Annotated in this window: 40 protein-coding genes and 1 pseudogene; 17 read left to right on the top strand and 24 right to left on the bottom strand. The window is 70.1% G+C overall.

Annotated elements, in window-relative coordinates; genetic code table 11:
• Positions 1-1,615, bottom strand: a 1,615-nt coding sequence (locus QHF85_RS41755) for a PE-PGRS family protein (protein WP_281333037.1), incomplete at its 3' end; no start/stop codon positions are given.
• Positions 1,616-1,890: 275 nt separating this feature from the next.
• Here QHF85_RS41755 and QHF85_RS41750 point away from each other — a divergent pair.
• Positions 1,891-3,015 (top strand): vWA domain-containing protein, encoded by a 1,125-nt coding sequence (locus QHF85_RS41750; RefSeq protein ID WP_281333036.1) that lies wholly within the window; start codon positions 1,891-1,893, stop codon positions 3,013-3,015.
• A 31-nt stretch (positions 3,016-3,046) separates the two neighbouring features.
• Here QHF85_RS41750 and QHF85_RS41745 read toward each other — a convergent pair whose 3' ends face one another.
• The 8 genes from QHF85_RS41745 to QHF85_RS41710 all read right to left on the bottom strand — a co-directional run bounded on the left by QHF85_RS41745 (position 3,047) and on the right by QHF85_RS41710 (position 11,135).
• Positions 3,047-3,952 (bottom strand): PAS domain-containing protein, encoded by a 906-nt coding sequence (locus tag QHF85_RS41745; protein ID WP_281333035.1) that lies wholly within the window; start codon positions 3,950-3,952, stop codon positions 3,047-3,049.
• A 34-nt stretch (positions 3,953-3,986) separates the two neighbouring features.
• On the bottom strand, positions 3,987-5,456 hold the full coding sequence (locus QHF85_RS41740; protein WP_281333034.1) for an HAD-IG family 5'-nucleotidase: 1,470 nt from the start codon (positions 5,454-5,456) through the stop codon (positions 3,987-3,989).
• 35 nt (positions 5,457-5,491) lie between these two features.
• The gene (locus QHF85_RS41735; protein ID WP_281333033.1) at positions 5,492-7,474 is read right to left on the bottom strand and encodes a hypothetical protein; all 1,983 of its coding nucleotides are present in this window, start codon (positions 7,472-7,474) and stop codon (positions 5,492-5,494) included.
• 49 nt (positions 7,475-7,523) lie between these two features.
• Positions 7,524-8,480 (bottom strand): MBL fold metallo-hydrolase, encoded by a 957-nt coding sequence (locus QHF85_RS41730; protein ID WP_281333032.1) that lies wholly within the window; start codon positions 8,478-8,480, stop codon positions 7,524-7,526.
• Between the two features lie 134 nt (positions 8,481-8,614).
• On the bottom strand, positions 8,615-9,397 hold the full coding sequence (locus tag QHF85_RS41725) for a hypothetical protein (protein ID WP_281333031.1): 783 nt from the start codon (positions 9,395-9,397) through the stop codon (positions 8,615-8,617).
• 133 nt (positions 9,398-9,530) lie between these two features.
• Entirely contained in the window at positions 9,531-10,145 is a 615-nt protein-coding gene (locus QHF85_RS41720) for an alpha-ketoglutarate-dependent dioxygenase AlkB (RefSeq protein ID WP_281333030.1), read from the bottom strand.
• Positions 10,132-10,362 (bottom strand): hypothetical protein, encoded by a 231-nt coding sequence (locus QHF85_RS41715; protein ID WP_281333029.1) that lies wholly within the window; start codon positions 10,360-10,362, stop codon positions 10,132-10,134. The genes QHF85_RS41720 and QHF85_RS41715 overlap by 14 nt, the downstream gene beginning before the upstream one ends.
• 50 nt (positions 10,363-10,412) lie before the next feature.
• Entirely contained in the window at positions 10,413-11,135 is a 723-nt protein-coding gene (locus QHF85_RS41710) for a protein-L-isoaspartate(D-aspartate) O-methyltransferase (RefSeq protein ID WP_281333028.1), read from the bottom strand.
• A 138-nt stretch (positions 11,136-11,273) separates the two neighbouring features.
• Here QHF85_RS41710 and QHF85_RS41705 point away from each other — a divergent pair, with 138 nt between their 5' ends.
• Positions 11,274-11,900: a DUF4384 domain-containing protein gene (locus QHF85_RS41705; RefSeq protein WP_281333027.1), complete on the top strand. Its 627-nt coding sequence runs from the start codon at positions 11,274-11,276 to the stop codon at positions 11,898-11,900.
• 36 nt (positions 11,901-11,936) lie between these two features.
• On the opposite strand, the gene QHF85_RS41700 is transcribed toward QHF85_RS41705, so the two are convergent.
• Positions 11,937-12,551, bottom strand: coding sequence for an SRPBCC family protein (locus QHF85_RS41700; protein ID WP_281333026.1), 615 nt, complete (start codon positions 12,549-12,551; stop codon positions 11,937-11,939).
• 92 nt (positions 12,552-12,643) lie between these two features.
• Here QHF85_RS41700 and QHF85_RS41695 point away from each other — a divergent pair, with 92 nt between their 5' ends.
• On the top strand, positions 12,644-13,207 hold the full coding sequence (locus QHF85_RS41695) for a 2OG-Fe(II) oxygenase (RefSeq protein WP_281333025.1): 564 nt from the start codon (positions 12,644-12,646) through the stop codon (positions 13,205-13,207).
• A 7-nt stretch (positions 13,208-13,214) separates the two neighbouring features.
• Entirely contained in the window at positions 13,215-17,039 is a 3,825-nt protein-coding gene (locus QHF85_RS41690; protein WP_281333024.1) for a protein kinase, read from the top strand.
• Between the two features lie 65 nt (positions 17,040-17,104).
• Here the strand turns inward: QHF85_RS41690 and QHF85_RS41685 are convergent, their stop codons facing one another.
• Positions 17,105-19,453: an MYXO-CTERM sorting domain-containing protein gene (locus QHF85_RS41685; RefSeq protein WP_281333023.1), complete on the bottom strand. Its 2,349-nt coding sequence runs from the start codon at positions 19,451-19,453 to the stop codon at positions 17,105-17,107.
• 949 nt (positions 19,454-20,402) lie between these two features.
• Between QHF85_RS41685 and QHF85_RS41680 the strand changes: the two genes are divergently transcribed.
• From QHF85_RS41680 to QHF85_RS41670, 3 genes are read left to right on the top strand one after another with little or no spacing between them, the layout of a single operon-like run.
• Positions 20,403-21,422, top strand: a complete 1,020-nt coding sequence (locus tag QHF85_RS41680; RefSeq protein WP_281333022.1) for a deoxyhypusine synthase family protein — start codon at positions 20,403-20,405, stop codon at positions 21,420-21,422.
• Between the two features lie 11 nt (positions 21,423-21,433).
• Complete coding sequence (locus QHF85_RS41675) at positions 21,434-22,756, top strand: FAD-binding oxidoreductase (RefSeq protein WP_281333021.1); 1,323 nt, start codon at positions 21,434-21,436, stop codon at positions 22,754-22,756.
• A complete protein-coding gene (locus QHF85_RS41670) occupies positions 22,753-23,493 on the top strand; it encodes an SDR family NAD(P)-dependent oxidoreductase (RefSeq protein WP_281333020.1) in 741 nt (246 codons plus the stop codon). Before QHF85_RS41675 ends, QHF85_RS41670 begins: the two co-directional genes overlap by 4 nt.
• A 9-nt stretch (positions 23,494-23,502) precedes the next feature.
• On the opposite strand, the gene QHF85_RS41665 is transcribed toward QHF85_RS41670, so the two are convergent.
• The 4 genes from QHF85_RS41665 to QHF85_RS41650 are packed head-to-tail and all read right to left on the bottom strand — an operon-like array spanning position 23,503 to position 27,136.
• On the bottom strand, positions 23,503-24,243 hold the full coding sequence (locus QHF85_RS41665) for an SDR family NAD(P)-dependent oxidoreductase (protein WP_281333019.1): 741 nt from the start codon (positions 24,241-24,243) through the stop codon (positions 23,503-23,505).
• 9 nt (positions 24,244-24,252) lie between these two features.
• Positions 24,253-25,437 carry a methanobactin export MATE transporter MbnM gene (locus QHF85_RS41660; protein ID WP_281333018.1) on the bottom strand — a complete coding sequence of 395 codons (1,185 nt, stop codon included), beginning with the start codon at positions 25,435-25,437 and terminating at the stop codon, positions 24,253-24,255.
• Complete coding sequence (locus QHF85_RS41655; protein WP_281333017.1) at positions 25,434-26,405, bottom strand: MbnP family protein; 972 nt, start codon at positions 26,403-26,405, stop codon at positions 25,434-25,436. Before QHF85_RS41655 ends, QHF85_RS41660 begins: the two co-directional genes overlap by 4 nt.
• A gap of 5 nt (positions 26,406-26,410) precedes the next feature.
• On the bottom strand, positions 26,411-27,136 hold the full coding sequence (locus tag QHF85_RS41650; protein ID WP_281333016.1) for a high-affinity nickel-transport family protein: 726 nt from the start codon (positions 27,134-27,136) through the stop codon (positions 26,411-26,413).
• Between the two features lie 366 nt (positions 27,137-27,502).
• On the opposite strand from QHF85_RS41650, the gene QHF85_RS41645 reads away from it, so the two are divergent.
• The 3 genes from QHF85_RS41645 to QHF85_RS41635 are packed head-to-tail and all read left to right on the top strand — an operon-like array spanning position 27,503 to position 30,859.
• The gene (locus QHF85_RS41645; protein WP_281333015.1) at positions 27,503-28,990 is read left to right on the top strand and encodes a DUF2252 family protein; all 1,488 of its coding nucleotides are present in this window, start codon (positions 27,503-27,505) and stop codon (positions 28,988-28,990) included.
• Positions 28,991-29,009: 19 nt separating this feature from the next.
• Positions 29,010-30,197 carry a hypothetical protein gene (locus tag QHF85_RS41640; RefSeq protein WP_281333014.1) on the top strand — a complete coding sequence of 396 codons (1,188 nt, stop codon included), beginning with the start codon at positions 29,010-29,012 and terminating at the stop codon, positions 30,195-30,197.
• Positions 30,198-30,214: 17 nt separating this feature from the next.
• Positions 30,215-30,859, top strand: coding sequence for a lamin tail domain-containing protein (locus tag QHF85_RS41635; RefSeq protein WP_281333013.1), 645 nt, complete (start codon positions 30,215-30,217; stop codon positions 30,857-30,859).
• A gap of 3 nt (positions 30,860-30,862) precedes the next feature.
• Here QHF85_RS41635 and QHF85_RS41630 read toward each other — a convergent pair whose 3' ends face one another.
• Positions 30,863-33,736 (bottom strand): beta-propeller fold lactonase family protein, encoded by a 2,874-nt coding sequence (locus QHF85_RS41630; protein ID WP_281333012.1) that lies wholly within the window; start codon positions 33,734-33,736, stop codon positions 30,863-30,865.
• Positions 33,737-34,036: 300 nt separating this feature from the next.
• Here QHF85_RS41630 and QHF85_RS41625 point away from each other — a divergent pair, with 300 nt between their 5' ends.
• Both QHF85_RS41625 and QHF85_RS41620 read left to right on the top strand, forming a co-directional pair.
• Positions 34,037-35,095 (top strand): hypothetical protein, encoded by a 1,059-nt coding sequence (locus QHF85_RS41625; protein WP_281333011.1) that lies wholly within the window; start codon positions 34,037-34,039, stop codon positions 35,093-35,095.
• Between the two features lie 185 nt (positions 35,096-35,280).
• Positions 35,281-35,622, top strand: a complete 342-nt coding sequence (locus QHF85_RS41620) for a hypothetical protein (protein WP_281333010.1) — start codon at positions 35,281-35,283, stop codon at positions 35,620-35,622.
• A gap of 9 nt (positions 35,623-35,631) precedes the next feature.
• On the opposite strand, the gene QHF85_RS41615 is transcribed toward QHF85_RS41620, so the two are convergent.
• Positions 35,632-37,845 (bottom strand): putative metal-binding motif-containing protein, encoded by a 2,214-nt coding sequence (locus tag QHF85_RS41615; protein WP_281333009.1) that lies wholly within the window; start codon positions 37,843-37,845, stop codon positions 35,632-35,634.
• Positions 37,846-37,954: 109 nt separating this feature from the next.
• Here QHF85_RS41615 and QHF85_RS41610 point away from each other — a divergent pair, with 109 nt between their 5' ends.
• Positions 37,955-39,355: a sensor histidine kinase gene (locus tag QHF85_RS41610; protein WP_281333008.1), complete on the top strand. Its 1,401-nt coding sequence runs from the start codon at positions 37,955-37,957 to the stop codon at positions 39,353-39,355.
• On the opposite strand, the gene QHF85_RS41605 is transcribed toward QHF85_RS41610, so the two are convergent.
• From QHF85_RS41605 to QHF85_RS41585, 5 genes are all read right to left on the bottom strand, one after another.
• Entirely contained in the window at positions 39,352-40,491 is a 1,140-nt protein-coding gene (locus tag QHF85_RS41605) for a site-2 protease family protein (protein ID WP_281333007.1), read from the bottom strand. The two genes, QHF85_RS41610 and QHF85_RS41605, sit on opposite strands and share 4 nt — an antisense overlap.
• 107 nt (positions 40,492-40,598) lie before the next feature.
• Positions 40,599-40,874, bottom strand: a complete 276-nt coding sequence (locus QHF85_RS41600) for a hypothetical protein (RefSeq protein ID WP_281333006.1) — start codon at positions 40,872-40,874, stop codon at positions 40,599-40,601.
• A gap of 67 nt (positions 40,875-40,941) precedes the next feature.
• Positions 40,942-41,964, bottom strand: a complete 1,023-nt coding sequence (locus QHF85_RS41595; protein ID WP_281333005.1) for a hypothetical protein — start codon at positions 41,962-41,964, stop codon at positions 40,942-40,944.
• Positions 41,965-42,016: 52 nt separating this feature from the next.
• Complete coding sequence (locus tag QHF85_RS41590) at positions 42,017-43,318, bottom strand: FecR domain-containing protein (protein WP_281333004.1); 1,302 nt, start codon at positions 43,316-43,318, stop codon at positions 42,017-42,019.
• Positions 43,315-44,064, bottom strand: coding sequence for an RNA polymerase sigma factor (locus QHF85_RS41585; protein WP_281333003.1), 750 nt, complete (start codon positions 44,062-44,064; stop codon positions 43,315-43,317). Before QHF85_RS41585 ends, QHF85_RS41590 begins: the two co-directional genes overlap by 4 nt.
• 172 nt (positions 44,065-44,236) lie before the next feature.
• On the opposite strand from QHF85_RS41585, the gene QHF85_RS41580 reads away from it, so the two are divergent.
• The 3 genes from QHF85_RS41580 to QHF85_RS41570 all read left to right on the top strand — a co-directional run bounded on the left by QHF85_RS41580 (position 44,237) and on the right by QHF85_RS41570 (position 51,280).
• Positions 44,237-44,449: a hypothetical protein gene (locus QHF85_RS41580; protein WP_281333002.1), complete on the top strand. Its 213-nt coding sequence runs from the start codon at positions 44,237-44,239 to the stop codon at positions 44,447-44,449.
• A 158-nt stretch (positions 44,450-44,607) separates the two neighbouring features.
• Positions 44,608-45,648 (top strand): hypothetical protein, encoded by a 1,041-nt coding sequence (locus tag QHF85_RS41575; RefSeq protein ID WP_281333001.1) that lies wholly within the window; start codon positions 44,608-44,610, stop codon positions 45,646-45,648.
• Positions 45,649-45,727: 79 nt separating this feature from the next.
• On the top strand, positions 45,728-51,280 hold the full coding sequence (locus tag QHF85_RS41570; RefSeq protein WP_281333000.1) for a cellulose synthase: 5,553 nt from the start codon (positions 45,728-45,730) through the stop codon (positions 51,278-51,280).
• 9 nt (positions 51,281-51,289) lie between these two features.
• Here QHF85_RS41570 and QHF85_RS41565 read toward each other — a convergent pair whose 3' ends face one another.
• Together QHF85_RS41565 and QHF85_RS41560 are read right to left on the bottom strand one after the other, a co-directional pair.
• A complete protein-coding gene (locus tag QHF85_RS41565; protein WP_281332999.1) occupies positions 51,290-52,132 on the bottom strand; it encodes a heme NO-binding domain-containing protein in 843 nt (280 codons plus the stop codon).
• 192 nt (positions 52,133-52,324) lie between these two features.
• Complete coding sequence (locus tag QHF85_RS41560) at positions 52,325-53,986, bottom strand: serine/threonine-protein kinase (protein WP_281332998.1); 1,662 nt, start codon at positions 53,984-53,986, stop codon at positions 52,325-52,327.
• 245 nt (positions 53,987-54,231) lie between these two features.
• Here QHF85_RS41560 and QHF85_RS41555 point away from each other — a divergent pair.
• Positions 54,232-54,469, top strand: a pseudogene (locus QHF85_RS41555) (hypothetical protein); the annotation flags it as partial.

Raw genomic sequence — 54,469 nt, 5'->3', positions numbered from 1 at the left:
CGCCGCCGCCGCCGCCGCCGGCGCCGCCGGCCGAGCCCTTGCCGCCGTTGCCGCCCTTGCCGCCGGGGCCGCTGTCGTCGCTGTGCGCGCCGCCGTTGCCGCCGATGCCGCCGAGCTGCCCGAGCGCGCCATTGCCACCGAGCCCGCCGTTGCCGCCGGAGCCCGTCTGGATCTGGTTCTTCGCGACGGTGACCTTGCCGGACGCCGCGAACACGCCGAAGCTCCCGCCGCCGCCCATGCCGCCCTTGCCGCCATTGCCGCCCTTGCCGCCGCAGCCGCCGCTGCCGCCGCCGCCGCCCTTGTCCCAATCGCCGAAGCAGAGCCCGCCGCCACTGCCGCCGCCGCCGCCGCCGCCGCCGCCGCCGGCCTTCGCGATCTGGGCGTTCATTCCGTCGGTGCCGTGCGCCGGCCGGTAGACATGAGCCATCACGCCGCCGAGCGCCGTCCCGCCCTGGCCTGCCTGTCCTTGCGCAGAATCCGCGCCATTTTGCCCGTTCCCGCCGGCCGGTCCGGCACCGCCGATGGCGGGGGTGCAGCTATTCCACGCGGAGCCGGAGCCGCCCGCGGTCCCCCCGTTTCCGGGCGAACCGGCCTGGCCGTTGTTCTCGTTCGCCCCGCCGTCGCCGCCCTTCCCGCCGGGCGCGTCGCATACCGGCGCCGCGGCGCCGATACCGGAGTTGCTGTTCTTCTGGGCGCCGGCCGAGCCGTTGCCCCCACCCGGCGCCTGCGATTGCGCTTGCGCGGCTCCGTTCACCCCGGCGGTCCCGCTGGTCCCGGCGCCAATCAGCATCTCGTTGTAGCGGACGTAGAGATCGCCCACGCCGCCGCCGAGCCGCACGCCATACGTGCTCTCGCCCGCGCCTTGCGGCGTCAGCGCCTCGATCGTGATTCCCTCGATGTGCGTCTCTTGATCGATTTGCGGCGCGTAGAACACCGTGCCCGTGGCCCGGACCGTGGTCTTCACGGCCGACGAGCGCCGGAAGCGGAAATCGGCATTGTTATGGTCGAATCCGCCGTAAATGTTGATACCCGAGGCCACGGTCACGGCCTCGTTGTAGATCTCGCCCGAGAGGCAGACCGACGGGACGCCCTTCGCCTGCGCCTGCTGGATGGCCGCGGCGATCGACTTCATCGGGTCCTGCCGCGTGCCCGCGTTTGCGTCGTTCCCCGCGCCCGTCGAGACGTAGATGCACTGCTCGGCCATGCCGTCCGTGCCGTCGCAGTTGTCGTCCTTGTATCCGTCGTCGATCGGATCCTTGTCGGCGCTCACCAGCGTGCACTGGTACTCGCAGCCGCACTGCGCGCCCGTGAGCGGGTTTCCGTCCACGTCCCAGAATCCCGTCGGGCAGCCCATGGAGCAGGGATCGACCATCCCGCCGCCCGAACCGCCGGTGCCCCCGCCGCCCGCGCCGCCTTCGCCGCCCGTTCCTCCCGCGCCGCCTGCGCCGGCCTCACCGCCTGCGCCGCCCGAGCCGCTCGACGCGCTCGAGCTCGAGCTCGAGCTCGACCCGGAGCCGCCGCCCGCGCCCATGCCGCCCGAACCACCCGCGCCGGCCTCGCCGCCCGAGCCGCCGCTCCCGGATCCGCTGCCTCCGGTGATGCCTCCGGACGTCACGGCCCCGCCCTCGGCGCAGCCCGTGATGGAAACAGCACCTACCAACCCGATCAAGCCCAGTGTCGAACCAAGAAGAAGACGCGCGCGCATGCGAGGATCTTTCTCCCCCGCAGCTTCGGTTGGCAAGGAATTTCTTCCATTTCGACGAACGCCGTACAGCCCGAATGTGATCATCCGACCCGGGCCATCCTGCGCGCTGCGCCGCGCGATTGACGCACCGAAGACCGCCGCCGGCCCGGTTGACGTCTCTCCCTCCGATCGGGCACCATCCCGACATGAACCGTATCCACGCCGCTTTGCTTGTTCTATCGGCATGCGCCCTCGGCGTTGCCTGTGCGCCCGACTCGAACCTGTCTCCCTCGGGCAATTCCGGCGGCGCTGGCGCCGGAGGCTCGGGTGGCGCGGGCGGCATGGGTGGCGGGGATATCTTCGTCGGCAGCGGCGCGGGCAGCTCGAGCTCGAGCGGCGTCGTGGATCCGGGCTGCGGGCTCATCACCGAGGAAGGCGAGTCCGTGCCGCTCTCGCTCTACATCACGTTCGACAAGTCGAGCTCGATGGTGGGAACGAAGTGGAACAGCGCCGAGGCGGGGCTCGCGGCGTTCGTCAACGATCCGAGCGCGGCCGGCACGTCCGTCGCGCTCAATTTCTTCCCCCTGCCGGCCGAGTCCACCTGTGATCAGATGCTCTACAAGCCGCCCGTCGTGCCCTTCGGCGAGCTGCCGGCGAACGCCGAGCCGATCATTCAGGCCATCGCCGCCGAGGACCCGAACGGCTTCAAGACGCCGATCTACCCGGCGCTCGGCGGCGCCATCCTCGCCTGCGCCGACGCATTGCAGCAAAAGCCGGGGACGGGCTGCGCCGTGTTGCTCGTCACGGACGGTCAGCCGTCCGGGCCCGCGCCCATCTGCAGCGGCGTCAACCCGGAGGACCCGCAGGTCATCGCGAACCTCGCGGCGACGGGCCTCTCGCAATTCAAGGTTCGCACGTTCGTGATTGGCCTCCAGGGCGTCTCGCAGGCCACGGCGAACCTCATCGCGGCGGCCGGCGGCACGGATTCGGCCATCCTCGTCGGCAGCGTGGACGTCCAGGACGAGTTTCAGAATGCGCTCGCGAAGGCCCGCGGCAAGGCGCTTCCGTGCGATTACGAGATTCCGACGAAGGTCTCGGCCGGCGAGGTCGATCCGGGCTTCGTGAACGTGCTTTTCACGCCGTCGAGCGGCGGCGAGCCGGAGACGATCCTCCAGGACAAGAATTGCGCGAATGGCCTCGGCTGGTATTACGACAATCCCGTCGTCCCCTCGAAGATCACGTTTTGCCCGGCCACCTGCGACGCTGTCCGCAAGGATTTCGGCGCGAAGGTGCAGATCGCCCTCGGCTGCAAGACCGAGGTGGCCAAGTAAAACCCCGGGGCGCGCGGCCGCGACGAACCCGTCAGCGCCGCGCGCGCTTCGAAGCCCAGCTGATTCCGGATTGCAAATCTGCCTTCGTCACGAAGGCGCTCATGTCCACGCCGAGCTCCACGAGCGCCTGCGCCACGGCCGGCTGCATGCCCGTGAGCGCCACCTCGGCGCCGAGCAGCCGCACCGCCTGGGCCACGCGCAAGAGGCCCTCGGCCACCTCGTTGTCGACCGACGGCACGCCCGTCACGTCGAGGATGACGTGCTCGGCGGCGCGCGCTGTCACGGCGTGGAGCAAGGTCTCGGTGACGATCGTCGCCCGCTCGGCCGTCAGCGCGCCGACGAGCGGCATCGCGAGCGCGTTTTTCGTGAGCGGGATGATCGGCGCCCCGAGCTGCCGCAGCGACTCGCGTTGCGCGTCGATGATCTGCTGCTGCATCGCGCAGCGCTCGTCCTGCGCTTCGATCCGCGCCGTGATGTCCTCGGTGACGCCCGCGAGGCGATAGGGCTTGCCGTTCGCGTCGTGATACGCGAACCCGGTCCCCCGCACCCAGCGAATCACCCCGTCGGGGCGAACGACGCGGTGTTCGACGAGGTACCCAGGTTTCCTCTCCGTGAACACACGCTCCACGGCCGAACGGACGATATGCTGATCGTCCGGATGCACGCGGGCCATGAACTCCTCGAGGCTGCCCCCGAACGTCTCGCGCGTGAGGCCGTAGATCGCGAGGACGGTGTTCGTCCACGTGATGGTGTCGCGCGGGATGTCCCACGTCCACACGCCGATCCCCGCGCTCTCGAGCGCGTCGTAAATCCAGGGGGAATTCTTCGCGCGCTCTGCTTCCTCGGCCGCGAGCTGGGCTTCGAGCTCCGCGATGCGTTGTTTGGCTCGGGCGAGCTCGCGCGCGAGCTCGCTCGTGGAGTCGTCTTGCTGGCTCATGTCCTCGACACTCTCCCGCCAAGGGAGGAGCCGGTCAAGGCCCAGGGTTCGGGCTCGGCGCTTCCCCGGAGGGGTCGTGGGGCAAACTCCCGCGGCGCGAGCGGAAGTACGAATAGGGCGTGTAGCGCAGGAAGTTCGACACGCGCGACGTGTAAATGTCTGCCGAACGCTCGATCTGCCGCGCGAGGTGGCTCTTGTCGTTGCCCGTGCGCAGGAGCAGGCCCCAGCGCGGGTTCGAGACCTCGGCCGCCGCTTTCGCGAGCGGGGCGATTCGATCGTCGAGCTCGGCGAGCGCCACCTTGATCTCGCCGAGGCGCGCGAGGATCTCGTCGCACGACGGCGCGTCCTCGGGCAAACCATAACCTTCCTTGTGCCGCTGGGCGAGCAGGCGGAGCTGGCAGGAGGCGAGCTCGAGCGCCTCTTTGTCCTCCATCAACGCGCCGAGCCGCGCCTCGTCCACGCGCGACGCATACGCCGCCCGCACCTCTTCTTCGAGCTCCCACAGGATGAGCGCCGTCCGCCAGCGCAGGACGCTCTTCGACACCCGCACGTCGCCCCAGATGTGGTCCCCCACGTAAAGGATCTCGTCCCCCGAGATCCCGAGCGAGCGCTCCACCTGCGTCGCGTCCCCGCCGAGGTACGAGCCGCCCTCTTTGAGCGGCCCGATCCAGGGCCGGAGCAGCCCGTCCTCGCTCACGACCTCGAAGAGCGGCGATTTCTGCATGAAGAAATCAGGCTTCCGCGCCTGCACGATCACCACGTCGAAGAGGTTTCGCCATCGCATCCCGTTCGGCAGGAAGCGCTCGAACGCATAACGCATCATCGCGTCCGTGTATCCCCACTCCGAGTTCGTGATGAGCAGGAGCTTCTTTCCGGCCCGCTGCTGGTCGAGCAGCGCGAGCGGCGCCTCCGGGTCGAGCACAACGAACCGGTCCGGATCCGCGATGATCTCGGCCTTCAAGCGGCCTTCCATGTGCGCCTCGTCGAGGCCGCTCTTCACGAGGCGATAGAGGTGCTCGTAGCCCGTCCCGGCCGGCATTCTCCCCGCGTCCGCGAGGTCGACGAGCTGCGCGTACATGCACGCCTCGGAGAGCGAAAAGAGCGTGTTCAGAAAGACGAACCGCGGCTCGGCGAGGTCGATGATCGTCCGCGCGTACGCCGCGCGCATCGGCTCGAAATCGAGCATCGAGGTCCCGTGCATCGCGCGCTTCACGTAGCCGAAGCGGTTCACCTTGAGCAGGTTGCCGAGCTCCGTGTCGATGATGAGCCCGCGGATCACGAGCTCCGGATCGAAGCGTAGATCCTCCACCGGATAGCCACGCGAAAGGAGGCGCGTCCGGAGGTGCTCGTACGCCAGGCGCTCCCACTCGGACACCTGGTAATGGATGAGCGTGTAGTCCATGTCGTAGCCGATCGCCTTGATCGACCGCATGTTCATGGTCCGGTTGCAAAAGATGCCCCGCTCGCGCAGCGGCTTGCCCGGCAGACCGTCGAAATACGACATTCCTCGAACTCTCCTCGAACCCTGCAAATCGTTCTTCAATACGGCGGCTTCGCCGTCGCGTTTGGCTCGGCGAGCCCCGTCTGGAAAAACTCCACGTATTGCGCCTGCGCGTCCGGCGAGAAGATGAGGTCGCCGTGCACGGCGAGCTTCGTCCCCTCGATTCGATCGAACTGCGACATCACCAGCGTCGAGCCTGCTTTTCCGTTGCCCGCGAGCGGCCCCTCCGCGGCGGGCAGGCCGCTCACCGGGCGGATCGCATTCATGAGCGTCATGCCGGAGGCGCGCGCGAGCGCTTCGCTGGTCGAGTTCGGGACGATCGTGTCGTTCATCACCACCTGCAAGAGCACGTCGCGCGGCTTCGATTCGGGCGCGCCGGGCAGCCTTTCGCCCGACGCGAAGCGAGCGTAGTTGATCGGATCGCCCGGGTCCACGATCGCCTGCGTGACGGCGAAGAAGCGGGCGAGCGCGCCGTCCGGCGTCTTCGGCGGACGCATCGCGTCGACGAGCAGCCCGAACGTGCCCGAGTCACGCAGGAGCATCATGAGCCCGTCGCCGCCCACGTTCCAGACGGCTTGCCGGATCTCGGGCGCGAGCGCGAGGATCGTCGGCCCCTGCACGGACCCGAACGAATGGCCGATGTAGAGGATCCGCGAGGTATCGAGGTCAGGCTCGCCGTCTGGGGCGCCGACGGGCAAGAGGTCGAGCGATCCGAGCGTATTCACGAGCCGCACGAGCTCGAGCTGATCGGAGGCCATTTGGCGGAAGTTGTCCCTCGCCTTGCCGATGTCGAATTCGCCCGTCGCGCTGTCGATGCCGAAGAAGCCGAACGCGGCGAGCAGGGCATTCTGGTCCGGCTTCTTCGCGCGCGAGCCGTGCTCGGGGGAGTCGATCCCGAAGACGGCCGCGCCGTTCGGGTGAATCGCCGCGAGCCTTTGCGCCGTGCCCCACGTGCCGTCCTTGTCGCCGCCGAGCCCGTGCCCGTAGATGACCACGGGCCGCTTGCCGCTCACCTCGGCCTTCGAGAACGCGAGGAACACGTCGAGCCCGACCTTCTTGCTCGCGACGGGCGCCCCTCCCTCGAACGACCATTTCCCCGTCTCGCCGCGGTACTCGGGCGCCTCGTAGACGCCGCGGAATCGCACGCGCCCGCCCGGCTCGGCCGGCGTCTCGACCTCGAAGGGCGTGAGCCAGGCGGGCGGCGGGGCGTTTCGCGCGGCTGCGCCCATGGCCTCGATCCCGGCGCGCACCGTGGCCGTGGTGAAGGCCGTGGCGAGCACGACGTCCTCGGCGCGAAAAAGGCCGCCCGTCTGGGCCTCGGCGATCGCCCCGCGCACCTCGTCTCCGTAGTCGCCCTCGGCCGCGCCTTCGAGGAGCGCTTGCATGTCCGGCGATCGCCGCACGGGCGCGCCGTCGTCCGCGCGGAGCATGTTCGTCGCGACGAACAGGTAGCGCGTCCCGGGCCGGAGCGGCGTGGCGGGCTCGGCGACCAGGGTAAAATCGTCCGGGAAAAACCCGTCGTCGGGCTGCGGGAACCAGCGGGGAATCAGGCCGACGGGTTTTCCTCGCTCGGGCGAGTCCGGATCCACATCGACGAGGTAGAGCGGCGCGCCGGGCTTCTTGTAGTCCTCCGCGTCGAGGAGCGGCCCGAGCAGCGGCGGCTCCGCGTACGGCGCGAGCACGAGCGAGCGCGCGTCGATGGGCCCGCTGAAATTCACCACGACGCCGCCCATCGTGGAGAACCCATCCATTTCGTTCAGGAGTAAGGCCGTGCCCTGATACCCGGTCACGAGCGGATCGGCCGCGGTGTCCGGCCCGATCCGTACGCGCCGGCCCGTGGCCGCGCTCGCGTCGGCCGTGGTGTATCGGTCGGACGGATAGGGCGAGAGGGCCGTCTCGACGGTCTTGCCGTAGAGCGCGACGATGCCGGTCTCGGGCGGCACGGGCAGCTCCGCGGGGTCGCTGCATGCGGAGAGGAGTAGGGCGGCGAGAGGAAGCGGGAAGGCCAGGGCGCGGCGCACGAAGGCAGCATACCGAGAGATGCGCCGCGCCTCTAGATCCTTGATCGTCTCAGGGCATCTTGCAGGCCATGAAATAATTCGAGAGGCCGAACGTGAGCAGACCCTCGCCGCCCCAGGTCGGGTACGCCTCCTTGAGCTTCGTCACGGCCTCGTCGGCCGTCGTCGCCGCGTCGAGGATGGGCTTGGCGTCGCCGAGATACTTCTTGTCCTCGTCGATCACGGCGGCCGTCGCCTTCTCGCCGTGGCCCGGATAGAACGTCGTGAAGCCCTTCGCGGCGAGGGCGTCGAGGTTCTTGATCCATCCGTCGAAGTTGCACTCGGCGAGCCAGAGGTGCTCCTTGTTGTAAAGGAGGTCGCCCGAGAAGAAGGCCTTCTGCTCGGTGAGCGCGAGGCCCGCGGCCTCCACGCTCTCGCCCGCGTCGCCGATCTCGACGACGTCGAGCGTATGCCCGTCGACCGTGATCGTGGTCCCGTCGAGCGCGGTGAACGTGACGACCTTGTCGGGCACCTGGCCGGGGAAGTTCGTCTGGGCGAACGCGAGCGTGCCGTCCTTCTTCGCGTTGTAATCGGCGAGGACGGCGGCCGTCGTCACGAACTTCGCGTCCGGGAACGCCGCGCGGACGACCTCCATGCCGAGGTAATGGTCGGGGTGGGCGTGCGTGAGGAAGACCGTCGTGAGCTTCTTGTTCGTGCCCTTGACGAGCTCGACGACCTTCTCTGCCTCCGCGGTGAAGAACTGGCCATCGACGAGGACGACCTCGGTCGGGCCCACGATGAGGTGCGAATCGACGCCGAATCCATCAGGCGAGATGTGCGTCTGCACCTCGATCTCCGAGCCGGCGCCGCCATTGCCGCCGCTGCCGCCGGCGCCGCCGGCGCCACCCGCGCCACCCGAGCCCGACGAGGAGGACGAGGTCGAATTGTTCGAATTGTTCGTATCGTCGCCGCAAGCCACGACCGCGAGCGCCGCGCCGAGGCCGAGCGCGAGCCAAAGACCCTGCTTCATGGTGAATTCGCTCCTTGAAAGATTGAAAGCACCGCGAAGCTAATGGGCGCGGGAACGACTGTCAAACGCGGAACGCATTGGCGTGAGCGATGTCACGCATGCAGGACATGAATACGAGAATGTCGGGCCCGCCGTCACACCGCGCAATCCACCGGCGCGTACCGGTCGATCGGCGGCGTCTCCTCCACGCCCGGCAGGCGCACGAGCTTCAGCGGCCCGTCGTCGGACACGAGCGCGGCGAGCGTGGGGTCCGTCAGGATGTCGACGAGGTCGCGCTTCGCGCCGTCGACGTAACAGGTCCGCGACACGAGGCGGGCGACCTGCGAATAATCGACGTGGTCCATGTTGTGCCGGGTGCCGAGCGGCTGCCACAGCCGATACGGACCCTGCTCGTTCGTCCCGCTGCGGTAGCGGGGCTCGTTATCGTAAAAACCGTAGTTCGCCGCCATGCCCTTCATGCCGAGGAGCCGGTTCGAGATGCACCAGTTCTTGCCGATGTTCTCCACGAGGCCCGAGCGCCCTTCCACCTTCTTGCTCACCGCGGCGTCGTATTCGATCATCCTGGCCGTCGTCGCCATCTCGGCGTTCGGCGGATAGATGCAGGGGGTGATCTTCACCGCCGCCTGCGCCCAGATCAAATCGCAGATCCGTACCGTGGGCAGCACACACCCGAGCATGTCGGCGATGCGCTGCATCGTCCGCGCGGTGACGCTGACGCGAAGCGGCGCCTCGGCGGTCCCGATGCGCAGCGCGTCGGCGCTCACGAGCAACGTAATCGTGTGCCCCGCCGCTTCGTTGAGCACCGGCACCCAGGAGACCGGCGCCATGTCGCCGTTCTCGACGGACTGCATGATGGCGTTCTCACGCTCGGGCCCCGCGTTCCGGGGCAGGCTCGCGCCGATTCCCGACTGCATCATTCGTGCCACCATTTCTCCCTGTGCATCGCGCCAGGGGATGTGAAGTCACTCGTGGCAGCGCGTCCGTCGCTGCTCCGTCACCGATGATCGCTCGGTTTTCCCGCGGCGACAAGCGTCGTCGCGAATCTCCGCGTCACCTCGGATCTTCGACCGAGACGTGCGGAGCGGGCGTCGACAGGATCCGCCGAAAGGTGAGGTTCATCCTCGGGCCGCGCCCAGCTTGCTTCGGCACCCCGTGCCGGTAATGGTGCTGCGTCGTCCCCGCCATGACGAGCAGGTTCCCCTCGCCGAGCTCGAGCGTCACCTTGTCGCCGCCCTTCTTCGGTTCCAGGACGAACCTCCGCCGCGCTCCGAGCGACAGGGACGCGATCACCGGGTTTGTCCCGAGCTCGGGCTCGTCGTCGGCGTGCTTGCCCATCGAGTCGTCACCGCCTCGGTAATGGTTCACGAGCACGCTGTTGAACGTGGAGCCCGCCGCCGCCTCGACCCGGGCCCGCAGCGCCGAGAGCGTGGGCGTCCAGGGGTTCGGCGCGAGCGACAAGCCCGAATATGTGTACGACGCGCCCGGATCGCCGTGCCAGGCCGAGAGGCGCGGCTGCAGGATCGTTTTGCCGAAGAGACGGATCGTCTCTTGCCGGAACGGGACCTCGGCGAGCAACGCGTCGAACGCGGCGGAGGCCTCGTCCGGCGCGAGAAACGGGTCGTGGAAGAGAAGGAATCCCCCGTGAAGGAGCTCAATCCTTGTCACGCGGGTAGGCCCCTCCGCGCGGCGTCCTGCGCGCCGCGATCGCGATCGTCCCCGCGCCGCCCGCGAGGAGCAGCGCGCCGGGGCGCGACGAGCCCGCGAGCGCGAGGCCCGAGATGACGCAGAACAAGCCGAACGCGAGCGTCGGACCGGAGAGCCGTACGTCCTCGGGCGAGCCTTCGGGGGGCACCGTGGGCCTCGTGCGGTACGGATGCGCCATACGCGCATCGTACCAGGGCCGCGGGCGGGTTGGTATGGGTTCGAATGAATCTAAGCGCCGTCCGTACGGGCCCAGCCGTCCTCGCCGACGAGCAGGACGAACCGCACGGCGCCGAGAATTTGCTCGGAGAACGCGCCGTCGTCTTGCCCCCGCGTGACGAGGACGAGCTCTTGCCGGTGTTCGTCCGGCCCCACCGGAATCACCAAACGGCCGCCCGGCGCGAGCTGGTCCAAAAGCGCCTTCGGTACACGCGGCCCGCTCGCCGTCACCGCGATGGCATCATAAGGGGCTCGCTCGGGATAGCCGCGGGTGCCATCTCCGGTGACCACCTGGATGTTTCCGTAACGTAGCGAAGCGAGCCGCGCGGCAGCCTCGGCGGCGAGCGGCGGGTGGCGCTCGACGGTGACGACTTCGCGCGCGAGCTCCGCGAGCACCGCCGCGGCGTACCCCGAGCCCGCGCCGATCTCGAGGACCCGCGCATCCGGCCCGATCCGCAAGGCCTGCGCGGTGAGCGCGACGATGTACGGCTGCGAGATCGTCTGGCTTTCGGCGATCGGGAGCGGTCTGTCGAGGTACGCCTCGTGCTCGCGCCCGGCGGGCACGAAGGCGTGCCGCGGGACGCGACGCATGGCCTCGAGCACGCGCGCGTCGTGGATGCCGCGGCGTGCGAGTTGTTCGTCCACCATGCGGTGGCGCGCTTGCTCCATCGGATCCATGGCGCGGGTGTGCGCGACGCAATCGTCGTGCCGAGCTCCTTTCGTGCGGGACGTCAAGAAGAGCACGCTCGAAGCGGCCTGGCCACGTCCTTCACGCGGGGCGCGCGCGCGTCCGCGAGGAGGTCTCGCTCACGCGAAAAGGGATGTTCGTCGCGCTAGGGTTTTTCGGCGCTCCGCCATAGAATGCGGGCCGCGATGGTGACCAGGAGCAGCGCGAAGGGCGGCACGATGAAGACGAAGGGGACGACGAAGGGCGGCGTCAAGGGGGCGGCAAAGGCGGCGACGAAGGGCGCGGCAAAGACGGCGGCAAAGGCGGCGAAAAAGGGCGCGGCAAAGGCGGCGACGAAGGGCGCGGCGAAGAAGGGCGCAGCGAAGGCGGTGAGGGGCAGCGCGACGGCGAAGGTCGAGGCGAGGGCGAAGGCGGCGGCGAAGGCCTCGGCCGCGGCGCCCGTGGAGATCATCGACGAGCCGCCGCCGAGCCTTTCGGGTCGGCCGTTCCGGCGCCTCGCGTGGGGCTACGCGCTCCTCAGCGAGATGCGCGACGACGCGATGAACGAGTTCGACGTCGAGGCGGGCACGAAGGTCGCGATCGAGGGCGAGCTCGATCGGCTCGCGTACGTGTACGTCGTGCAGATCGCGGCGGCGGATCGGTCCGTCGAGATCCTCTACCCGCCGAAGGGCGGGGCGCGCCGCATGCGCCCGGGCACGAGGACGCGCATCCCCGGCGGCTCCGGCTGGATCGTGACCACGAAGAAAGGCAAGATCCGCACGATCGCCTCGTCGGCCCCGATCACGGACGTGACCACCCTCGGCATCGACTGAGCCGCCCTCGCCGCCCCTCGAGGAGAGGCGCGGGCGTCAAGGCAAAGGCCCGCGCCGATCCTCCACGTGACGTCGCAAGAGCTCCGGCGTCTGCAATGCGTACGAGCGGATCTTCTCCTGGAAGAGGAGCTTGATCACGCCGAATTCGAGGTGCAAAAGGGCGCCGTACGTGAGAAGGGTTTTGCCGCCCTCGGCGGGGTCGACCCGGAAAAATCCCCAGCAATCGCCGATGTCGTGGGGCCGCGTCGGATCCATCCAGAATCGGACGAGCGACGGGGTCTCCCGGCGCGCACGGACGGTGTATTCGCCCGAGACGTTCGCCCCGCCCTGGCGGAGCGTCAGGAAAAAATCGTCGCCCTTGCGGCCGACGAGGCGCGCTTCCCGCGTGAGCGGGAAAATGTGCCGGTACGAGCCCGGATTGAGCAGCACGGTCATGACCTCGGTGGGCCGCGCTGCGATGATCACGTACCCGAGGCCGCCGATGAAATCGCCCTGGGGCAGCTCGACGTCGAAGACGCGCCGGACGACCTCGCCCCGCGCGAGGCGCGCCTTCTCGTCCGCCGTGAAGGCGCCGGCCTGCGCGCGTGCAGCCCGGGGCGCGAGGACGAGGGCGCAGAGGACCGCGACGAAGGCGAGGAGGCGGCGCGCCATGCCCACACGGTGTGCTCGCGTCGGGCCGGACGCAAGCCCCGATGACGAAGGGCCTCTTCTGCCCGGCGCGCGCGCGCGTATACTGCCGACCCATGTACGCCGGTCACCTCGATTTGACCCAGCCCCTCGTCTGGACTGTGGACGACGCGCTCTCGCCCGCCGACTGCGACGCGTATATCGCGCGCATCCGGGCGGGGAACGCGGAGATCGCGCCCATCGTGGGCGAGGACGGCGAGCCGGAGGTCGATCTCGCGGTCCGGAACAACACGCGCGTGATGTGGGACGACAAGGCCGAGGCCGACGGCCTGGTCGCGCGGGTCGAGACGCACGTGCCGAAGCTCCTGATGGGCATGAAGCTCGCGGGCGGCAACCCGCGCGTCCGCCTGTATCGATACGGCCCCGGCGAGCAACATGGCGCGCACTGGGACACCGTGGTGCACCTCGACGGCGGCGTGCGCAGCCTGGTCACGCTGGTCTTTTACCTGAACGACGACTTCGAGGGCGGCGAGACCGATTTCCCGGAGCTCGAACGGCGCATCACCCCGCGGAGAGGGCGAGCATTGCTGTTCCAGCACCGGATCCTCCATATCGCGAGCCAGGTCGCCCGGGGCGAGAAGTTCGTCCTGCGCACGGATATCCTTTACAGTCCGGTCTGAGGCGCGCATGCGGAGCGGCGAGATCGTGGACGGGCGGTTCGAGCTGGAGTCGAAGGCGAGCTCCGGCGGGATGGGGACCATCTGGCGCGCGAAAGACCTCGTGACGGGCGAGCCCGTGGCGCTGAAGGTCCTGCGCGATCCCGAGCACGGCGCCGAGCGATTCCTGTCGGAGGCGCGTATCCTCGCGCGGCTCGAGCACCCGTCCATCGTGCGGCACGTCGGGCACGGGATCACGACCGACGGCGAGCCGTACCTCGTCATGGAGTGGCTCTCCGGCGAGGACCTCGCCACGCGCCTCGCGCGCGCGCCGCTCGAAATCGACGCGGGCCTCGCGCTCGTGCGGAACGTCGCCGACGCGCTCGCCGCCGCGCACGGGCGGGGCATCGTCCATCGGGACATCAAGCCGAGCAACATCTTCCTCGTGGGAAAGCGCGTCGATCGCATCAAGCTGCTCGATTTCGGGATCGCGCGCGCCGGAGCAGGATCGAATGTGCTCACGCGATCGAGCTCCGTGCTCGGGACGCCCGGGTACATGGCGCCGGAGCAAGCGCGCGGCGACGGGGTCGTGGGCCCGCGCGCCGACGTCTTCTCGCTCGGCTGCGTGCTCTTCGAATGTTTGGCGGGACGACCTGCATTTCAGGGTTCTCACCCGATGGCGCTGCTCGCGAAGCTCTTGCTCGAAGAACCGCCCGAGCTCGCGGTCGTGCGGCCCGAGGTGTCGTCCTCGGTGTCGAGCCTCTGCGCGCGCATGCTCTCGAAGGATCCGGGCGAGCGGCCGGACGACGGGGCGGCGCTCGTGGCCGAGCTCTCCGCGATCAGCGGGAACACGTCGTCGAGCTCGCCGTCCGTGCGGAGCATGACGCCGTCGCGGCTGAGCGAGCGGGAGCGGCGGCTGCTCTCGATCGTGGCGATCGCGGGCCCCGCGCGCGGCGCGCTCGCCGAGGTCCGCCGCATCGCCGAGCCCCTCGGCGCGTTCGTGGACATGCTCGCCGGGGGCACGATCTTGATGGTCTTGCCCGGCGTCGGCAGCCCCGCCGATCAGGCGGTGCGCGCGGCGCGCGCCGCGCTGGCGATCCAGGGGGCGTCGTCGGATCGGATCACCGCGCTCGTCACGGGCCGCAGCGATCTCGCCGATCGGCTCCCTGTCGGCGAGCTCGTCGAGCTCGTGGCATTGCTGCTCGATCGGGCGCGCGAGTACAAGCGGCACGGGGTGATCGTCGACGAGGTCACGCGCGCGCTGCTCGATCCACGCTTCGAGGTCGAGGAGCACGCGGGCCATGCGTGGCTCTTGCACGAGCACGCGCGCGGCGAGGAGACGCGCACGCTCCTCGGCCATCCGAGCCCGTTCGTCGGCCGTGAGCGGGAGCTGTCGACGCTGCTCGATCTCTTGCAACAGGAGTTCGACGAGCAGCGCGCGCAGGCCGTGCTCGTCACGGCGCCCGCGGGCATGGGGAAATCGCGGCTGCGGCAGGAGCTCATCACCAAGCTGCAATGCAACATCCCTGATCTCTGCCTGGCCGTCGGTCGCGCCGATGCCATGCGCTCGGGCGCCGCGTTCTCCGTGATCGCGTCGGCGCTGCGGATGCATATGCAGATCGAGGTCGGCGAGCGACGCGACGTGCAGCAGGAGAAGGTATCGTCGGCGGTGCGCGCGCTCCTTTCGGGGGAGGCGGCGGAGCGCACGGCGCCTTTTCTGGGCGAGCTCGTGGGCGCGTCGTTCCCGGACGAACGCAATCCGCTGCTCCGATCGGCCCGCGAGAATGCGCCGCTCATGGCGGGCCGAATCGAGTCGGCCTGGGTCGAGTTCATGCGCGCCGCGTCCCGGAAGGGGCCCACGCTGCTCGTGCTGGAGGATTTGCACTGGGGGGATGGTTCGTCCGTGAAGCTCGTGGATACGACGCTGCGCGAGCTCCGCGACGAGCCGTTCGCGGTGGTCGCGTTCGCGCGGCCCGAGGTCCACGATCTGTTTCCGCGAATCTGGGCGGAGCGGACGCACGAGGTCCGGCTCGGCCCCTTGCCGCGCAAGGCCGCGTCCGCGCTGGTGCGCGCTGCGCTCGGGGCTGATGTCGATGATGCGCTCGTCGCGGGGCTCGTGGCGCGGTCGGAGGGAAATGCGTTTTACCTGGAGGAGCTCGTCCGGGCCTTCACGGAGGGGCGCAGCCGCGGCGGTTTGCCGGAGACGGTGCTCGGGATGGTCGAGGCCCGGCTCGCCGCGCTCCCGCCGGACGTTCGCCATTTCCTGCGCGCGGCGAGCGTCTATGGGGAGATATTCTGGCCGAACGGGGTGCGGCGGCTGCTCGGCGGTCGCAGGCCTGTGAACGTGGACGCCGCGCTCGATTACGCGGTGTCGCGCGAGTTCGTCACGCGCCGCAATTCGCGGCGGTTCGTCGGCGAGGAGGAGTATGCGTTCCGGCACGCGCTCCTGCGGGAAGGGGCGTATGCGATGCTGACGGAGCGGGACCGCGCGCTCGGGCACGGGCTCGCGGGCCCGTGGCTCGAGCGCGTGGGCGAGCCCGATCCTTCCGTGCTGGCGATGCATTTCGAGCGAGGCGGGCAGGGCGCGCGGGCCGCGTACTGGCACGCGCGCGCGGCGCAGACGGCGATGCGAGGCAATGACCTCCAGGCGGGCGTGCGGGCGGTCGAGCGGGGGCTCGCGGCGGGCCCGACGGACGAGGTCGCGACGGATCTCTGGGCGCTCCGGGCCCGCATCGCCTCGGCCTCGGGCGATTACGAGGCCTCGCTCGCCGCGGCCGAGGAGGCGTTGCGCCGGACGACGCCCGGATCGGTGGCCCATTGCATCGCGCTGGAGGGTGCGATCGGCGGAGCGATGCTTCTCGGCAGGCACGAGACGCTCCAGGATCTGAGCCGGCGTGTCCTTTTGACGGAGCCTGCGCCGGACGCGCTCTCCGCGCTGGCGCGGGCGCTCGCGCCGCTCATCGCCGCGCTCGCGGCCAGCGGGAACGGCGACGCGTTCGTTTTTCTCGAAAAACTTCGCACGACCATGGCCGGCGGGGGCGAGGTGGAGCGGCCGAGGGCCGGGCCGCTCGCGTATGCGTCGGCGATGGTGGAGAAGAACCTCGGCCGCAATCCGTGGCTCGCGAGGCAATACGCGCTCGACGGCGTGCGATCGCTGGAGGAGGCAGGCGAGCGCCACGTGCTGCCGATGGTGACGGCGCTGCTCGTCGGCATTTGCACGGACCTCGGCGCATTCGAGGAGGCCGAGACGTGGCTCGACCGCACGGAGGCGCGCCCGCCGAGCATGGCGGCGAACGTGGTCGCGGCCTATCTCGCGCAGCTCCGGCTCGCGCAAGGCCGCTTCGAGGAGGCCATCACGGTGTCGCGCTCCGTGGCGGAGCGGAAAGCGGGCAAGGATGGCAATGTGGTCAGCGCGCTCGGCGCGATGACGCTGATCGAGGCGCATATCGAGCGCGGCGACGTGGACGAAGCGGCGTCGCTGCTCGACACCACGAGGATCCGCGGCAACCAGATCGTCGGCGCCTCGTGCGCGTGGTTCCGTTCGAGGGTCCTGCTCGCGCGGGGCCGTCCTGCCGAGGCGGCGAGCGTTTGTCGCGAGGCGCTCGTGCTCCACCGCAACATCGGCCCGCGCGGCGTGGAGCGCGTGCTTCTCACGCTCGCCGAGGCCCTCATGGCGGCCGGGGACGCGGAGGCGGCGAAGACGACGCTGCGCGAGGCGGAGGGCGAGCTCGGGGCGCGCGAGGCGGCGATCGGGGATCCGGGCTACCGCCGGCATTTCATGGAGCGGATCCCCGCGAACGTTCGGATTCGAAGGCTCGCGGGGGCGTGGCTCGGGGGTGAGGGGTCGGGGCAATGACCGTCGGTGATGGGCCTCGGGCAGCCGCGTAGACGCCCCGAGACTCGTTCATGCAAGGCGGCGCTTCAGCGCGGGCGGCGCCGGGCCCTTCGGCCGAGGCCCAGGCCGAGGAGGGAAAACGCGAGCAGCAAGGCCGGGCTCGCGGCGGCCGGGCCGACACGGCAGCCGCAGCCGGCCGGATCCGACGAGGCGCCGCCCGACGAGCCGCCCGACGGGTCGCTCCCGCCGTTACCGGAAGGTCCACACCCGTCGTTTGCGGGATCGAACGTGCCGTTCTTGCAATCGTCGCATTCATCCATGTCGGAGTCGCCGCACGACGCGGGATCGTTCGGCGCAGGATCGATCTCGTCGGGCACGCCGTCGGCGTCGGTGTCGAGGAGCACGCGGATAGTGTAGTTCATCGTGCTCGAAAGGGTCGACACGCCGACCCTGTAGCGGATGTCCAGCTCGAGCACGTGTTCGCCGAATTCGGTGAACTTCAGGGTCGCATCACGTGAGCCCGACGCAGCGGGATCATTGGGCTGCGTGATCGTGCCGCTGACGGCGCCGAGCTCCCAGCTCCCGCCCTCGGCCGAGACGGTGCCCATCTTGGCGTCGATGACCTCGAGGCCGCTCGCGGCATTGAGCGCGCCGAGGACCGCGTCGAGCGCCGGCCCGCTCCCCTCGTTTTTATAACCAACCACGTAGCCGCGCTCGACGGGCAGGCTTTGCGCTGCCACGACGAGATCGCCGGTGAGCGTCAGGCCCATGCGCGGTTGTCCGCTGGCGCTCGTGCAATCCGCCTCGAAGAGTGCATTCAAGAAGAGGCGTTGCCCCGCCTTCCCGGTATAGGAATGGCCGCCCAGGTAGCTCACCTTGCCGCCACACGATTCTTCCGGGTTGAAGTTTTTCGGCGGCGCCTTGTCGCCCGTGAACTTGGGAGGCGGCGGAGGCGGATCGACGTCACACGTCCCGTCCATGTACCCGGACATCCAGACGTCCTCCTTGCCGGGGCCATCCGTGGCCGTGATGAACGTCACGTCGCGATCGTTCTTGTACGTGGTCCCGAGGTACGTGCTCAGGTTATAGGCCGGCTCGCTCCCGCCCTCCGGCGAGAAGGCGCCGTCGAATTGCATGTAGGGCACGTCGGGGCGCAGCACCTTGAAGGGGCTCGGCGAGGGCGCGATGAGGAAGCCGGCGCCGATCTCCTTGACGTCCTTCGGCAGGCAGCAGTCCTTGCCGGGGCCGCATCCGTCGACCACGCATTGGAAGTCGCCCTCGTCAGGGCCGGGGTTGCAGGGGCAGGGGGGCGGGTTTCCGGTCGTCGTGAGGAAATGGCCCATGCGACCGGGATCGTCGAGATAGGGCCACGCCGTGTTGGGCACCGCATTCTCGTACGCGTTGACCGCCTGGCACTCGGCGAAGAAATGGGTCGGGTACTGGAGGAACGAGCGGACCTCGGCGACGACCTCGTGGCCGTGGTAGGTGATGGGCTCGCCGGCGCATTCCTCCGGCGTCGCCGGGCAGGCCCCGCCGCCGCATTGCACGAGCTCCCGGTCGGCCACGTTCCAGTGCATGCTCATGATCTGGCAATAGGCCGGCAAGCCCTCGGGCGTGAAGAGGGCGCCATTCTTGTGGTTTCCGTTCGGCGCATCGCAGGTGCCCATGTTCCCCATGATGCTGGGTACGGTGAGCAAGTCCGGGTTCGCCGTGCCGGGGCCGCAGGTGCCCACGCCGCATTTGGCCGCGGGGAACTCCGCCCCATTCGATTGCTTGATACCAGCGGCCCGCAGATACGCCGTCGCGATGTCCTCGTTGCCGTCGGCGAAGACGGCGATGGTCGGCGCGGCGAGCAGCTCCTTCTTGGAATCGGCGGTGAAGGGCGCGGTCGCCTCGTGGACCGTCACGACCTGGAACGTGGCACGGTCCGCCCACGGGTTCTGGGCCCACAGGCTTTGATCGTTCCAGGCGTTGACGATTGCGAGCGCCTTGTCGCGGTGGGGCGCGTCGACGACGAACGGCCCGCCGCGATAGCCGTGATTCTTGATCATGGCGCCTTTCGCGGGGCTGCCCCAGACCACCTGGGCGCCCGCGAAGAAGTCGGGGCTCGCCGTGGGGTACGCGCATTTCACCCCCGAGCCCTCCTCCGCGCAGTCCCACGCGCACAGGTCGCCGGCGGTGTTGCAGGGAGCGCCGTGCCAAACCTTGTCGGGCTCGATCACCCAATGAACGGGCACGCCCTCGCGGAGGAGGTGAAAGAGCAGCCCGTAGGACTGGTACATCCCCTCGGCTTGGTAGGCCTGATCCATGGGGATGATCAAGCTCCCGGCGGGGAAGGTCCGCTCCTCCGCGCGAGCTTCACGCGCGGCGACCGTGGTGAGCGCCAGCGCGGGGACGAGTGCAATCCCCGAGAACAAGAGTTTGCTAACCTTCATGCGTGCCTCCTCCAGCATGGGCCTGTGCGTTCGAGGCCGCGCGGCGCCCCCCTGGGCCGAACGACCTCGTCCCGCGAATGCAATTCTCACTTGTACCGGCACGTCAGGTGCCCGCTTTTATCTTCGCAGATGAAGTCCGTGGGACAATCGCGGTCGTCCGCACACTCATTGAAGCAGCGTTTTCCGTCTCGGTCGATGCAAAAGAAACCGCTCGGGCAATCCTGATCGCTCGCGCACGATGGGCTGCACCATCCTTCGGGAGAGCACTTTCCCCCTGTGCAGCACGAATTTGACGCTCCGCCACAATCATCGTCGTTGTTGCACGTCGCACCGAACGGAACGCCTTTGAAGTCGGTGATCGGGCGCTCACCATCGTTGCCGCAGCCGAAAACAAGCGCTGCGAGTAGGACAAACCATGCTGTACGCATCATCTTCGAATGCCCCCGTTTCAGACGTAACGTCAAGCTACCATGAAGCCGCAGTCGGGATCGAGATGGTGAATTGATTTACCGGGGACGATGGGCCCACATGGAGCGACACGCAGCCCGGTAAGAAAAAGGACCGCGCGTGTCTATGGCCTGACGGCGACCACGGACGGCGTTGCTCGCCATACCGAGCAGGGCGCCGAGGAGGCGTCGGGCGATTGGTTCGACCTCGGACTCGAACGAGCTCTGCGAGAAGCCTGACCCAGACGAAGAGCGCGCTCGCTGGCCCGCTCCGCGACATCCGTGTCGCGCTCACGAGCGGCTGGCGGGTAGGCGCATCCTGAGAACCCGACGCGCCGGCTTCGTTGACGCGCCGCTCCCGGTCGCGAACCGTCATCCGCCCTCGACGAGATGTGGCACGGTCATGGTCACACGTGCTACGTCTCGGAGCATCAAAACGCGATTTTTGTGACGTATGTCACGTTTGCGTGGCGAGCTTACCCGGCGAACGAAAAAGGCTGGTCATGACGTCCCCCTCCCTCCCGATTCTCGAGTTCATCCTGAAGAACTACAAGAACTTCAACGCGCGCGCGACGCGTGACGCCTTGATTGCTTACGTTCGACACATCGAGAGCGGCGGAAAGATGTTCTGGGCCCTCGCAGGAGCCATGTCGTCGGCGCAGCTCGGAATCACGCTCGCGCCCGCCATTCGCGCGGGGCTCATCCATGGCCTCTCCGTGACGGGGGCGAACCTCGAAGAATCGCTCTTCCGGCTCGTCGCGCACGCGAGCTACAAGGACTTCCCGGACTATCGCTACTTCACGAAAGAGGACGACACGAAGATCCTCGCCGACCGCATGCGGCGGGTCACCGACACGAGCATCCCCGAGGACGAGGCGTTCCGCGCCGTCGAGAAGTACCTCGTGCCCATGTGGAAAAACGCGAGCGCCACAGGCGAGCGACGCTTCTGGCACGAGTATTTTTACGATCTGATCCAGCGCCTCGAGCCGGCGCTCCACGAAGGCGACCCGGACGCGTGCTGGCTGCTCGCGGCTGCGCGCGCGAAGCTTCCGATCGTGGTCCCGGGCTACGAGGATTCGACGTTCGGCAACATCTTCGCCTCCCACGTCAAGCTCGGCGAGTGCAGCGCGAGCATCGCCAAATCCGGCATCGAGTACATGGCCGCGTTCTACGACCAGTATCGCGAGCTGTCGACGGGATCGGGCGTGGGCTTCTTCCAGATCGGCGGCGGCATCGCCGGGGACTTCCCCATCTGCGTCGTACCGTCGATCAAATACGACCTCGATCAGCCCGTGAAACCCTGGGCGTATTTCTGTCAGATCTCGGATTCGACGACGTCGTACGGCTCGTACTCCGGGGCGACGCCAAACGAGAAGATCACGTGGGACAAGCTCACGAAAGACACGCCCATGTTCGTGATCGAGTCGGACGCGACCATCGTAGCGCCGCTCCTCCTCAGCGCATTGCTCGAATACAAGCAGCATCCGGCGGCGGCAAACGCGCTCCTCGCGAAGCTATCGTAGGAGACGGGGCCATGTCCGAAGCGATCCTCGCGGCGTGGGGGCGGCTTTCCTTGCCGGGCGTCGAGCTCCTCGGGGAGGACCTCGAGTCCCTTTCGCGTTGCACCACGCTGTCCCGGGGCATGGGTCGCTCCTACGGCGATTCCTCTCTGCCCGCCCGTGGCACCGACAGGGTCGTGTCCACGCGACTCGCGAACCGGATCCTCGCATTCGACGCACGGACGGGCGTCGTGCGCGCCGAGGCGGGCCTCAGCCTCGTCGAGATCAATCGGCTGTTCATGCCGCGCGGCTTTTTTCCGCCCGTCACGCCCGGGACCAAGTTCGTCACGCTCGGCGGGATGGTCGCGAGCGACGTCCACGGGAAGAATCACCATCGCGAAGGTTGCTTTGGCGCGCACGTGCGCTCCATGCGCATGCGCCTCGCCGACGACAGCATCGTCACGTGTTCGCCCACGGAACACCCGGATCTCTTCCACGCGACCATCGGCGGAATGGGTTTGCTCGGGCATATCCTCGAAGTCGAGTTCGCGCTGCACCGCATTCCGAGTCCGTGGATCTTCATGGAAAGCGAGCGCGTGCACGACATCGACGAGTTCCTCGCCGCCCTCGGCCGCGCCGCGCCCCGGTGGCCCATGACCATGGGCTGGATCGATTGCCTCCAGCGGGGGCGATCGATGGGCCGTGGGATCCTCATGGCCGGTCGATGGGCCGAGCCGCACGAGGCCCCGAAGGCGCCGCCGCGCGCGGCCGCCGAGTTGACGTTCCCGGTCGAGCTCCCCAACTGGGCGCTCAACCCGACGACGGCGAGCCTCTTCAACATGGCTTATTACTGGCGGCACACGCAGCAACGAGTGGAGACGATCGTCGCGCCGGAGCCGTTCTTCTACCCGCTCGACGCGATCCTGCACTGGAATCGCGTGTATGGCCCGCGAGGTTTTACCCAGTACCAGTGCGTCCTGCCGCGCGCGGCCGGGCCGGCTGCCGTGCGCGAGTTCATGGACCGCTTGACGAGCCTCGGCGGAGCGTCGCCGCTTTGCGTGATCAAGGACTGCGGGCCCGAAGGCGAGGGGCTGCTCTCGTTCCCGCTCGAAGGGACGTCGATCGCCGTGGACATGGCGATCTCGCCTGACATCCAGCGGATCGTCGATCGCCTGAACGAATTCGTCATCGCGGCCGGCGGACGGATCTACCTGACGAAGGATCGTTTCACCCGGCCAACGCATTTTCGCGCGATGGAGCCGCGGCTCGAACGCTTCTTTGCGGCGCGAGAAAAATGGGATCCTCACAGGCGGCTGCGGAGCGCGCAGTCCGTGCGGCTTTTTGGAGATCGGGCATGAAAGCGATCGTTCTCGGTGGCACGGCAGGAATGGGGCGCGCGATCGCGCGAAGGCTCGCGGAGCGGGGAGACGAGGTCTTCCTGATGGGACGCGACGCGGGCGACCTCGCCCGGAGCGCGGCCGATCTCGAAGCGCGGCAAGCAAAGAACGGCCGCGTGGGGTACGCCGTGTGTGACCTCGAAAAAACCGACGGCTTCGCCGCGGCGCTCGACGAGGCCGACCGGGCGCTCGGCGGATTCGATACGGTCGTCGTCACGGCAGCGATGTTCGCGACCCAGGAGGCGCTGGAGGCGGACGTCGAGCTCACGCGCCGTCTCCTCACGGTAAACTACACGAATACCGTCGTCTTCTGCGAGCACGCGCGCAAACGACTCCTCGAACGGGGCGGCGGACGGCTCACCGTCTTCTCGTCGGTGGCGGGCGATCGGGGACGCAAGCCGGTCGCGCTCTACGGATCGAGCAAGGCCGGCCTGTCGCACTATCTCGAATCGCTCGACCACAAGTTTCACGCGAAGGGGCTCACCGTGCTTTGCGTGAAGCCCGGATTCGTCAAGACCGGCATGACGGCGGGGCTCAAGCCGCCGCCGTTCGCCGGGGAGCCGGACGATGTCGCGAAGGATGTCGTGCGAGCGATGGTCGCGCGCAAACCGCTGCTTTACACGCCCGCGATCTGGGCGCTCGTCATGCTCGTGATTCGATGGTTGCCGCGCTTCGTGATGCGCCGGATCGGCTTCTGAGTTGCGCGCTCAGCGTCCGGAGAGGAACGGGAGCCTCTGAAAAAGGGCCTCGGGCATACGCCGGACCACGGGCATGATCAGGCCCCACCTCGCGGGCACGTAGGCCTCGGGCGTTCCGTCGTCCATCGCGCGCACGATGTCCTTCGCCACGGCGGCGGGCTTGCCGAAAAGAACGGTCTTTTCGTGATCCCGCGTCATCGGCGTATCGACCGGGCCGAGCTTCAACGTCGTCACCGTCACGCCCGAACCATAGAGGCGCGTGCGCAGCCCTTGCAGGTAAACGTTGAGCGCACCTTTCGCCGCGCCGTAGGTGTAGTTCCGCGGGCGCCCACGATCCCCGGCGACCGACGTGATGACGCCGAGTCGACCCTTTCGGGCGGCCTCCATGTGATTCGCCAAAGGGATGAGCAGGGAGACGACGCTGGTGAAGTTCGTACGGATAATCGCCTCCGCTTCGTCGAAGGAGCGCTCGCTGGCGAGCTGATCGCCGAGATCTCCGTGCGCGATGAGCGCAGCATCGATGTGGCCGAGCGCCGTGATCGCGTTCGTGATGACGCGCTCGTTCGCGCCGAGCTCACCGAAGTCGCTGGTCGCCACGGAGACCGTCGCGCCCGTGCATCGCGCGGCCACTGCGGCGAGCTTCTCGGGATTGCGACCGACGAGATGGAGGCGATCGCCGCGGAGCGCGTGAATTTGCGCGACCTCCGCTGCAATTGCGGACGTGGCGCCGAGGATCAGGATACGTTGCATGGTATCTGTTTACTCTCCGAAATGCTCGTCTTCTGGATACGGGTTCGAGAACCGCGCGTCGGAGAGGAAGACCTCATCCGTGAGCGCGTTCAGAAATGCGACGACATCCCGCCGCTGCCCGGCGCTCAAGGGTGTGCCGCTCAATCCTGCTGATTTGTGCGGGTTCTTGCGACCATCGCCCGCGTAGGGGCCCGCCTCGATCACGCGCCCGCCCTCCACGTACACCGCGATCACGTCTTCGAGCGTCGCCACGCTCCCGTCGTGCATGTAGGGGCCGGTCACCGCCACGTTGCGGAGCGTGGGCGTGCGGAACTTCCCTCGATCCGAGGGGTTCTTCGTGTGCTCGTAGAGGCCCTGGTTGCCCTCGGGATACGCGCCCGTGCTCCCCACGTTGTAGAGCCCGATGTTCGCGAACACCACTTCGTCGAACGGCGCGTCGACGTGCTTGACGGGGCCCGAGAGGTTGAAGCCGTCGTGGCAATGGTGGCAAAGCGCGCCGCCCACGTGGTCGCGCACGATGTACATTCCGCGACGCTCGGCTTCTCCCAGCGCGGCAGCATCGCCTGCGCGATACCGATCCCAAGCAGAACCGCCCGAGACGAGCGTGCGCTCGAAGCTCGCGATGGCCTTGGATACGTGCTCGAACGTGTATTTCGGGGCCTCCGGGAAGGCCCGCTCGAAGGCCTCACGATACCGCTCGTCCGCGAGGAGCCGCGCGAGGGCCGCTTCCCGGCGCGGCTCGTCCACGAGCCCCATCTCGACGATGGGCGCGCCGCGACCGAACAAGGGCCCCTCCATCTGTGCCTCCAGCGCCTTTGTGCCCGGATCGGCCCAGTTGAGCCGCGGGGCGTAAGCGACGTTGGTGAGCGTCGGCGCATTGCGTGGGTGGATGTCACCTTGGAGGCCGACCGGCGTTGTGCGCCCGTCGCTGAACGCCAGTGCTTGCTGGTGGCACGTCGCGCACGAGATGCTCTCGCTCGCCGAGAGGCGCTTGTCGTAGAACAACATCCGACCGAGCGCGACCTTGGCGACGCTCATCGGGTTGTCCAGAGGTACGAGCGGCGCGGGGAAACCCGGCGGCAGATCCCACGCCCAAGGTTCTTCGGTCGGCCTTTCGGCGGAGGGCCTGCACGAGGCCGCCCCGAGGCCCAGGAGGAGCGCCCAAGACAGGCGTTTTCCGCCTGGCAGGGTCACTTCGCCTTGCCCTTCTCGATGCGGAAGATGCCCTGCGTCCCCTTCGGCCTTCCGGTCGCGTAATCGAGGCCGATGTTCGGGTAAAATCTTCCGCAACGTTCGGCGCCGATCTGCGAGCCCAGGTCCCCGGCGTTCAGCGGACCATAGCAGTCGATGCGCCCACCCTCGCTCAGATCGACGTGCGCGCCCGGCGTGCCCGGCGTCGTATACCCGCGGAACATCGCGTCCACGTCGACCACGATCGCATCCTTTGCCGGATCGAACCCGCCCGTCGGCGCGAGGCGGATCGTCGGTCGATTGGGTTTGGCGCATTCCTCCGGGGACACGGGGATCTTGCCACCGTCCGTCACGTTGTTACAGACGCTCCGGAAGACGAGGAGGTTGTGGTCCTTGTCCCCCGTGGCACCGGTCGTGCCGGAGTAAAAACTCACGCGTACGAACTGCCGGCCGTCCGCCGCGCCGTGGTCCATGCCCGTCGTGTTGAGCGGGCTCTTCGAATCCGCGGTCTCGCGGTGGTTCAAGGCGACGGGGACGCCGAGGGTGAACTCGACGCCATCGTACGGGCCCGCCTCGGCGGGGAGTCCGCGGAGGACGCGTTTGGTATCGGGTGTCTTGCTCTTTCCGAAAATGACGTACGAGCACGCGTCCGTCGCATCCTCGAAATCGAGGAGCGCGACGTTCTCGTATTGCCAGGCGTTGTCCTGGTCGAGAACCACCTGGACGCGTCTGTCGCCCTTCAACAGGTGGACATCATGCACGTAGAAACGAAGATCGCCGGGGATCGCGTCCGTCAGGCCCGCGATGTGGAGCCCCTTCGCGCCGCATACATAAGGTGCCCCTGCGCCATCCACGGCATCGAAATGGAGCACCACCGGGCTGGGCCCTGAGCTCGGGGCCGCCGATTCGGAGGAAGAGCAACCGACGGCGAGGAAAAAGAGGACGAACGAGAGGGGCGTCCGGGTTTTCATGCCAATCATCCTGGAGTCCACTGCGGATTGCTGGTGAAAAGACCCTGCACGAAACCGATTTCGTAGACGAGGAGCGCGCCGAGGGCGAGGCTCGAAACCCCCGCGGCGAGGCCCAGGCCGCGGTGGAGCCGCTCGAAGCGCTGCGCCACGTAGGCGAACGGGATCGCCAGGGCGGTGGTGATGAGCAGCATGCCAGCAATGGTCCCGGCGCCAAAAACGACGAGGTACGCGAGCGCCCACCCCGGCTCATGAATCGTCCCCATGACGAGCAGCGCCACGGCGGCCGAGCCGGCGAGCCCGTGCACGACGCCCACCACGAGCGGCCGGAGGATACGATATGCGCCGAGGTGGCCGAGCCGGCGATCGAGCCCTCCCAGGACGGCGTGGGCGCGCTCGTGGCCCGGATCAGGCGGGGCGTCGTGGCCGCGCGTCTGCCGGACGCTCCTCGCGAGGCTCAGGCCGCCGAGCAGCATCAGCATCAGCGCGACCGAGAGCTCCATCGTCAGGCCGACGCGAGGCGGAACCACGATGCCGAAGAGGACGATGGCGCCGCCGACGACGAGAATCGTCACCGTATGGCCGAGTCCCCAGATCGCTCCAAGGGGAGCCGCGGCGCGGAGCGTGCGCTCCCGGCTGACGATCGTGCTCACCGCCACGACGTGGTCGGGGTCGGTCGCGTGTCGCATGCCGAGGAAGAAGCCCAGCAGCAGGATCGAGAAGATGGAGATCAAAGGCGCACCCTCGCGGCGACCGGGAGTGGTTTCCCGGCGGTCTCGGGTCGATCGGGGCTGCCGGGGACGCTCTACGGAGCGGCGAGCGCCGAACCGCCATCGAGGCGTCAGGGTGGCTGACCACACGACCGTAGCACGAACGTTCCAGGTCGTGTCAAGGGGCGCCGCCCCCTCGACGACAGATCGCATCCCTCGGCACCAGCGGTGCCGCCGACGCTCCAAACGGGTTGCAATCGTGGCGGCGCAATGATGATCGGTGACGGGTCGATGGCAGCCGCGTAGACGACGTGGCAGGGCCGTGACGGAAGGGTGTCGCACGCTCCGCGCGATTGCCTGGACGTTTCCGCTCGGTTAGGCATCGCCCGCGTGAATGGGCCGCCCTCGAAACGTCGTTCTCTTTGCCTCGCGCTCGCGCTCGCGCTCGTGGCGTGCGGCGAGCGGACCGAGGAGGCGGCGCGCAAGGCCGAAATCACGAGCGTGATGGCCCGGGCCGACGAGCCGCTCCTCCGCGCGAGGCCGCGCCTCTGCGAGGGCAAATACGCGCGGATGGCCGCGAGCGCGTACGATTTTTATCGCGGCACCGTGCCCCTCTCGCTCCACGATTATCGTGGGAACAACTTTGGATTCGGCGCCTCGGCGTACGCCCTCGCCGGGCCGCTCGTTCCGGCGCTCGGCGATCCCCATCCCGAGAACTTCGGCGCGCTCCTCGCGGCCGACGGCACGCTCGCGCTGGAGCCGAACGATTTCGACAGCTCGGATTTCGCCCCGTATCTCTGGGACGTCCGCCGCCTCGTCGCGGGAATGGCGCTCGCCGCGCGCCTCACGAATGCCGAGGAGCCCGCCGCGCAGGCGCAGGCGGCCGCGGCCTCGCGCGACATCGGCCGCGCCGCGGCGGAAGGGTATGCGGACGCGATCGCCGCCCTCGCGAAGGGCGGGCCGCGCGAGCGGATCACCGAGGGCGGCGGGGATCCAAACCTCGACGATCTGTTCGAGCGTTCGATCGAGGATCGCGACGCCCACGCCGAGCTCGACGAGCTGACGACGCTCGTGGGCCCGGAGCGAAGGCTTCGCCGCGGCGTGATCGATCCGGAGGAGCCGACGGGCGTTTACCTCGACGTCCCGCCGGCCGCGTATGACGCGCTCCCTGCGGCGATCGAGCGATATCGCGCGACGCTGCTCGAACCGCCGCCGCCCGCGTTTTTCACGCTGCTCGACGCCGCGCGGGAGCTCGGCTCTGGCGTCGCGAGCTGGGCCCGGGTGCGGGTCATCTTGCTCGTCCGCGGGCCGACGGACGACCCGGCCGACGACGTCGTGCTCGAATTGAAGGAGCTCGCCGACAGCGGGCTCGCGGGCCTCTATCCGCCGGGCGTGTTTTACGACGGCGTCGCCGAGCGCGTGCGCCTCGCGTCGCGCGCGGCGTGGGCTCGGCCCGACGCGGAGCCGCTCTGGGGCACGACGGAATGGATGGGGTTCGTCTGCCAGATCAAGCGGGAGAGCGAGGGGCAAAAGACGCTGCGGGTGAGCCGCATGCGCGAGGAGCGAGGCAGCCCGGAGGCGCTCGCGAGCCTCGGGCGGCGCCTCGGCGGCGTCGTGGCCCGCGCGCACGCGGCGGTTCCGCTGGGCACGTCGTGGGCCGTGGCGGACGTGGCCGAGGTGATCGGTCGTGATCCGGCGGGGTTTGTCGCGGAACAGGTCGAGGTCGGGGATCGATATGCCGCGCAGGTGCTCGTCGATTGGGGGCTGTTTCGGGAGGCGCTCGCGGAGCGCGGGCCGCGGCTCGGTGTTCCGATGGATCCGGCGGATACGCCGCCGCCCGATTTGCGGGCCCTTTATGGCGATGCCCACGTGCCCTGACCTGGAGCGACGAACTCGTATGCGTATTTTCGCCCTGACGACGCTCTTCGCCGTGATGGTTGCCTCCGCGCGACCTTCCGCGGCGCAGGAAGCGGCCGCGCCCGCCGCTGCCGCCGCGCCCGCTTCCGCGCCCGCTGCCGCTGCCGCTCCCGCTCCCGCGCCCGCTGCCGCACCCGCTTCCGCTCCCGCTCCCGCTCCCGATCTCAATGGCACGGCGGCGCCTCCCACCGCCGCGGGGACCACGGGGCTCAAGGTGACCCCGGGGCTCGAAATGTTCGCGCAATACGCGGTTCGATGGACCGCGACCGAGCCCGGGCAGCGCGCGTGGTTTCACCTGTTCGAGGTGCCGCGGGTGCACGGCGCGATCACCGGGGAGTTTGGCCCGGCCATCGGGCGCGTCGTGCTCGAAGGCGTGCGCTCGGCGAGCGAGGGGGCGCTGATCGGCGTCGCCGGCGATAGCATCGTGCTGCGGCTGCGCGAGGCCTGGGCCGGGGTTCGATATGCGTCGTGGTTCGTCCTCGCGGCCGGCGTCGTCCCGACGCTCACCGTGCCCGAGCTCGAAGGGACCTGGCGCCTGCGCGTCGTCGGGCCCGCACCGATCGAGCAAACCGGCATGCTCTCGCCCGCAGACCTCGGCGCGACGGCGCGCTTCCATTTGCCCAAGAACTACGGGTTCGTCGCCGTCGGCGCGTACAACGGCGAGGGATACACGAGCCGCGAGCTGAATCGCGGGAAAAATATTGAAATCGCGGCCTCCGTGCATCCCGCGCCCAAGGGGGCCGCGCGGCCGCTCGCGATCTTCGGATCGTACGTCGTCGGCTCGTCGGGCACGGGCCTTTCACGCGCGGACAGGCTGACCGGTTCGGTTCTCTGGCAGGGCATCCGCGTGCGCGCGGGCGCGTCCGTCACGCATGCGTGGGGGCTCGCGGACGACGGCGCGCGGAGGTCGCTCCTCGTCGACGGCTTCGTGCGGCTCGAGCCTGTGGATCGGCTGATCTTCGGCGTGCGCGGCGCGTACTGGAATCGCGAGCTCGGCGCGGCGGGGGACACGGTCGCGACGGTGACGGGCTCGGTCGGATATCGCGTGGCGCAGCCGCTCGAAGGGCACGTCGCCGTGACGAGGCAGGCGCCGGGCGAGGTCGCGAGGGCGGCGTTGCCCGGCTCGGATTTCTGGGAGCTCCGGCTCGCGAGCCGGGTCGTTTTCTGAAGAAAGGAAGAAACGAGATGGCGCGGATGGAGTTTTTCCTGGCAGGGATGTTTGTCGCGGCAATCGGCGTGCTCGGTTGCTCGGAGTCCACGGAGAATCCGCCTCCCACGGGGAGCGCGAGCAGCTCCTCGGGGCAAGGCGGCGGCGGGAGCGGCGGCGGCGGGCAGGGCGGCGCGGGCGCGGGCGGCGGCGGCGCGGCGAAGGTCGTGATCAACGAGATCGCGGCGACGGGCGCGGAGGAGTGGATCGAGATCGTGAACGTGGGCGACGCGGTGATGGACCTCGACGGGTATGCGATCGCCGATCAGGACGGCGACGCGCCGAAGCTCGCGGAGGCCGTGCGTTTCGAGGCCGGGACGAAGCTCTCGCCGGGCGCGTACCTCGTCATCGTCGCGGGCGTCGACGCGCCCGAGGCCGGGCCGCAATCGAATTGCCTCTCGGAGGGAGGGCCGGCGACCTGTTATCAAGCGGGATTCGGGATCAGCGCGAAGAACGGCGACAAGATTTTTTTCCTGTCGCCGAGCGACGCGATCGTCGAGGAGGCGGCTTATCCCCCGGACGCCGTGGCGGACGGCGAGACGTACGGGCGGGTGCCGAACGGCATCGGCGATTTCGAGGCCTGCGAGCCGACGCCCGGCGAGGCGAACACGAAGGCGCCTTGAGGATCAGTTCGGCACGATGACGAACGGGACGCCCGGGATGTTGATGCCCGGGCCGCCGAGCCGCAGCGTGCCCTCGACGAGGGAGATGGTCTTGTCGGCCTGGTTCACGGTCTTGACGGTGCCCACGATCATCGCAGCGTCGGCCACGCCGGTCGGGTTGATCGGCAGCGCGATCGGCTGCATGTAGAGCTTGTCGCCGTCGAGCCGCGCCCACACCTCCTGGCGCTGCTGGTTGCCGAAGAGCTGCGGTTTCACGAGCAGGGTCATGCCGCCGGGGCGCGGGGTGTCGCTCGCCTCGAGCACGTACGCGAGCGGCGTCGGGCCGCCCGGGCCGGAGACCGTGACGGTCATCTTCATGGTCTTCGGCCAGGTGCCGATCGCCGGGTTCGCCACGACGAACTCCGTGCTGCGCTCGCCCGAGAGCGCGCCGCCCGAGAGGAACGGGAGGCCCGGCAAGACGCGGAATCGGTATTTCGCGCCCGCGGCGAGCGGTGACGCCGGGACGAACTCGACGAGGCCGCCCGTCAACACGACCGAGCCCGCGACCTTTTCGCCCGCCTCGGTTTCGAGCGTGACGTATTCGGCGGCGACGTCGGCCGCGGTTTTTCCGGGCTGCGCGTCGTCGATCGGGTCGGCGAACGCGACGCTCGGGCGGACGTTCGGGTAGACCGCGTCGTCGCTGTCGATGTCGGGCCAGATCGCGCCCGGGTGTGCGCCCTTCGGCGTGAGCTCGCGCAAGAACTGGAGCAGATCGGCCTTCTCGTCGGACGTGAGGTCGGCCTGCACGTAGTTGATGGCCACGTCGAGTGCGGCCTCCAGATCACGCGCCTGTCCTTTCACGAAATACACGCCGTGGCGGTAGACGCCGAGCAGCGAGGGCACGTCTGCCGGCTCGCCCGATTTGCCGACGGGGATGTATTCGCGCGACGTGTAGAGCGGCGGCGTGTGGCAGCCATAACAAGCGGCCTTGCCTTCGAAGAGATCCTTGCCGCGGAGGGCGGCCTCCGTGAAGCTGCCGTCGACGCGGGTATGGCCCGTCTCGCGCGGGGCGCCGAGGAGCGAGTCGAGGAACGCCTGCAATCCGAGCGCCTCCTCGGGCGTCGCCGGGCGGCCGACGATCGAGCTCGGGCCCTGATAACCGAAATTGTCCGCATTCGAGACGTACGCGCCCCATTCGAGCGGCGTCGTCGCGCCGAGGAGCTGGAGCGGCCGGACGTTGTGCCAGATCTGCGGGCCGAAGCGCCAGACCATGCCGTCGTTCTGCGTCTCGACGTGGCAACTGGAGCAAGCATGGTTCGAGGCGAAACCGCCGCCCGGGCGCGTGAAGACGCGCTCGCCGAGCGCGACGTTCGCCGGGCGCGGGTCCTCGGTGAGGGATACGGTCTGCACGACGGCGCCGGACGCGTCGAGGAAGCTCGCCTCGAAGCTCTGGTAGCTGTGGACGGCGATCGCATTTCCGATCTTGACGAGCGCGCGCGCGCCGGGGCCGACCGCGGCGCGGCTCTTTTCGGCGAGTGTGGCGCGGTCGAGGGCCACGACGACGTCGGAGGATTCGGACGAGACGAAGATCGTGTCCCCCACGCCGAGCACGCCCGCGGGATTGACGACAGCGCCGCCGGAGCCCGATTGTCGCGTGAGATCGACGCGGCGAAGGACGGTGCCGTAGTCGGGTTTGGCCGGGTCAGCCCCGAGGACGACGACCTCGTGGACGAACGGCTCGGCGCCCGGCGCGGATTGCGAGGGCTCGGGGTCGCCGTCCGTCGCGGCGACGTAAAGCTCGGCGCCGTCCTCCGAGAGCGAGATCGAGCGGAGATCGGCGGCGATTCCGGAGATCGCGAGCGAGACCTTTTGCGTGTCGGTGTCGACGATCCAGATGTCCTCGTCATCGCCGGGGCCGTACGTGCCGCGCGTGTCCTTGATCTTGTTGCCCGAGCGGTAGGAGGCGACGAAGAGGCGTTTTCCGTCGGCCGAGAGCGCGAGGGCGCGCGGGTCGAAGCCGACCGGGATCGTGGCCTTTACCTCGCGTTTGTCGAGGTCGACCACAACGACCTTGCGCATCGTGGCGAGCGAGACGTAGAGCGTTTTTCCGTCGGGCGCGAGGGCGAGGCCGCTCGGCTCGTCGCCGACCCAGAGCGCGTCTTCGAGGACGCCGCGGTCGCGATCGAGGATGCCGACCGTGTCGCCGCCGCGCTGCGCGACGTAGACCTTTTTGTCGCCGGGGTGATGCGCGATGGCGGCGGGCCAGGCGCCGACCGTGATCTCGCCGGCCTTCTTCCACGTGCCGTTGTCGGCGACGAGGCGCGTGACGGTGTAGGAGGCGCCGTTCGTCGTCCAGAGCTCGCCGTCGACGACGGCCGCGCCATGGAGCGGCGTGAGCTGGTGGTTGCGGAAGCGCTCGTTCGGGGTGCGGGCGACAGCGCGGAGCGTGAGCTCGGTCTGCGCGGGGTCGTTGAGGCGGAAGACGTAGTCGCCGGGGACGTCGGGCGTGAAGCGCGGCTCGGGGGCGCCCGTGTTGTGGACGGCGTTCTTGCTCTCGGGCGGCGCCGAGACGACCTGCCACGCGAGCTCGGCGGGGCAGCCTTCGTCCGTGAGGAAACGCGGCAGATAAAAGGTCTCGCCGAGGGTGTGGGCGCGCGGGTTCTGGAGCGGGAGGAGCGCGTCGGCGCAGGCGATCCCAGGGGTGCCGGTGCTCGAGCTGCCGCCGCCGACGCCGCCCGCCCCGCCGGCGCCGCCCGCGCCGCCACCGCCGCTGCCGGAGGCGCTGCTCGAGCTCGTGGGCGTGCCCGGATTCGAAGGGTCGTCGCCGCATGCGACCGCCGCGAACGGCGCGCAGCCAACAAGGATCGCGAGGAGCTGGGACAGGCGTAAGGACGTCATCGTTTGTCTATCCTTTGTGGAAGGTATGTAGACAGTCGCAGACGCACGGGTCCCTGGCAAGGGCTATCTTAGACCTTTTGAGATACGAAACGATCAGGAAGTGTGGTCAGGCCCGCCGAAAGTCCGAGGGGCGGCGGCGGGTGAGGTCGTCGGCGAAGGAGAGGGCGCCGCGCTCTTCGGATGGTTCGAGCAAGGCGGCGAGGGGCGTCCATCGGACGGGGGGCGTGTTTGCCCGGGAACGCGCGCGTCCCGAAAGAGGCTCGACGCGGCGCGGGATCCCTTGCTAGAAACGCGGTCGGCATGGCGACCATCGAGCTCCTGCGTCACGGCCGAGAGATGGGCGCGCGGCTCGCGGCCGATCTCGGCGAGGCGACGAGGGTCTGCATCGCGGTGAGCCGCGCGGAGGCGAGCGCGCTCGCGGTGGTCGATCTCATGGGGTTCGTCGAGCGCGGCGGCGAGCTTCTGCTGCTCGCGGGGCTCGACGGGTACGGGACGGAGACGGCGATGCTCCGTCGCTTCGATCGGATGCCGGGCGCGCGCTGCCGCATCTACCACGCGTGGAGCGGGACGGCGTTTTTGCCGCGGCTCTACGTGCTCGACCTCGGGCCGCGGCGCGTGGTCTACGTGGGCTCGTCGGACCTCGCGGCGTCGGGGCTCGCGCGGGACCTCGCGGTGAACGTGCGGATCGAGGGGAGCGCGTCGGAGCCGGAGCTCGAGCGACCGATGCGGCTCTTCGAGGAGCTCTTCTGGTCGGAGCTCGCGTGGCCGCTTTCGAATGCGTTCGAGGCCGAGTACGAGGCGCTGCGGGCCGCGCGCCGGGCGGCGATCGAGCGCGCGCCCGACCCTTCGGCCGAGGCGCGGCTCGGCTTTTCGGTGGCGCAGAAGCTCGGCGAGCAGCGCGGCAAGGCGGCGGCGCGGCGGCACCTGCTCGTGGTGACGGCGAAGAACTACACGCTCTGCATGCAAACGAAGAGCTTCGGCCGGCGCAGGCAAGGCGAGCTCGATCGCTACGGCAAGGGCGATCCGTTTTTTTTCCACGTGACGGGGCGCGGCCGGGGCTTGCGGGCGATGGGGATGTTCGTGGGGGAGACGTACCGCGATGACACGCCCTCGTTTCGGGGGATGGACGGCGGGGCGCAGCCATTTCGAAAAAAATTCGTGGTGCTGGGAGAGCTCGGCAAGGAGATCAAGACGCGTCCGATCCTGGAGCAGCTCCGGCCGGGCGCGCCGAAGCACTGGTTCAATGGGTTCGTCCAGGATAGCCATACGCTTTCGATCGAGGACTTCGAGGCGCTGCGCGGGGCGTTCGTCTCTGCGCTCGCCGAGGAGCAGGGCCCGCCTCGGGCGAGCGCGCGCTGAGCGCCCGGGCGCCGTCCGGACCGGACCCTCCCGCGCGTCGCGACGGTCTTCGGACAAACCTGGTCGAGAGAGGGACAAACCGCGGTCCCGGAAAAACCGAGCTTGACGTTCGAAGAAAAACCGAGCATGAAAGAGCCTTGGCCAGGCGCGCAAAGTCCGGCGTCCTTCCCAATGAGGACTCGTACATGCGAAAGGAATCGGTTCGACCTCGAAAAACGAGCGCCAGCAAGAACGTTATGCCGGCGGCGACGAGGCGACGAACGAGAAGCGTACGAACGGAGGAGGACGAAGCTCCGCCGGAGCTCCCGACGGAGCTCGCGCTGGGCAGTGATGGTTTGATCTATGTGAATGCAGAGGGCATCGACCCGGCGCGGTATGCCGGGCGCAAGATGTTCACGGGATTCGCGATGACGCCGGCGGAGGCGGAGCGCGCGGTGGAGGAGATGCATCGGCTCGCCTTCAACGTGACCGTCAGCGCGCAAGTCGGGGCATCGAGGTCGAAATCGAAAAAGAAGGGGAGGGGATGACGGCGTCGTTCAAGGATCGATGATGCGAACGTCGAGGAACCAAGGGCCGCTGTCCTGACCGAGCCCGTCGATCTGGAGGAAGTAGATGCCAGGATCGAGGGTGAGGTCGAGGAAGCTCTTGTTTTGACCGTAACCGACGGCGCAAGCCTTTGGGACCTCGACGCCGGGGCAATCGGGACCTTTGCGGACATCGAGCAGCGTCGTGTAGCCCGATCCGCCCATGTCGAGCACGACGCGTTTTTTATCAGACAGGGAGAGCCCGAGGAGCTGGTCACGTGCCCCGCCCTCGGGCCCTCCACCTTGATCACAACCCGCGTTGAAGCTCGCCGTGGCATTCGCGGTGTTGCCCTGAAAAAAGCCGCCCGTCTCGGGGATCATGAGGACATCGGCGCAAGCGTCGGCGAACGGGACGATCAAAGGCGGCGCGGTCTTGCGGACGAACGCCGTGACCTGCACGGGCTGGCCGAGGAGGGATTCGGCGATGACCCGGTATTCGCCGGCCGGGACGTTGCGCTTGCCGATACGGAGGGGCGACTGCGAGCCGGCATCGCAGATGAGCTCATCGGAAGGGTCGGCGCACGCCGGGAGGGCGAGCGAGACGGCGCCGCTGTCGCCCTGGGAGATGCGCTGGACGAGCAGGACGTCGGAGGCGACGGGGAGCGAGAGCGCGTAGGCCGCGTCGACGGCGCCGGGCAAGCAGCCGAGCTGGACGTCATCCTGCCGATCGAGGAGGTCGACGTCGCGCGTGACGTTGGGCGTGATCGCCGGGGCCGTCGCGCAGGTCTCGTCGGGGAGAGGCTCGGTGGGCGGCTCGATCACGACGGTCGTGGAGACGATCGTGGGCGCGGTGGCGCCAACGGCGACGTGGTACGTGCCCGCGGGGAGCGCGTGGCGGAAGACGTCGACGATGGATGCGCTCTGGCAGGTGATCTCGTCCTCGGGCAGCGCGCAGGCCGCGTCGCGAAGGGAGACCACGGGGAAGCCGTCGCCGTCGACGGAGCTCGCGTAGACGTGGACGTTCGCGGGGGCGGCGAGGTCGAAGCTGTAGAGGAGCTCGCCGGTGAGCGGGGTGCAGGCGATGCCGACGTCCGTGGCAGCGTCGATCAAGGTGGAGACGAAGGGCACGCCGAAGGAGATGGGCTCGGCGGTGCCGCAGGTCTCGTTCGTAGGGATGGGCTCGGGCGGGAGGAAGGCGACGTCGAGGACGATGGGCGTGTCCGCGTCGGCGAAGACGTAGAGCGGCAGCGCGGTGGTTTTCGCAGGATCGCCGAGGCCGCGGCCGCGGATCTTGGCGAAGCGGCCGCCCTGGGGATGGAAGAACGATTTGCCGCAGGTGATCTCCGTCGAGGGATCGCCGCACTGGCCGAGGAGCGCGATCGCGACGTCGGCGCCGCTCGTCCGGGCGGTGATCTCGACGTCGAGGGGCGGACCCGCAGGCAGGACGATCGCGGCGACGACGTCGCGCGCGGCAGGCTGATTGTCGACGTTGCAGGAGGCGGCGAAGTTCGCGGCGGCGGCCGTGGTGTCGATCGCGACGGCGCCGGGCGCGTCGATGACGAGCGGATCGCCGCACGCGTCGTGCTCGGGGGAAGCGCAGCCGGCCTCGTCGACGGCGCCGTCGCAGTCGTCGTCCGTGCCGTTCGCGCAGACCTCGGGCAACGCCGGGGAGACCTTGGGGTCGTCGTCGTCGCAGTCCCCGTTCGCGATGCAGTGTCCGTCGGGCGTGCCGTCGCCGTCGGCGTCGCGCAGGACGTGGGTGCAGGCGCCCGTGGACTCGACGCAGGTGTCGATGGTGCAAACGAGTCCGTCGGAGCAAGCGACGGGCGCGCCGGGGAGGCAGCCGAGCTTGGGCCCGCAACGCTCGACGCCGTCGCAGTAGGTGCCGTTCTGGCAAGCCGCGTCGTCGGGGCTGTGGCGGCAACGCGCGATCGAGGTGTCGCAGGTGTCGACGGTGCAAGCGATGGCGTCGTCACATTGGGCGTCGTCGTTGCAAGGGCCGCCGAGGGTGTCGTCGGGCGGGCCTCCGTCGTCGGGATTACCGCCGCCGGTGCCGCCGCCGCCGTCGGGGTCGTCGGTGGCGTCGGGGCCGGCGTCGATGGCGAACGGGTTCGGCGCGGTGGATGGCCCACAGGCGCTCGCGAGCACGGCGGGGAGGAGGGCCACGATCCAGCGAGGAGGTCGCAGGAGCCGGGGCCACGGAGCCTTCGTCTCGGCGCTCGTCATGGCAAAGGAAGAAGGGGCCAGGTCCGCCTTCAGCGTAGCAGGGCAGGACGGGTTCTGGCATCATGCGTCGGCGCGATTTCTCGAAGAAAGCGCAGAGGACGGAGATCGGGTGACGAGCGATCGATTGACGCGCAACGAGCTGACGTGGCTGCTCGCGCAGGAAGCCCGCACTGCAGCGCAGAAGCTCCGCCAGGGAGTGATCATCCAGGACGGGCCCCCGGGCTCCGTTCGCGTGCCCGACGGCGAGAGCACGGTCGCGGTGGAGACGACGCTGAACCAGCTCGACGAGGCCGTCGGCATGCTGGCCTCGCTCCACGGGCACCCCGCAACGCGAGGGCGGCGAGGCAAGATCGATCTCGCACAGCTCATGTGGGAGGTCGCGCCCGAGGCGCGCGTGCAGATCGAGATGGGCGAGGGCACGACGGTGTTCGGCGACGAGGCCGAGCTGCGTCGGATGCTGCTCTTGCTCGTCGGTCAAGCCGGCGACCCCGCGAACGCGAAGGGCACCTCCGAGGTGAGCGTGCGCCGCGAAGGCGAAGAGGTGAAGGTCAGCGTGGTGCTCGGTCCAGACCAGCCCGCGACGTTCGAGTCGGAGCGCGCGTGGCTGTCGCGCATGGCGATCCGGCACGGAGGGCGTCTCGAGCTCGATGGGTCGATGCAGACGCTGGTGCTGCCTGCCGACGTGGACATGCAGCGGCAGGAGCTCGAGAACCTGAAGCGCGAGCTGAAGGCCGCGCAGGAGCAAGGCGAGGCCTACGCGAAAGAGCTCGCCGCGGTGTTCGCGAGCGGCGGCGCGAGGGTGTCGAGCACGCCGCCGGCGAGCGCGTCGATCGAGCCGGTGAGCAGCGAGGGGCTCGCGGTGCTCGTGGCCGGCATGCGCGGGCTCGTGTCGGAGCTGCGCGGCATCTTCTCGGCGATCACGCGCGACCTGTTGCCGCTGCGCGATCGGCAGGGCGAGGTCGGAGACATCGTGGCGAGCTCGATGCGGCACGTGACGGCGGCGTCGGAGACGATGGCGGACCTCGCGCGGCTCGGCGCGTGCCCGATCGGCGAGCTGCCGCGGCACGTGGACGTGGCCGAGGCGCTCAGGGACGTGGTGCACGACGACATGGGGCGCGCGGCGCGGCACGACGTGCGCGTGACGCTGCACGCGCCGCAGAGCGCGTACGAGGTCGTGCAGATCGGGGCGCTGACGGTGCTGATGCACGCGCTGCTCGATCATGCGATCAGCGCGTCGCCGCCGGGCACGGAGGTCGTGCTGACGCTCGCGGAGCACGCGAGCGGCGGATACGCGCTGACGGTCGACGACGCCGGACACCCGCTGCCCGAGGCGGCGAGGACCGGCGTGCTGAGCCGTGATTTCGAGGTGCTCGCGGGAGGTCGTCCGGCGGGGGTTGCGCTCATCGCCGCGACGGCGATCGCGGCGCACGTGCGCATGCAGCTCGAGTACGACGATGCCCCGAGCGGCGGCGCCCGCGTGCGCCTGCTCATTCCGAAGATGGTCGCTTAACGACCCCGTCCGCCGGCCGCACCGAGGAGCGCGAGCGCGCGCTGAAGGTCGGCCGGCGTCACGAGTCCGACGACGTGCTCGCCCTCGTCGAGCACGAGCACCGCTTCCGCATCTCCATTCACCAGCGCATCGAGCGTGGCCGCGGCGTCGTCACGCGTGTGCACACGTGGCACGTCCGTCCGCATGGCCTTGCCCACGGTCGCATCGGGCGCGCGGTGCAGCTCGGGCCGCGCGAGGTCCCACGCCGTCACCACGCCCAGGACGTGATCCGGAGCAAGCTCGGCGTGGTCGTGCTCGTGCTCGCCGTCGACCACGAGCGCGCCCGCGAGGTTCTGCCGGAAGAGCCGCCGCGCGACCTCGCCCGCGCGCTCGTCCGCGTGCGCCTCGCCGAGCCGCGCGGTCATCACCTCGGCCACGGGCAAACCTTCGAGGACCTGCCTCCACTGGGCCCGCCCCTGCTCGCCCGCCGCGCCCATGTACACGAACACCGCGATCAGCACGAGCAGCACGTTGAACGAGAGAAGGCCGAAGAGTCCGAAGAGCACGGCCATGCCCTTGCCGATCGTCGCGGCCACGCTCGTCGCGCGCCGGATGCCGAGCCGCGAGGAGAGCAGGCCGCGCAGGACGCGTCCGCCGTCCATCGGGAAGGCGGGCAGGAGGTTGAACGCGCCGAGCACCACGTTGGCGAGCGCGAGCGCGAGGAAGGCGACGCGCACCTCGGCGAGCAGCGGCAAGAGCGAGGCGAGCCAGCAGACGACCGCGATGCCGAAGCTCGAGAGCGGCCCGGCGAAGGCCATCCACGCCTCGCGCTCGGGCCGCACGTCGCGCTCCATGCGCGAGACGCCGCCGAGCATCATGAGCGTGATCGATCGGACGCGGACACCGTTCGAGACCGCCACGAGGCAGTGCGCGAGCTCGTGCAGCAGGATGGAGACGAAGAGCCCGATCGCGAGGATCGTGCCCCACACGAGCGGAGGCAGGTGCAGCGCGTCCTGCGGGAGGTCGACGGCCTCGGCGATGGCCTTGAACTGGGAGGACGTGACGAACGCGACGTACGGGAGAAACAGGACGAGCGTGACGTGGAGCTTCACGGGGATGCCGCGAATGCGGAAGATCGTCCAGCCTCGGTCCAACATGGTGCTTCCTCCGGTGGCAGCGCGCGCGCCGGGCCGAGCTGCTCCGCGGCGAGGGGGCAACACGCGTGCCCCGAGGTCGCTCGACGCGCAGCGAACCGGGAGGCGCGTTACGCGGCCTCGTCGACCACGTCGCTGTCGATGTGGAAGCCTTCGCCATCAGGCGTGCTGATGAAGCGCAGCGCGCCCGAGGCCTCGAGCGCGTCACAGAGCTCCTCGGCTTCGAGCTGCGAGACGCCGAACCGCTCGCAGAGCGCGTCGCGCATGGCCGTCTTGCCGGGAAGATAGTCGGCGCCGACGAACGTGCCGAAGCGCGCCCGCAGCGCCCGCCCCGCGCTCGCAGGCCCGAGCACGAAGGTCTCCTCGGGCTCTCCCTGGTGTTGCATCGAAAGGCTCCCCTCGGAGTTCATGGAGACGCGCTGCCGAGGCACAAGGCCCCTCCCTCGCGAGCGATCACCGGGGGTTCGTCGAAGCAGATCCCGCGAGCGGGTGGTCGAGCTGCAAGGCGAGGTCCACGCCGAGCCAGAGCCCCTCGACGGCGCCGCCGAGGCCGCCCGCGGTCTCGAAGCGCGCGGCCCGGAGGATGGCGCCCGGGCTCAGGTGCAGGCCGAGCCACGCAGGGCCGAACGCGCGTACGTCGACGCCGAGCAGGCCGCCCGCGCGACCGGACCACGCATCCCGCGCGCCGGGGACGCCGTCGATCGCGCGCGCGTCATTGAGGTGCAGGAAGCCGAGCGCGGCGTCGGCGCCGAGCGCGAGGCGGACCGACGAGCCGAGGTAGACGCGGTAGTCGACCGCGAGGCCGACCTCGAACCAACGCGTGGCGCCGGCGCTCGTGGGGCCCGTGAGCCAGCGGGCGGTCGCGCGTTCGCTCACGCTCGCGCCGCGGAAGCCGAGCGATGCGCCCGCGCCCCACAAGGTGCCGGACGAACCGGGCAAAAACACGAAGCTCGGCGCGGCCGACCAGACGATCGCGGGCGCGCGCCGCGCGGCGAGCTCGAGCTCCTTCGGCGTGGGCGCGCGCGGGGCCGGGGCCTTGCGCGGCCGGATCGGGCGCGCCTGCGCGCGGACGAGCTCGTTCGCGGCGATGGCCACGAGGCGCGCCGCGACGTCGGGGTTGAGGCCGCCGATCAGGATGAACCGTCGCGCGATGGCGCGCTCGGCGAGCCGCGCTTCGATGAGGACCTCGGACGGGCTCGGCAGGTCGATCCACACGTGCGCCACGTCGTCGCCGAGCGGGCCGCTCGGGCCGGGCGCGAGCGTGCCCGTGTCGTCGAGCTCGATCTCCAGCAAGCGCCGCACGCGGGGCTCACCGCCGAGCGCCTCGGCGGCGGCGCGCGAGAGCGAGAGGCGCACCTCGACGCGGCGCGGGGCCGCCGGGGTCGGCGCCGCGGCAGGCGGGCTCGACGCGGGCGCGCTCGACGCAGGGACCGGCCCCTCGGCGCGCGCTGCGCTCGGGGGCAGGGCGAACGTCACGAGGGCGGCGAGCGCGGTGCGTGCGGCCGGCGAGCGCCACGCGCAGGGCGTTTCAGGGCGCGCTTGCGTCGCCGGCTCCCGCGTCCGGTGAAGCTTGCGGCTCTTCCTGCGTCGGCTCCTCGCCCGAGAGAATACGCTCCACGTCCTCCTTGCACCGGCCATCGGGGTACTTGTTCGAATACTCCGTGCCCATGCGCGCCGCCTCCTCCTTCCGACCGGCGCGATGCTCGGCGCGGATCTGCTTGCAGAGGGCATCCTCGGCGAGCACACCTTTGAGGCTCCGCGCGCGCTCGAAGTACTTTTGTGCTTGATCCGCCTGGCCCATCTTCTCGTACATGCCGCCGAGCGTGAAGGCCGCGATCTCCGCGTAAGGATCGTTCGGGAAGTGCTCGACGACGCGCGTGAGCGCGAGCAGCGCGGCGGAGGGGTCTCCACCTTTGGCGCGCGCGATGTCGCCGATCACCACGAGCTCGGCGGCGCTCCTCGACGATGCGATGGCGCCCTCGATCCCGCCTGGCTGCTGGCGCAGGAGCTCGAGGGCCTGCGCGAGCTCGCCCGCGTTGTACTTGGCGCGCCAGTCGGGCGCGGCGATCATCGCGACCGTCGGCGTCTCGGTGCGCGCCGAGAGCGTGATCGGGTGGGACGAGAGGTCGCGCGGCATCGGCGCGATCGCGCGGCGCGGGCGCGGGCTCGGGTTCGTCGGATCGTCGTCGCGCGGGGCCTCGGCGAGCGCGATCATCGGCACGGCTTCGAGGCCGTCGCCGCCCGAGAGCTCGCGCGAGCCCGCGGGCCAGGAGACGCGCGCCGAGCCGCTCGCCACGCGCACGTCGATGTCGGCCTCGTTTCGCCGAACGAACACCACGCTGCCCGCGCGCGCGAAGAGCGTCGCGTCCTCGGCGACGAGCGCGACCTCGCCGGCCTTGGGCGCGCCGGCCGTGTCCACCGAGGCCTCGCCGCGCAGGAGGCGCAGCGTGACGGCTTCGCCTTCGCCGCGCTCGACCTCCACGGTGGCGCCGGGCGAGAGGGTCAACGTGCCACCGCCGGGCAGCGGATAACTCGCCTGCCGTGTGCCTGCGGCGAGCACGTTCGGCGTCGCGTTGTTCTCGGTGGCGATCGCGCGGACCTCCGTCGGACCGCCGTCCTTGCTCGTGCTCGTCCCGACGTAGAGGCCCGCGCAGAAGGCGGCGATCGCGGCGGCAGCGACGGCGATCAGCGTGCCGGTCATCCGCGATCGCTCGGGCTCGCGGCCGGACAGATCGTGCTCGAGCCGCTCCCAGACGCGCTCGACGCGCGCCGGATCCGCGTGGTCCCGCAGGTCTTGCGGGCGCAGGGGAGGCACCACGCGGCGGGTCATCGGCAAACCTCTTTGCTCACCGGATCTTCCTTGCCGGTCGGGTCGACGAAGTGTTCGTCGAGGAAACGCTGTGCGCGCGTAATACGACGTTTCACGGTGGCGAGCGAGCACCGCGTGAGGCCGGCAACCGCTTCGAGCTCGTGCCCCTCGATGCAGCGGAGGGTCCAGGCGATGCGCTCGTCCGCGGGCAGCGTGCGCAAGAGCGCGTAGATCTGGGCGAGCTGCGCTCGCACATGGGGCGAGGCCTCGGGGCTCGTGAGAGCGTCGAGGTCCACGGGCTCGCTCGCGCGTCCGAGCCCGAGCAGGTTCAGGAGCTTGCCGCGGCGCATGCGCGAGCGCACCGCGTGCACCACGATCGAACCGAGCCAGCCGCGGAACGCCGATCGATCCGTGAGATCGCGCAGTCGTTCGAAGGCGCGGAGGAACGCGTCGTGGACGATGTCCTCCACGTCACGCGGCGAGCCCTCGATCCGCGTGGCGAGGTTGATCGCGAAGGCCGCATGACGCCGGTAGAGGATCTCGAGGGCCTGGACGTCGCCTTCCGCGCCGAGGCCGACGAGCTGCGCGTCGGGCACGTCGGCGAGCGCGGATCGGCTGCCTTTGGGGACGCGCGAGGTCTCGGGCGGGCGCTTGGCTTCGGCGCGAGGGTCGGGGGCCTCCGTCGCGGCCACCTCGTCGCCCTCGGTCGTGGGGCGGTGGGAGGGCTCGACGAGCCGTAACCGACCGCGCTGAAGTCTCGGCGCCATTTTCGACAATCCTGCGTCTCTAAGGACGCTCAGGGTGTGGCAGGTGGCTCACGGCAGCCACAAAGATTTTTTCGGAGCTCGCGTGAGCCGTTCCAGGGACCTCGGGCGTCCAGGGTAGAGCCGCAGGTCGGACGTCTGCGGGAGCTCTTCAGCTAGTACGGAGGATCACAACATGATCAAGCACATCATCCTCGCCCTCTCGGTCTCCCTCCTCGCGGTCGCTTGCGGCGGCGCCACGCCGGAGCCGGCGGCCCCCGAGGGCGGCGCTGCCCCCGCGGACGCGGCGAAGCCGGCCGAGGGCGACGCGGCGAAGCCGGCCGAGGGTGCCGCGCCCCCCGCGGGCGACCAGGCCGCTCCGCCGGCCGGCGAAGCCGCCCCGAAGTGAAACGACTTACACCCCGGCGATCCGCTTTTTGCGGGTCGCCGGGGTGTCCTTTTTTGTGCGCCTGAAAGAAGGCCGCGGAGGCGCAGCGCGGGGAAGCCTGGTCGGGGTAGGATCGAAGCTCGTTCGCTTCGTTTCTTGTGCATCGACAGGTGGATCCCATGCAGAGCTCGCGGCGCTTCGTGCAGAGGTCGTTCGTCGGGGTGATGTTGCTCGGCGCGCTCGGCGCGTTGTTCCCCTTCGCCGGATGCGGCCGCACGAGCATCACGCCTTCCGAGGGAGGGAGCGCGAGCGGCGACGGTGCGTGCGGCGACGGCACGTGTGATCCCGAGGAGACGTGCGCGAGCTGCCCGGGAGATTGCGGGTTCTGCGCGGGATGCGGCGACGGCGCGTGCACCGGGATCGAGGCCTGCGAGAACTGCCCCGCGGACTGCGGGGTGTGCGCGAGCTGCGGCGACGGGACGTGCGGCGACGGGGAGAGCTGCGCGACGTGCGTGCTCGACTGCGGCACGTGCCAGAGCTGCGGCGACAAGACGTGTGACGCGAACGAGAGCTGCGCGACGTGCCCCGTCGATTGCGGGCTCTGCCAGACGTGCGGCAACGGCGCGTGCGACGCGGCCGAGACGTGCGTGTCGTGCCCCGGGGACTGCGGCGCGTGTTCGAGCTGCGGCGACGGGTTCTGTACGGCCCCGGAGGACTGCCTCTCCTGCGCGCCCGACTGCGATGCGTGCCCGAGCTGCGGCGACAAGGAGTGCGACGCGGGCACCGAGAACTGCTTCACGTGCCCCGGGGACTGCGGAAAATGCCCGGGCTGCGGCGACGGCTTCTGCACCGGGACCGAGACGTGCGCTTCGTGCCAGACGGACTGCGGCGTCTGTTCGGTGTGCCCGAACGGCAAGTGTGAGGCCTTCGAGACGTGCTCGATCTGCCCCCAGGACTGCGGGACGTGCCAGGCGAAGGGTTGCCTCGAAGTGGTCACGTGCGCCCTCGGATGCATCGATCTCGGCGCGAATCCCCCGAAATTCAGCGTGACCTGCGTGGCGAACTGCGTCGCCCAGGGCTGCGCCGACGTGCAATTCTTCGTGGATCAGGTGCTCACCTGCGCCGTCGAGGTGCTCCCCGTCTGTGGCGGAGATTTCGGGTGCATCCAGACCGAGTGCGGGGAGGAGTTCGCCGCCTGCATCGGCGCGACCTGCAACTGACGCCCGTCCTCGGTTGACGAAGGGCCCTCCGCTGCCCAGGGCTTGCTCGATCGACGGGCAAGCCGTGTAGCATCGACACGTGGCCGAGAACGACGAGCGCCCCGACGAGCCGAAGGCCGAGGACAAACCCGCCCCGCAGGCAAGGCCCGCGATGATGTCCGTGGACGCGGGCTGGGACGTGCCGGACAAGGGAAAGCCCCAAGCGCCAGCGAAGCCCGCGCCACCCGCGCAAGCCGCGCAGCCGCCGCAAGGCGCGGCCCCGCCGAAGCCCGCGCCGCCTGGCAAGGTCGTGCCCGCGGTGGGGCCGCTGCCGCCGAAGCCCGCGACGACCGTGGTGCGGGCAGCGTCGGAGGCCGGCGCCGCCGCGCCCGCGCCGCTGCCCGCGATGGCGCCGCCGCCGCTGCCGCCGATGTCACCGCCGCCTGTGCCGGGGCGTCCCGCGCCGCCGCGCCGCGCGTCCACCGTCGCGACAGGTGCCGCGCCTCCGGCTGCGCCTGCTGCGCCGCCCGCTGCTGTTGCGCCTGCTGCGCCTGCCGAGGCTGCTTCGAATGAGCCCGTCACGCTGGGCGTCGAGCTCACGCGGCGCGCCGAGCGCATCACGAGCGCCGATCCCGTGGCCGCGGCGCGCGCGCTCGTCGAGCGTGGTCTCGTCGAGGAGCGCGTCGAGCACGATCGGATCGCCGCGCGGCGCTCGTTCGCGGCGGCGCGCTCGATCACGCGCTCGCTCGGTCCAGCGCTGTCGCGGCTCCGGCACCTGTTCGAGCCCGAGGATCGGCTGGAGCGGATCTCGGTCCTCGACGACGAGCTCGTGGTCGCGGAGAGCGACGCCGAGCGCGCGGACCTGCTCGTCGAGCGCGCGCGCGCCACGGCCGAGCTCGGGCGCTGGCCCGAGGCGCGCGCCGCGTATGGAAAGGCCCTCGAGCTCGTGCACGCGCATCCGCACGCGCTGCGCGGCCTGGAGGCCGTGCTGCGTCGCGAGCTCGAGCGCGCGAAGGGGCGGGATCTCGCGGAGTCGCTCGCCAAGCACCTCGAGCGCATGGCCGACGCGTACGCCCCCGAGGCGGGCAAGCCCGACGGGGACGCGCGGCTCGCCGCGTGGCTCCACGTCGAGCGCGCGGCGGTGCTCGACGACATGCTCCAGCAACCGGCGCTCGCGACCGCGGCCCTCGAACGCGCCGTCAACTTCGAGCCCGCGCCGGGGCCGGTCCGCGCGGCGCTCGCGCGGCACCACGTCCGCCACGATGATCCGCGCGCGCTCTGCGAGTCGCTCTCCGCCGAGGCCGAGCATGAGCTCGACGACGATCGCGCGTCGCGGCTGCTCTACACGGCGGCGCGGATCCAGTGTGAGCGATTGCGCGATCCTCACGAGGCGATCGCGCTGCTCGGGCGCGCCACGTCGCGAGCGCCCGCGGGGACGCCGACCTCGCGTCGGATCCTCGCCGAGCTGAGCCGGCTGCAGGAGCAAGAAGGGGCGCTCGAACAGGCCTCGATCACGCGCAAGCGCGAGCTCGCCACGCTGACGGGGCAGGAGGCGATCGCGCACGCGCACGTGCGGCTGTCGGAGATCTACGACGCGCTCGGGCAAGCGGAGAACGCGGGCGCCCACGCCGAGCAGGCGCTCCTCCACGATCCCGTGGACGAGTCGACGCGCGAGCGGCTCGACCGCGCGCTCCAGCGCCTCGGCCGGCACGAGCGCCGCGTCGAGGTCTGGGCCGCTGAAGGCAACGCGGAGCGGCCCGCGCACCAGCGCGTCGCGTCGCTCATGCGCGCGGCCGACATCTGCGAGCGGCACCTGCGCAAGCGCGAGGACGCCATCGCCTACCTGAAGGCCGCGTGGACCGTGAACCCCGGCGACGCCGCGGTCTTCGACACGCTCACCGCGCTCCTCGAGAAGCCCGCGCGAGAGCCCGACGCGGCCGTGCGCGCGCGCATCGACCTCTACGCGCAGTCCGCGCACGCGCAGGTCGAGGCGCCTCGCAAGATCGCGCTGCTCGAGAAGCTCGTGAGCATCTGGGAGGACGAGCTCGGGCAGCCCGAGCGCGCGATGGAGGTGCTCGACCAGATCCTCGCGCTCGATCCCGTGCGGCGCACCGCGTTCCTCGCGATGCAACGAAACGCGCAGCGCGCCAGTGATTACCGCAGGCTCGGGCAGGCGCTCGTCGCCGAGTCCGAGCTGACCGAGGATCCTGCGCTCAAGCGCAAGCTCCTGCTCCGCGCCGCGGACGTGGTCGGCGAGCGCGTGGGCGATCGGGATCGCGCCATCGAGCTCGTGGATCGGGCGCTCGCCGTGAAGGCGACCGATCCGGACGCGCTGCGCGCGCGCTTCCGGTTGCTCAGCCGCGCGGGCCGGAACGAGGAGGCGAAACAAGCGCTCCTCGGGCTCATCCGCAACGAGCCCGCGGGCTCGTTCGGGCTCTGGGTCGAGGTCGCGCGCTTTGACGAGCTGCGCCTCAAGCGCCCGCAGGAGGCGGTGAAGGCCTACGAGGAGGCCGCGCGCCTGCGCCCCGATCACCCGATGCCGGGGCTCGAGATCATGCGCCTGCTCCGCGCCACCGGCGATCATCGCCGCCTCGTCACCTCGCTGAAGAAGCTCGCCGAGGGCGCCTCCGGACCCATCGCGCGCGCGAGCTTCCTCTTCCAGGCCGCCGAGGTCGAGGAGCTCTTGCTCGGCGACGACCAGGCGGCGCTCGCGACCCTCTCGGCCGCCGACGCGCTCTCCTCCGTCGCCGAGGGCGCCTTCGATCCGGCCGTCGTCGAGGCGATGGAGCGCATCCTCGTGCGGCGCCGCGCGACCGACGAGCTCGCCGCGCTCTACGCCGGCTGGCTCGCGCGTCACCCGACGCCGTCCGTCGATCACGCGATCCGCATCGCCTTCGCCGACGTGCTCTGCCGCAAAGATCGCCGCGAGGCCGTGTCGCTGCTCGAAGGCCTCATCACCGTCGTGCCCGATCACGTTCCGGCGCTGCGCATGCTCGAGCACCTGCACAGGAGCGCGCAGGCCGTCGCCCTCGCCGACGTCCTCCGCGTGCAGGCCGCTGCAACGCGATCGGTCGTCGCCCGCACGGGCGCGCTCGCGCACCTCGTCACGCTGGAAGAGCGCATCCCGAGCGACGTGGTCCTCGACGCGCTCGGCCGCGTCGTCGCCGAGCGCCCGGCCGACAGCAGCGTGCACGACGCGATCATCCGCATCGCCGGTCGCCTCGTCGAAGGCGCCATCTCGCCGGCCTCCACGGGCCCCGCGGGCGCGCTCCTCCTCGCGTCGATCACCGCGCGCAAGTCCCTCGCGCGCGAGCCTTTCGCGCGCGGCTTCTTCCAGCTCGAAGAGGCGATCCTCGTCGAGGCCAAGGCCCGCGGCGGCGACGCCTCGCTCGCCCGCGCCTCGCTCGCCGGCTACCGCGACACCCTCGCGCTCTTCCCCGACAGCTTGCTCGCCGCGCGTGGACTCGATCGACTCGCCGGCGAGCTCGGCGATCGCGCGGCGCTCATCACGGCGAACCGCGCGCTCGCTCGCATCGTCGAGGGCGCCGCGCGCCGCGCTGGACACCTCGTCCGCGCCGCGCAGCTCACCGCCGAGGAGCCCGGCCTCATGGGCGAGGCCCTCGAGCTCTACGAGAACGCCCTCCGCGAAGATCCCGACTGCGAGGCCGCCGCGCGCGCGCTCGCCCGTGGCCTCGCGCCCGATCCTGCGCGCCTCGCCGAGCGCCTCGGCACAGCGCTCGAACGCGCCGCCTCCTCCGCGCAGATCGTCCTCCTCGGCACCGAGATCGGCCGTGCCGTCCTTCGCCATCACGAGGCCGGCGGCAGCTCGCCCGATCCGAGCATCGGCGTCGCCGCCATGCGCCGCGTCCTCGCCGAGACGCCCGACGACGTCACCGCGCTCATGCTCACCGCGCGCCTCTACACCGCGCAGCGCCTCCCGGCCGAGGCGCGCGACGCCTGGCAACGCATCGTCTCGATCGCGGCCGTCCCCGAGGCACGCACCGCGGCGTACTTCGAGCTCGCGATCCTCTACGAAGGCCCGCTCGCCGATCTGCCGCGCGCCGAGCAGTGCGTTCAGGCCGTGCTCTCGACGGAGCCCTCGCACGCCTTCGCGCTCGATCGCCTCTACCAGATCGCCGCCAAGCGCGGGGATCACGCGCTCGCCGTGCATGCGCTCACGCGCCTCGCGGACGCATCACCCGACGCACGCACCCGCGTCGACGTTTGCCTCCGCCTCGCCGAGGCGCAACGCGAGGCCGGCGATCGTGCCGGCATCGTCCGTGCGCTCTGCGACGCCATCGCGCACGGCCCGACCGACATGCGCCCCTGGGGCGCCCTCGCGCGCCAGTACCGCGTCGAGACGCCCGACGGCGCGGCCCAGTACGTCGCGGCGATCGGACAGGTCCTCGAGATCGCCTCGGCGCGCCGCCTGCCCATCGACCCGCGCTGGCTCACCACGATCGGCCTGCTCGAAGTCACCGTCCTCGTGCGCCCGCGCGACGGCGTCGCGCACCTCCAGCAGGCCGTCGGGCTCCCCAACGCCGGCGCCGAGGCCCGCGCTGCGCTCGGCCGTGGCCTCGACGCGGCCAACCGCAACGCCGAGGCCGTCCAGGTCCTGCGCGACGTCCTCGCGACCGACATCGACGCCCTCGCGAAAACCGGCGAGCTCTCCGCCGCCCTCGCCGCGCTCGAATCCGCGCTCGCCAAGGATGGCCGCGCCGAGGAGCGCCTCACCGTCGAGGAGACGCGCGCTTGCCTCGGCGACGTCAAACCCGAGCGCATCACGCGCCTCCGCGCGCGCCGCATGCCCCCCGACGCGCCGCACCTCGGCGTCTTCGCGGGCGCCGAGCTCCACCGCCTCCTCGTCGCCGAGGCGCAGAGCCCCATGCTCCTCGCCGCCGCCGCCATCGCGCCCATCGCGCACAAGGCCCTGCGCTTCGAGCTCTCGAGCCTCGGCGTCTCCTCGCGCGATCGCATCGGCTCGCGTGACAACAGCTCCACGTACCGCCTCGCCGATCGCATCGCCAAGAGCCTCGGCGTCGAGGGCTTCGAGCTCTACCTCTCGCAGAGCTGGCAAGGCATGCCGCGCGTCTACCCTGGCGATCCTCCGGCCATCGTCGGCCCCGTCTCGTTCGCCGAGCTACCCGAGCCCGAGCAAGCGTTTGCCCTCGGCCGCCTCTTCGTGCGGATCGCGCTCGGCCCCACCTGGCTCGACGAGCTCGCCCTCGAGTCTTGCGACGCTCTCCTCATCGCGGCCATGCGCTGCGTCGATCCCTCCTTCGGCGCGCGTGACCTCGGCCCTGTGCGCGAGCAGGCGGCCCAGGCCTTCGGCGTCCACGTGCAGCGCGCCATCGGCCGCAGGCAACGCAAGCTCCTCGAAGAGATCCTCCCCTCCGCCGCGCCCGGCTACGACATCCGCCTCCTCGCCGCCGGCGTTCGTCGCAGCGAAAATCGCCTCGGATATCTGCTCTCCGGCGACCTCGTCGCCGCGATCGATCACCTCTGCCGCATCGATCGTGACGTCGCGCGCGCCGCCGAGGATCCTCGCCTCGTCGTGCTGCATCCGGTCACGGGTGACCTCCTCCGCTACGCGCTCGGCCCGGCCTCGTACGCGGAGCGGCGCCGCGCGGGCACTGTCTGGACGAACGCGTGACGTGCTCGATCAGCGCCGACGCCAGAGCTCCGACGCCTCGTCGGAGCTCGGCGGACCGGGCGGCGTGCTCGGCGTGCTCGGCAGGCTCGGCGCCGCAGGCAGCGTCGAGATCCGCGCGGGCGCCGTCCCGCTCGACGGCGGGCTCGTCTTCGTCTCGGTCCTCCACGATGCCGACGATGCGGGTGGCGGCGGCACCGACGACATGTCCGTGCGATCTCCGAACAGCGCGGCTTTCAGGGCCGACTTGCTCATCGCCGGCGGCGTGAGCCTTCGCGCGAGGCCTTGCGCTCGCTCCGTGAGCTGCGTCGTTCGTTCGAGCCGCACGGCCATCTCGCACGTCGGCGCGCCTGCGAGCATGCAGCGCGTCTCGTCGAGGATCACCGGCTGCTCCAGGTTCGCGCCGAGCCCTCGCACGATGCCCTTGATCAGCGCGCAGCCTTTCAGGTGCGACTGGTAGACCAGGACAACCTCGCCGTCGCGGCCCCATCGTGCCGTCACCGGCGAGTGCGGCGCGATGTCGCCGCTTCGTTGCGCCATGCGCTCGATCAGCTCCTCGGCGTGGACGAGCACGTCGAGCACCCGCCAGCGCGGATCGACGAGGTTGCCGTAGACCTTCAAGAGCTCGGACGCGAGCGTGTCGCCGAAGCTCTCCAGCACGAGGGCGGGCGACATGCCCGTCAGGCGCGACATGCTCGTCGCGAGCGCGGCGAGCTCTTCGCCCGGGTACGTCTGGGAGGGCAGGTACACGCGCTCCGCGACGCCGGCTTCGTTCCGGATCGTGCGCCAGAGCTCCTCGCCGAGGCGGTCGCGAACGTAGTTTTGGAACCCGAGGAGAATGACGCCCAGCACCACGGCCCCCTGCCTCGCCGCCTTACGTTCGAGCGAGGCCTGAAATCGTCAAGTCATGCAAGATCAGCGCCGAAACCGGCTCGAACGCTCGATGCGGCGTTCTCTCCGATCTCCGCGACTGCGTGGGACGAGAGCCCACGATCGCGAGCCCGTTTCTGCAACGGATGGATTGCGATTCTGCAATGCACGAGCGAGCTACTTGTCCCAGTTGACCTTGTCCCAGTTGCGCTTTTTGCTCTTTTTCGACGACTCGGTGCCCGTCGTCGGCGCGCCCGAGCCCGCGTTCGCCTTCGTCGAGCTCGCGCCGGCCCCGGATTCGGTCGACGTCTCGTCCTGCCCGCGGAACACCGCGATGCCGACGAACAGAAGGATCAGGCACACGAGCGCCCCGATCAGGGCCGGAATGAGCGGGATTTTCCGCGGCTCGGGCGGCGTCGCGGCGGTCATCCCGATCAAGCTCTTCGCCATCGGCGGCGGCGTGTGCGCGGCCGATGCGGGCGCGGGCGTCGGCTCCGATGCGCGCAGCGCGGCTTGCGCGGGCGCCGAGGGCAGCGACGCGCGGGACGGGTTTGTCGCGGGCGGCGGCGTCGGGCCTGCGGGCGCATAAGGCGCGGCCCCGACCGGGCTCGACGCTTCGGGCGCCCTCGCCGGCGGCGGCGTCGGCTCCGACAAACCCAGGCTCGCCACGCTCGCCATCACTGTCGGCCCGTACAGGATCGACGCGTTCGCCTGCGCGGCCGTCGCCGACCTCGGCCCTGTGCCGGTCGGGCTGCTCGGCGGCGAAACGCTCGTCACGGCGGCCACGGCCGTCGGCGCGGACATCGCGCCAGGCATCACGATGGCGCCGATCCCTGCCGCCGTCGGCGCATCCCCTGCGGCCATCGGCGGCGGCGGTACCGTCGGCGCTTCGGCGAGATCGATGTTCGCCGGCGCGGCCGCGGGCGTCGTGATCAGCGCCGTCGGCAGCTCCCCTGCGGCGAGCCTCTCCAGCGCGTACGGCGGCGGCTCTCCGCGCAGCAGCGCGCGCACGTCGCGCTGCATCGTCGCGGCGTCCGGGTATCTGCGATCGGTGCGGAACGCGAGCGCGCGGTCGACCACCATGCACACCGACGGCGGCACGTCCTTCACCAGCGTCGCGAGCGGCGGCGCGGGCTCGGTCGACATCTTCACGAGGATCTCGGCCTCGCCTGTTCCCTCGTGGATGCGTCGCTTCGCGAGCACCCGGAACATCGTCGAGCCGAGCGCGAAGATGTCGGCGCGCCCGTCGATCTCGCCGCCGCGGATCTGCTCGGGGGGCATGTACGGCAAGGTCCCGAGCATCGAGCCGATCTTCGTCTGCACCGCGTGCTGCGAGTTCCTGAGCCGCGCGATGCCGAAGTCGACCACCTTCACGTGCCCGCTGTTCAAAACGAACACGTTGTCGAGCTTGATGTCGCGGTGGACGATGTTCTGCGCGTGGGCGGCGCCGAGCACCGAGAGCACCTCGTCGACGTACCGGAGCAGCTCGTCGACGGGAATCGAGCCGAGCCGCTTGAAGCGCGCGGCGAGCGACTCGCCTTCGAGCAGCTCCATCACGATGAAGGGCAGCCCGTCGGGGGTCGTGCCCATGAACAGCACCTCGACCGCGCCCGGGTGGCGGAAGCTCGACAGGACGCGGGCTTCCTGCTCGAAGCGCGCCCGGAGATCCTTCTGCCGCGCCACCTCCGGGTGGAGGATCTTCACCGCGTCGCGCCGGCCGATCTGCTGCACGCCGACGTACACGGCGGCCATCCCGCCGACGCCGATGAGGCTCTCGAGCCTCCACGTGTCGCGCAGCGTCGTCCCGATTCGCCGCTCCCAGAGCTCTCGATCCTCCATGCCAGCGCCTCCGATATGACCGTTTCCCGGCGGCGTGGTCAAGCGGGGCTTTCCGCGGGGGTGGTCTCCGTCGTTCCCGCACGCGCCAGGCGGCCGGTCCCGCACGAAGCTTCCGCCGCGATCGAAAAACCGGCCAGATTACCGGAAGCACCGTGAGAATCCAGCCATTCGTGGACGGATCCGGTCTAGGATGGCAAAGCCGGCTTGCTTTTCGCGGGCCTTGATCTTGGAGGTATGACGTGCGGATGCATTCGAATTCGCGTGGGCTCGCGGCCCTGATGGCGATCGCTGGGCTCGCCACGACGACCCTGTTGGCCGGGTGCGGGGACGACGAGATCTCCATCACACCCACGGGCCCGGGCGGAACGGGCGGCGCGGGCGGCGTCGGCGGCGAGGGCGGCGCGGGTGGCATTGGCGGCGCGGGCGGCGCAGGCGGCGCAGGCGGCATCGGCGGTGCAGGCGGCGCAGGCGGGATGGGCGGCG

This window comes from Polyangium sp. 6x1 (assembly GCF_029946515.1).
GTDB lineage: Bacteria > Myxococcota_A > Polyangia > Polyangiales > Polyangiaceae > Polyangium.
This window is presented reverse-complemented; position numbering and strand designations above follow the sequence as displayed.

What these genes read in the sequence shown, in the direction of transcription:
- QHF85_RS41675 (WP_281333021.1), top strand. Translation starts at nt 21,434, where the DNA reads ATGTCCGAAGCGATCCTCGCGGCGTGGGGGCGGCTTTCCTTGCCGGGC.
- QHF85_RS41750 (WP_281333036.1), top strand. Translation starts at nt 1,891, where the DNA reads ATGAACCGTATCCACGCCGCTTTGCTTGTTCTATCGGCATGCGCCCTC.
- QHF85_RS41635 (WP_281333013.1), top strand. Translation starts at nt 30,215, where the DNA reads ATGGCGCGGATGGAGTTTTTCCTGGCAGGGATGTTTGTCGCGGCAATC.
- QHF85_RS41680 (WP_281333022.1), top strand. Translation starts at nt 20,403, where the DNA reads ATGACGTCCCCCTCCCTCCCGATTCTCGAGTTCATCCTGAAGAACTAC.
- QHF85_RS41630 (WP_281333012.1), bottom strand. Translation starts at nt 33,736, where the DNA reads ATGACGTCCTTACGCCTGTCCCAGCTCCTCGCGATCCTTGTTGGCTGC.
- QHF85_RS41690 (WP_281333024.1), top strand. Translation starts at nt 13,215, where the DNA reads ATGCGGAGCGGCGAGATCGTGGACGGGCGGTTCGAGCTGGAGTCGAAG.
- QHF85_RS41585 (WP_281333003.1), bottom strand. Translation starts at nt 44,064, where the DNA reads ATGGCGCCGAGACTTCAGCGCGGTCGGTTACGGCTCGTCGAGCCCTCC.
- QHF85_RS41655 (WP_281333017.1), bottom strand. Translation starts at nt 26,405, where the DNA reads ATGAAAACCCGGACGCCCCTCTCGTTCGTCCTCTTTTTCCTCGCCGTC.
- QHF85_RS41575 (WP_281333001.1), top strand. Translation starts at nt 44,608, where the DNA reads ATGCAGAGCTCGCGGCGCTTCGTGCAGAGGTCGTTCGTCGGGGTGATG.
- QHF85_RS41605 (WP_281333007.1), bottom strand. Translation starts at nt 40,491, where the DNA reads ATGTTGGACCGAGGCTGGACGATCTTCCGCATTCGCGGCATCCCCGTG.
- QHF85_RS41740 (WP_281333034.1), bottom strand. Translation starts at nt 5,456, where the DNA reads ATGTCGTATTTCGACGGTCTGCCGGGCAAGCCGCTGCGCGAGCGGGGC.
- QHF85_RS41615 (WP_281333009.1), bottom strand. Translation starts at nt 37,845, where the DNA reads ATGACGAGCGCCGAGACGAAGGCTCCGTGGCCCCGGCTCCTGCGACCT.
- QHF85_RS41600 (WP_281333006.1), bottom strand. Translation starts at nt 40,874, where the DNA reads ATGCAACACCAGGGAGAGCCCGAGGAGACCTTCGTGCTCGGGCCTGCG.
- QHF85_RS41620 (WP_281333010.1), top strand. Translation starts at nt 35,281, where the DNA reads ATGCGAAAGGAATCGGTTCGACCTCGAAAAACGAGCGCCAGCAAGAAC.
- QHF85_RS41665 (WP_281333019.1), bottom strand. Translation starts at nt 24,243, where the DNA reads ATGCAACGTATCCTGATCCTCGGCGCCACGTCCGCAATTGCAGCGGAG.
- QHF85_RS41715 (WP_281333029.1), bottom strand. Translation starts at nt 10,362, where the DNA reads ATGGCGCATCCGTACCGCACGAGGCCCACGGTGCCCCCCGAAGGCTCG.
- QHF85_RS41625 (WP_281333011.1), top strand. Translation starts at nt 34,037, where the DNA reads ATGGCGACCATCGAGCTCCTGCGTCACGGCCGAGAGATGGGCGCGCGG.
- QHF85_RS41700 (WP_281333026.1), bottom strand. Translation starts at nt 12,551, where the DNA reads ATGGCGCGCCGCCTCCTCGCCTTCGTCGCGGTCCTCTGCGCCCTCGTC.
- QHF85_RS41560 (WP_281332998.1), bottom strand. Translation starts at nt 53,986, where the DNA reads ATGGAGGATCGAGAGCTCTGGGAGCGGCGAATCGGGACGACGCTGCGC.
- QHF85_RS41705 (WP_281333027.1), top strand. Translation starts at nt 11,274, where the DNA reads ATGGTGACCAGGAGCAGCGCGAAGGGCGGCACGATGAAGACGAAGGGG.
- QHF85_RS41670 (WP_281333020.1), top strand. Translation starts at nt 22,753, where the DNA reads ATGAAAGCGATCGTTCTCGGTGGCACGGCAGGAATGGGGCGCGCGATC.
- QHF85_RS41590 (WP_281333004.1), bottom strand. Translation starts at nt 43,318, where the DNA reads ATGACCCGCCGCGTGGTGCCTCCCCTGCGCCCGCAAGACCTGCGGGAC.
- QHF85_RS41730 (WP_281333032.1), bottom strand. Translation starts at nt 8,480, where the DNA reads ATGAAGCAGGGTCTTTGGCTCGCGCTCGGCCTCGGCGCGGCGCTCGCG.
- QHF85_RS41695 (WP_281333025.1), top strand. Translation starts at nt 12,644, where the DNA reads ATGTACGCCGGTCACCTCGATTTGACCCAGCCCCTCGTCTGGACTGTG.
- QHF85_RS41580 (WP_281333002.1), top strand. Translation starts at nt 44,237, where the DNA reads ATGATCAAGCACATCATCCTCGCCCTCTCGGTCTCCCTCCTCGCGGTC.
- QHF85_RS41685 (WP_281333023.1), bottom strand. Translation starts at nt 19,453, where the DNA reads ATGAAGGTTAGCAAACTCTTGTTCTCGGGGATTGCACTCGTCCCCGCG.
- QHF85_RS41640 (WP_281333014.1), top strand. Translation starts at nt 29,010, where the DNA reads ATGCGTATTTTCGCCCTGACGACGCTCTTCGCCGTGATGGTTGCCTCC.
- QHF85_RS41725 (WP_281333031.1), bottom strand. Translation starts at nt 9,397, where the DNA reads ATGATGCAGTCGGGAATCGGCGCGAGCCTGCCCCGGAACGCGGGGCCC.
- QHF85_RS41745 (WP_281333035.1), bottom strand. Translation starts at nt 3,952, where the DNA reads ATGAGCCAGCAAGACGACTCCACGAGCGAGCTCGCGCGCGAGCTCGCC.